Annotated in this window: 55 protein-coding genes (1 of these 55 running past the window's edge); 32 read left to right on the plus strand and 23 right to left on the minus strand. The window is 68.1% G+C overall.

What is annotated here, in order from left to right; genetic code table 11:
* The 7 genes in view from ARTB_RS17580 to ARTB_RS17610 are tightly spaced (at most 60 nt apart) and all read left to right on the plus strand, a layout consistent with a single transcriptional unit that may run on beyond the window.
* Positions 1–992, plus strand: partial view of an ABC transporter substrate-binding protein gene (locus ARTB_RS17580; protein ID WP_243181683.1) — the 3' portion only. 271 nt of this gene lie to the left of the window's left edge; only the last 992 of its 1,263 coding nucleotides appear in the window; the start codon falls outside the window, past its left edge; it ends in the stop codon at positions 990–992.
* Between the two features lie 60 nt (positions 993–1,052).
* Complete coding sequence (locus ARTB_RS17585; RefSeq protein WP_243181684.1) at positions 1,053–1,955, plus strand: carbohydrate ABC transporter permease; 903 nt, start codon at positions 1,053–1,055, stop codon at positions 1,953–1,955.
* Complete coding sequence (locus tag ARTB_RS17590; RefSeq protein WP_028276099.1) at positions 1,955–2,857, plus strand: carbohydrate ABC transporter permease; 903 nt, start codon at positions 1,955–1,957, stop codon at positions 2,855–2,857. The genes ARTB_RS17585 and ARTB_RS17590 overlap by 1 nt, the downstream gene beginning before the upstream one ends.
* A 12-nt stretch (positions 2,858–2,869) precedes the next feature.
* Complete coding sequence (locus ARTB_RS17595) at positions 2,870–4,066, plus strand: Gfo/Idh/MocA family protein (RefSeq protein WP_243181685.1); 1,197 nt, start codon at positions 2,870–2,872, stop codon at positions 4,064–4,066.
* Positions 4,067–4,077: 11 nt separating this feature from the next.
* Complete coding sequence (locus ARTB_RS17600) at positions 4,078–5,082, plus strand: sugar phosphate isomerase/epimerase family protein (protein WP_243181686.1); 1,005 nt, start codon at positions 4,078–4,080, stop codon at positions 5,080–5,082.
* A 40-nt stretch (positions 5,083–5,122) separates the two neighbouring features.
* Positions 5,123–5,824 carry a ThuA domain-containing protein gene (locus tag ARTB_RS17605; protein WP_243181687.1) on the plus strand — a complete coding sequence of 234 codons (702 nt, stop codon included), beginning with the start codon at positions 5,123–5,125 and terminating at the stop codon, positions 5,822–5,824.
* Positions 5,809–6,921 carry a Gfo/Idh/MocA family protein gene (locus ARTB_RS17610; protein WP_243181688.1) on the plus strand — a complete coding sequence of 371 codons (1,113 nt, stop codon included), beginning with the start codon at positions 5,809–5,811 and terminating at the stop codon, positions 6,919–6,921. Before ARTB_RS17605 ends, ARTB_RS17610 begins: the two co-directional genes overlap by 16 nt.
* A gap of 110 nt (positions 6,922–7,031) precedes the next feature.
* Here the strand turns inward: ARTB_RS17610 and ARTB_RS17615 are convergent, their stop codons facing one another.
* From ARTB_RS17615 to ARTB_RS17625, 3 genes are all read right to left on the minus strand, one after another.
* On the minus strand, positions 7,032–7,673 hold the full coding sequence (locus ARTB_RS17615; protein ID WP_243181689.1) for an NADPH-dependent F420 reductase: 642 nt from the start codon (positions 7,671–7,673) through the stop codon (positions 7,032–7,034).
* A 207-nt stretch (positions 7,674–7,880) separates the two neighbouring features.
* Positions 7,881–8,030 carry a hypothetical protein gene (locus tag ARTB_RS17620; protein WP_164468554.1) on the minus strand — a complete coding sequence of 50 codons (150 nt, stop codon included), beginning with the start codon at positions 8,028–8,030 and terminating at the stop codon, positions 7,881–7,883.
* Positions 8,031–8,127: 97 nt separating this feature from the next.
* Entirely contained in the window at positions 8,128–9,486 is a 1,359-nt protein-coding gene (locus tag ARTB_RS17625) for an LssY C-terminal domain-containing protein (RefSeq protein ID WP_028276104.1), read from the minus strand.
* Positions 9,487–9,608: 122 nt separating this feature from the next.
* Here ARTB_RS17625 and ARTB_RS17630 point away from each other — a divergent pair, with 122 nt between their 5' ends.
* Positions 9,609–10,949 (plus strand): sensor histidine kinase, encoded by a 1,341-nt coding sequence (locus ARTB_RS17630; RefSeq protein ID WP_243181690.1) that lies wholly within the window; start codon positions 9,609–9,611, stop codon positions 10,947–10,949.
* Positions 10,942–11,622, plus strand: coding sequence for a response regulator (locus ARTB_RS17635; RefSeq protein ID WP_243181691.1), 681 nt, complete (start codon positions 10,942–10,944; stop codon positions 11,620–11,622). The genes ARTB_RS17630 and ARTB_RS17635 overlap by 8 nt, the downstream gene beginning before the upstream one ends.
* A 117-nt stretch (positions 11,623–11,739) precedes the next feature.
* Here the strand turns inward: ARTB_RS17635 and ARTB_RS17640 are convergent, their stop codons facing one another.
* The 6 genes from ARTB_RS17640 to ARTB_RS17665 form a co-directional block, all read right to left on the minus strand.
* Positions 11,740–13,020: a S8 family peptidase gene (locus ARTB_RS17640; RefSeq protein WP_243181692.1), complete on the minus strand. Its 1,281-nt coding sequence runs from the start codon at positions 13,018–13,020 to the stop codon at positions 11,740–11,742.
* A 284-nt stretch (positions 13,021–13,304) separates the two neighbouring features.
* A complete protein-coding gene (locus ARTB_RS17645; protein ID WP_243181693.1) occupies positions 13,305–14,672 on the minus strand; it encodes an ammonium transporter in 1,368 nt (455 codons plus the stop codon).
* 239 nt (positions 14,673–14,911) lie between these two features.
* Positions 14,912–16,159 (minus strand): multicopper oxidase domain-containing protein, encoded by a 1,248-nt coding sequence (locus tag ARTB_RS17650; RefSeq protein ID WP_243181694.1) that lies wholly within the window; start codon positions 16,157–16,159, stop codon positions 14,912–14,914.
* A gap of 105 nt (positions 16,160–16,264) precedes the next feature.
* On the minus strand, positions 16,265–17,272 hold the full coding sequence (locus ARTB_RS17655) for a CapA family protein (RefSeq protein ID WP_243181695.1): 1,008 nt from the start codon (positions 17,270–17,272) through the stop codon (positions 16,265–16,267).
* 60 nt (positions 17,273–17,332) lie between these two features.
* Entirely contained in the window at positions 17,333–17,578 is a 246-nt protein-coding gene (locus tag ARTB_RS17660) for a DUF2630 family protein (RefSeq protein WP_243181696.1), read from the minus strand.
* A 149-nt stretch (positions 17,579–17,727) separates the two neighbouring features.
* Positions 17,728–19,599: a Na+/H+ antiporter gene (locus tag ARTB_RS17665; protein WP_243181697.1), complete on the minus strand. Its 1,872-nt coding sequence runs from the start codon at positions 19,597–19,599 to the stop codon at positions 17,728–17,730.
* A 174-nt stretch (positions 19,600–19,773) separates the two neighbouring features.
* On the opposite strand from ARTB_RS17665, the gene ARTB_RS17670 reads away from it, so the two are divergent.
* The 4 genes from ARTB_RS17670 (at position 19,774) to ARTB_RS17685 (ending at position 22,229) form a co-directional block, all read left to right on the plus strand.
* Positions 19,774–20,340 carry a type 1 glutamine amidotransferase domain-containing protein gene (locus ARTB_RS17670; RefSeq protein WP_243181698.1) on the plus strand — a complete coding sequence of 189 codons (567 nt, stop codon included), beginning with the start codon at positions 19,774–19,776 and terminating at the stop codon, positions 20,338–20,340.
* A 205-nt stretch (positions 20,341–20,545) separates the two neighbouring features.
* Positions 20,546–20,959, plus strand: coding sequence for a VOC family protein (locus ARTB_RS17675; protein WP_028276112.1), 414 nt, complete (start codon positions 20,546–20,548; stop codon positions 20,957–20,959).
* Between the two features lie 95 nt (positions 20,960–21,054).
* Positions 21,055–21,264, plus strand: a complete 210-nt coding sequence (locus tag ARTB_RS17680; protein WP_243181699.1) for a hypothetical protein — start codon at positions 21,055–21,057, stop codon at positions 21,262–21,264.
* A gap of 170 nt (positions 21,265–21,434) precedes the next feature.
* Entirely contained in the window at positions 21,435–22,229 is a 795-nt protein-coding gene (locus ARTB_RS17685; RefSeq protein WP_243181700.1) for an alpha/beta fold hydrolase, read from the plus strand.
* Positions 22,230–22,254: 25 nt separating this feature from the next.
* On the opposite strand, the gene ARTB_RS17690 is transcribed toward ARTB_RS17685, so the two are convergent.
* Positions 22,255–22,989, minus strand: coding sequence for a GAF and ANTAR domain-containing protein (locus ARTB_RS17690; RefSeq protein ID WP_028276114.1), 735 nt, complete (start codon positions 22,987–22,989; stop codon positions 22,255–22,257).
* Positions 22,990–23,232: 243 nt separating this feature from the next.
* Here ARTB_RS17690 and mgtA point away from each other — a divergent pair, with 243 nt between their 5' ends.
* Complete coding sequence (gene mgtA, locus ARTB_RS17695) at positions 23,233–25,968, plus strand: magnesium-translocating P-type ATPase (RefSeq protein ID WP_243181701.1); 2,736 nt, start codon at positions 23,233–23,235, stop codon at positions 25,966–25,968.
* A gap of 118 nt (positions 25,969–26,086) precedes the next feature.
* Complete coding sequence (locus tag ARTB_RS17700) at positions 26,087–27,451, plus strand: phosphoribosyltransferase (protein ID WP_243181702.1); 1,365 nt, start codon at positions 26,087–26,089, stop codon at positions 27,449–27,451.
* A gap of 63 nt (positions 27,452–27,514) precedes the next feature.
* Here ARTB_RS17700 and ARTB_RS17705 read toward each other — a convergent pair whose 3' ends face one another.
* Together ARTB_RS17705 and ARTB_RS17710 are read right to left on the minus strand one after the other, a co-directional pair.
* Positions 27,515–28,201 (minus strand): SRPBCC family protein, encoded by a 687-nt coding sequence (locus ARTB_RS17705; protein WP_243181703.1) that lies wholly within the window; start codon positions 28,199–28,201, stop codon positions 27,515–27,517.
* Between the two features lie 10 nt (positions 28,202–28,211).
* Entirely contained in the window at positions 28,212–28,682 is a 471-nt protein-coding gene (locus ARTB_RS17710) for a universal stress protein (protein WP_230012441.1), read from the minus strand.
* A 174-nt stretch (positions 28,683–28,856) separates the two neighbouring features.
* Between ARTB_RS17710 and ARTB_RS17715 the strand changes: the two genes are divergently transcribed.
* Together ARTB_RS17715 and ARTB_RS17720 are read left to right on the plus strand one after the other, a co-directional pair.
* Positions 28,857–29,729 (plus strand): NAD-dependent epimerase/dehydratase family protein, encoded by an 873-nt coding sequence (locus ARTB_RS17715; protein ID WP_243181704.1) that lies wholly within the window; start codon positions 28,857–28,859, stop codon positions 29,727–29,729.
* A 19-nt stretch (positions 29,730–29,748) separates the two neighbouring features.
* Complete coding sequence (locus ARTB_RS17720; RefSeq protein ID WP_028276120.1) at positions 29,749–30,780, plus strand: aldo/keto reductase; 1,032 nt, start codon at positions 29,749–29,751, stop codon at positions 30,778–30,780.
* 76 nt (positions 30,781–30,856) lie between these two features.
* Here the strand turns inward: ARTB_RS17720 and ARTB_RS17725 are convergent, their stop codons facing one another.
* Positions 30,857–31,621: a FadR/GntR family transcriptional regulator gene (locus tag ARTB_RS17725; protein ID WP_243181705.1), complete on the minus strand. Its 765-nt coding sequence runs from the start codon at positions 31,619–31,621 to the stop codon at positions 30,857–30,859.
* Between the two features lie 140 nt (positions 31,622–31,761).
* Here ARTB_RS17725 and ARTB_RS17730 point away from each other — a divergent pair, with 140 nt between their 5' ends.
* The 7 genes from ARTB_RS17730 (at position 31,762) to manD (ending at position 39,380) form a co-directional block, all read left to right on the plus strand.
* Positions 31,762–33,057 carry an ABC transporter substrate-binding protein gene (locus ARTB_RS17730; RefSeq protein ID WP_243181706.1) on the plus strand — a complete coding sequence of 432 codons (1,296 nt, stop codon included), beginning with the start codon at positions 31,762–31,764 and terminating at the stop codon, positions 33,055–33,057.
* Between the two features lie 132 nt (positions 33,058–33,189).
* Complete coding sequence (locus tag ARTB_RS17735) at positions 33,190–34,158, plus strand: carbohydrate ABC transporter permease (protein ID WP_243181707.1); 969 nt, start codon at positions 33,190–33,192, stop codon at positions 34,156–34,158.
* Entirely contained in the window at positions 34,155–35,048 is an 894-nt protein-coding gene (locus ARTB_RS17740; protein WP_243181708.1) for a carbohydrate ABC transporter permease, read from the plus strand. The genes ARTB_RS17735 and ARTB_RS17740 overlap by 4 nt, the downstream gene beginning before the upstream one ends.
* Positions 35,049–35,055: 7 nt before the next feature.
* The gene (gene dgoD / locus ARTB_RS17745) at positions 35,056–36,204 is read left to right on the plus strand and encodes a galactonate dehydratase (protein WP_243181709.1); all 1,149 of its coding nucleotides are present in this window, start codon (positions 35,056–35,058) and stop codon (positions 36,202–36,204) included.
* A gap of 77 nt (positions 36,205–36,281) precedes the next feature.
* Positions 36,282–36,953 (plus strand): bifunctional 4-hydroxy-2-oxoglutarate aldolase/2-dehydro-3-deoxy-phosphogluconate aldolase, encoded by a 672-nt coding sequence (locus tag ARTB_RS17750; protein WP_028276126.1) that lies wholly within the window; start codon positions 36,282–36,284, stop codon positions 36,951–36,953.
* Positions 36,953–37,984: a sugar kinase gene (locus tag ARTB_RS17755; protein WP_243181710.1), complete on the plus strand. Its 1,032-nt coding sequence runs from the start codon at positions 36,953–36,955 to the stop codon at positions 37,982–37,984. The genes ARTB_RS17750 and ARTB_RS17755 overlap by 1 nt, the downstream gene beginning before the upstream one ends.
* 166 nt (positions 37,985–38,150) lie before the next feature.
* On the plus strand, positions 38,151–39,380 hold the full coding sequence (gene manD / locus ARTB_RS17760; protein ID WP_243181711.1) for a D-mannonate dehydratase ManD: 1,230 nt from the start codon (positions 38,151–38,153) through the stop codon (positions 39,378–39,380).
* Positions 39,381–39,519: 139 nt separating this feature from the next.
* On the opposite strand, the gene ARTB_RS17765 is transcribed toward manD, so the two are convergent.
* The 3 genes from ARTB_RS17765 to ARTB_RS17780 all read right to left on the minus strand — a co-directional run bounded on the left by ARTB_RS17765 (position 39,520) and on the right by ARTB_RS17780 (position 42,744).
* Positions 39,520–39,729 (minus strand): hypothetical protein, encoded by a 210-nt coding sequence (locus ARTB_RS17765; protein ID WP_028276129.1) that lies wholly within the window; start codon positions 39,727–39,729, stop codon positions 39,520–39,522.
* A 202-nt stretch (positions 39,730–39,931) separates the two neighbouring features.
* Entirely contained in the window at positions 39,932–41,098 is a 1,167-nt protein-coding gene (locus tag ARTB_RS21790; RefSeq protein ID WP_308197252.1) for a cyclase family protein, read from the minus strand.
* Positions 41,095–42,744, minus strand: coding sequence for a purine-cytosine permease family protein (locus tag ARTB_RS17780; RefSeq protein WP_243181712.1), 1,650 nt, complete (start codon positions 42,742–42,744; stop codon positions 41,095–41,097). Before ARTB_RS17780 ends, ARTB_RS21790 begins: the two co-directional genes overlap by 4 nt.
* 243 nt (positions 42,745–42,987) lie before the next feature.
* Between ARTB_RS17780 and ARTB_RS17785 the strand changes: the two genes are divergently transcribed.
* Positions 42,988–43,770, plus strand: coding sequence for a phosphatase PAP2 family protein (locus tag ARTB_RS17785; RefSeq protein WP_243181713.1), 783 nt, complete (start codon positions 42,988–42,990; stop codon positions 43,768–43,770).
* Positions 43,771–43,776: 6 nt separating this feature from the next.
* On the opposite strand, the gene ARTB_RS17790 is transcribed toward ARTB_RS17785, so the two are convergent.
* The gene (locus ARTB_RS17790) at positions 43,777–44,064 is read right to left on the minus strand and encodes a MerR family transcriptional regulator (protein ID WP_243181714.1); all 288 of its coding nucleotides are present in this window, start codon (positions 44,062–44,064) and stop codon (positions 43,777–43,779) included.
* 136 nt (positions 44,065–44,200) lie between these two features.
* On the opposite strand from ARTB_RS17790, the gene ARTB_RS17795 reads away from it, so the two are divergent.
* Entirely contained in the window at positions 44,201–44,629 is a 429-nt protein-coding gene (locus tag ARTB_RS17795) for an Hsp20/alpha crystallin family protein (RefSeq protein WP_279294384.1), read from the plus strand.
* 65 nt (positions 44,630–44,694) lie between these two features.
* Positions 44,695–45,060 (plus strand): J domain-containing protein, encoded by a 366-nt coding sequence (locus ARTB_RS17800; RefSeq protein WP_243181715.1) that lies wholly within the window; start codon positions 44,695–44,697, stop codon positions 45,058–45,060.
* 17 nt (positions 45,061–45,077) lie between these two features.
* Here ARTB_RS17800 and ARTB_RS17805 read toward each other — a convergent pair whose 3' ends face one another.
* Complete coding sequence (locus tag ARTB_RS17805) at positions 45,078–45,623, minus strand: TspO/MBR family protein (RefSeq protein ID WP_243181716.1); 546 nt, start codon at positions 45,621–45,623, stop codon at positions 45,078–45,080.
* 123 nt (positions 45,624–45,746) lie between these two features.
* Between ARTB_RS17805 and ARTB_RS17810 the strand changes: the two genes are divergently transcribed.
* Complete coding sequence (locus tag ARTB_RS17810) at positions 45,747–47,264, plus strand: GH1 family beta-glucosidase (RefSeq protein ID WP_243181717.1); 1,518 nt, start codon at positions 45,747–45,749, stop codon at positions 47,262–47,264.
* 42 nt (positions 47,265–47,306) lie between these two features.
* Here the strand turns inward: ARTB_RS17810 and ARTB_RS17815 are convergent, their stop codons facing one another.
* A complete protein-coding gene (locus ARTB_RS17815; protein WP_243181718.1) occupies positions 47,307–48,374 on the minus strand; it encodes an App1 family protein in 1,068 nt (355 codons plus the stop codon).
* A 75-nt stretch (positions 48,375–48,449) separates the two neighbouring features.
* Positions 48,450–49,205 (minus strand): DUF72 domain-containing protein, encoded by a 756-nt coding sequence (locus tag ARTB_RS17820; RefSeq protein WP_243181719.1) that lies wholly within the window; start codon positions 49,203–49,205, stop codon positions 48,450–48,452.
* Positions 49,206–49,308: 103 nt separating this feature from the next.
* Between ARTB_RS17820 and ARTB_RS17825 the strand changes: the two genes are divergently transcribed.
* The 4 genes from ARTB_RS17825 to ARTB_RS17840 all read left to right on the plus strand — a co-directional run bounded on the left by ARTB_RS17825 (position 49,309) and on the right by ARTB_RS17840 (position 52,974).
* Positions 49,309–51,096: a glycoside hydrolase family 15 protein gene (locus ARTB_RS17825; protein ID WP_028276136.1), complete on the plus strand. Its 1,788-nt coding sequence runs from the start codon at positions 49,309–49,311 to the stop codon at positions 51,094–51,096.
* A gap of 174 nt (positions 51,097–51,270) precedes the next feature.
* On the plus strand, positions 51,271–51,576 hold the full coding sequence (locus tag ARTB_RS17830; RefSeq protein WP_028276137.1) for a DUF1508 domain-containing protein: 306 nt from the start codon (positions 51,271–51,273) through the stop codon (positions 51,574–51,576).
* 63 nt (positions 51,577–51,639) lie between these two features.
* Positions 51,640–51,957, plus strand: a complete 318-nt coding sequence (locus tag ARTB_RS17835; protein ID WP_243181720.1) for a hypothetical protein — start codon at positions 51,640–51,642, stop codon at positions 51,955–51,957.
* A gap of 255 nt (positions 51,958–52,212) precedes the next feature.
* Complete coding sequence (locus tag ARTB_RS17840) at positions 52,213–52,974, plus strand: SDR family oxidoreductase (protein WP_243181735.1); 762 nt, start codon at positions 52,213–52,215, stop codon at positions 52,972–52,974.
* 57 nt (positions 52,975–53,031) lie between these two features.
* Here ARTB_RS17840 and ARTB_RS17845 read toward each other — a convergent pair whose 3' ends face one another.
* From ARTB_RS17845 to ARTB_RS17855, 3 genes are read right to left on the minus strand one after another with little or no spacing between them, the layout of a single operon-like run.
* On the minus strand, positions 53,032–53,451 hold the full coding sequence (locus tag ARTB_RS17845; RefSeq protein ID WP_243181721.1) for a sterol carrier family protein: 420 nt from the start codon (positions 53,449–53,451) through the stop codon (positions 53,032–53,034).
* A gap of 13 nt (positions 53,452–53,464) precedes the next feature.
* Positions 53,465–54,481: an asparaginase gene (locus ARTB_RS17850; protein WP_079555582.1), complete on the minus strand. Its 1,017-nt coding sequence runs from the start codon at positions 54,479–54,481 to the stop codon at positions 53,465–53,467.
* Positions 54,482–54,517: 36 nt separating this feature from the next.
* On the minus strand, positions 54,518–56,092 hold the full coding sequence (locus ARTB_RS17855; RefSeq protein ID WP_243181722.1) for a molybdopterin-dependent oxidoreductase: 1,575 nt from the start codon (positions 56,090–56,092) through the stop codon (positions 54,518–54,520).
* Positions 56,093–56,166 lie beyond the last annotated feature (74 nt).

Raw genomic sequence — 56,166 nt, forward strand, 5'->3', positions numbered from 1 at the left:
AGGGCCCCACCTTTATCTACGGCTGGGGCGGCGGCGTGTTGAAGTCCTACGTGGATGCCGGACAGGTGGACGACCTCTCCGGGTTCCTGGCGGACAACCCTGAGGTCAAGGACCGCTACCTCCCGGCGGTACTCAAGAACGGCGTCATCGACGGCAAGACCTACGCCTTGCCCAACAACAATGTGCAGCCGGTGGTGCTCTACTTCAACAAGGACGTTTTCGACAAGGTGGGCGCCCAGGCCCCCAAGACCTGGGATGAGCTGATGGCGCTGGTGCCAAAGTTCAAGGACGCCGGCATTGCCCCGTTCTCGCTCGGCGGCCAGTCCCGGTGGCCGGACCTGATGTGGCTTGAGTACCTCGTGGAACGCATCGGCGGCCCGGAGGTCTTCGCCAACATCGCAGCCAACAAGCCGGACGCCTGGTCCGACCCCGCGGTCACCGAGGCACTGACCAAGATCCAGCAGCTCGTAGACGCCGGCGGCTTCGCCAACGGCTTCTCGTCCATCGCAGCGGACAGCAACGCCGACCAGGCACTGCTGTACACCGGCAAGGCGGCCATGATCCTGCAGGGCGGCTGGATCTACCAAGGCATGAAGAAGGACGCCGCCGACTTCGTCAAGAGCGGCAAGCTCGGTTACACCACGTTCCCCACGGTCTCCGGCGGCAAGGGAGATGCCACCAACGTGGTGGGCAACCCCTCCAACTTCTGGTCCCTCTCCTCCAAGGCCACCGACGGCCAGAAGAAGGCCGCCCTCGACTACGTGAAGTCCGGCATGTTCTCGGACAGCAACATCCAGGCCCTCATCGACTCCGGCGCCGTGCCCGTGGTCAAGGGCATCGAAAGCAAGCTCGCCGCGTCCCCGGACAAGGACTTCCTGACCTACGTCTATGGCATGGCCAAGAACGCCCCGAGCTTCACGCTCTCCTGGGACCAGGCTCTGACCCCGGCGCAGGGTGACCCATGCTGGCCAACCTGGACCAGATCTTCCTGAAGAAGATCACCCCTGAGCAGTTCGTCGCCACGATGAACGCGACGATCGGAAAGTAATCCAGTGTCCACCACATCCGGTTCCTCCCGGCGGGCCCTTCAACCGGGCCCGTCGGGGTGGCTGGCCGCGCCAGCCCTTGCCTTCTTCCTGCTCTTCGCCATCATTCCGCTGATTGGTGTCTTGTTCCTGAGTTTCACCAGCTGGGACGGCCTGGGCGAGATCAAACTGGACGGGTTGTCGAGCTGGACAACGGTCCTGACTGATCCCGTCACCGGCAACGCACTGCTGGTGACGGCGAAGATCATGTTCTTCTCGTTCATCATCCAGGCGCCCATCAGCCTGCTCCTGGGCGTCTTCACCGCCGCGGGCCAGAAGTACCGCGCCGCGTTGGCCGTGCTGTACTTCGTGCCGCTGCTGTTGTCCTCGGCCGCCGTCGCCATCGCGTTCAAGGCTCTGCTGGACCCCAACTTCGGCCTGGGCGCCGGGCTCGGCCTGCCGATCCTGGCCCAGGAATGGCTCGGCAATTCGGACCTGGTGCTGTTCGTCGTCGTCTTCGTCATCGCCTGGCAGTTCGTCCCGTTCCACACGCTGATCTACCAAGGCGGCGTGCGCCAGATCCCCGCCTCGCTGTATGAGGCCGCGCAGATCGACGGTGCCGGACGGGTCCAGCAGTTCTTCAACATCACGCTGCCCCAGCTGAAATACACCATCATCACCTCCTCCACGCTCATGGTGGTCGGCTCCCTGGCGTACTTTGACCTCGTCTTCGTCCTCACCGGCGGCGGTCCCGGCTACGCCACGCGACTGCTCCCGCTGCACATGTACCTCACCGGGTTCAAAGCCAATGACATGGGAGCCGCCAGTGCCCTCGGCGTCATCCTCGTCGCGATCGGCCTGGCCCTCGCCCTGCTGCTGCAGCGGCTGGGCGGCAAGAACCGCAACGCAAGCCAATTGGAAGGTGCCTGATGGCTTCCATCACCCAGCTCCCCGTCCCGCCCTCGGCCCCCGCCCGCCCCGCCGTCAGGCCCCGCCCGCGGACCAAGGGACCGGGACGGACCCGCCCGAACTTCCTTGGCGGCCTCGGCGGCTGGCTCTGGCTGGCCATCATCATCGTCCCCGTCTACTACGTGGTGGTGACGAGCCTGAAAAACCAGGCCGGGTTCTTCACGTCCAACCCGATGATGCCGCCGTCTGAGCCCACCCTGGACAACTACAAACTGGTGGTGGAGAACGATTTCGCCCGGTACTTTGCCAACAGCCTCATCGTCACGGTGGGCAGCGTGGTGCCGGCCCTCCTGGTTTCCTTCATGGCCGCCTACGCGATTGTCCGCGGCAGGAGCAGGTTCCTCAGCTGGACCAACAACCTGTTCCTGCTGGGCCTGGCCATCCCGCTGCACGCCACGATCATCCCCATCTACTGGATGATCACCCGCGCCCATCTGTACGACACCCTGCTGGCCCTGATCCTGCCTTCCATTGCCTTCGCCATCCCGATCTCCGTGCTGATCCTGTCCAACTTCATGCGGGACGTACCCAATGAACTCTTCGAATCAATGCGGCTGGATGGCTGCTCCGACTGGGCAATGATGTGGCGCCTGGCGCTGCCCATGACCCGGCCCGCTGTGGTGACCGTAGGAATCTACAACGCGCTCGGAGTCTGGAACGGCTTCCTGTTCCCGCTGATCCTGACCCAAAGCCCCGAAACGCGCGTGCTGCCGCTGTCACTGTGGACGTTCCAAGGCGAGTTCAGCGTCAACATCCCGGCGGTGCTGGCCGCCGTCGTGCTCGCCACCCTGCCGCTGCTGGTGGTCTACGTGATCGCCCGGCGTCAGCTGCTCAGCGGCCTCACGGCCGGCTTCAGCAAATAGAGAGGACTTGTTGTGACTGAACCGAAACCCTTGCGGGTGGGAATGGTGGGCTACGCCTTCATGGGCGCCGCGCACTCCCACGCCTGGCGGACAGCGCCGCGGTTCTTCGACCTCCCGCTCGCTCCCGAGCTGGCGGCAGTTGCCGGCCGGAATCCGGAGGGCGTGCGGGCCGCGGCGGCCAAGTACGGCTGCGACTCCGTGGAGACGGACTGGCGGGCGCTGATCGAGCGGGACGACATCGACCTGATCGACATCTGCACTCCCGGCAACACGCACGCCGAGATCGCCATCGCCGCGCTTGAGTCCGGCAAGCACGTCCTGTGCGAGAAACCGCTCGCGAATTCCGTGGCCGAGGCCGAGCGGATGACCGCGGCCGCGGACGCCGCGGCGGGCCGCGGCGTGTACTCCATGTGCGGGTTCAGCTACCGCCGCACCCCGGCCCTGGCGCTCGCCAAGAGGATGGTCGCCGCGGGCCGGCTCGGGCAGATCCGGCACGTGCGGGCCCAGTACCTGCAGGACTGGCTGAGCGACGCCGACGCGCCCCTGACCTGGCGGCTGGACAAAACCAAGTCCGGGTCCGGCGCGCTCGGGGACATCGGGGCGCACAGCATCGACGCCGCCCAGTGGAACACGGGACGGAACATCACCGGAGTCTCGGCGCTGATGGAAACCTTCGTGACCGAACGTCCCCTGGCCGGGGACCTGGTGGGCCTGGGCGGGCACGGCGCCGCCGGCGCCGAGCGCGGGCCGGTCACCGTGGACGACGCCGCCCTCTTCACCGCCCGTTTTGCGGGAACGCCCGACGACGGTCCTGCCTCCGGCCCGATCGGCATCTTTGAAGCCACCCGCTATGCCCTGGGCCGGAAGAACGCCATGCGCCTGGAACTCAACGGCACTTTGGGCTCCCTGGCCTTTGACTTCGAGGACATGAACTCCCTGTCCGTCTACGACGCCGCCGACGGCCCCGACTCCGGGTTCCGCAAGATCCTCGTCACCGAGCCCGAACACCCCTACACCGGGAACTGGTGGCCCACCGGCCACGGCCTGGGCTACGAACACGTCTTCACCCACCAGGCGGTCGACCTCATCCACGCCATCGCGGAAAACCGGCCGCCCTCACCCTCCTTCGCCGACGCCCTCCAGGTCCAAAAAGTCCTCGCCGCCATCGAAACCAGCGCCGGCAACAACAGCCACTGGCACACCCTCTGAGAGGAAAGACCATGACACGACCCATTACTCTCTTCACCGGCCAGTGGGCCGACCTGCCCTTCGAAGAGGTGGCGCGGCTCGCCGGTGAGTGGGGCTTCGACGGCCTGGAGATCGCCTGCTGGGGCGACCACTTGGACCCGCTGCGGGCAGTCGAGGACGACGCCTATCTCCAGGGCCGGCTGGACATCCTGGACAAGCACCAACTCAAAGTCCACGCGATCGCCAACCACCTCACCGGGCAGGCCGTCTGCGACGACCCGATCGACGAGCGCCACGAGGGAATTCTTCCCGCCGATGTGTGGGGCAACGGTGAGCCCGAAGGAGTCCGCATGCGGGCCGCCGAGGCCATGAAGACCACCGCGCGGGCGGCCGCCAGGCTCGGCGTGCAGACCGTCACCGGGTTCACCGGATCCTCGATCTGGAAATCCGTGGCCATGTTTCCGCCCGCCTCGGACGCCATGATCGAACGCGGCTACCACGACTTCGCCGACCGCTGGAACCCGATCCTGGACGTCTTCGACGAGGAAGGCGTCCGTTTCGCCCTCGAGGTCCACCCGTCAGAAATCGCCTACGACTACTGGACCGCCAAGCGCACTCTCGAGGCCATCGGCCACCGGGAGAGCTTCGGCCTGAACTTCGACCCGTCCCACTTCGTGTGGCAGGACCTGGACCCCGTGATGTTCCTGCAGGACTTCGCCGAGAAGATCTTCCACGTCCACATCAAGGAGTCCGTCCGGCAGCTCAACGGCCGCAACGGCCGCCTCGGCTCCCACCTGCCCTGGGCAGACCCCCGCCGCGGATGGGACTTCGTCACGGCCGGCCACGGAGACGTCAACTGGGAACCGATTTTCCGGACCCTGAACGCCATCGGATATCAGGGTCCCACCAGCGTCGAATGGGAGGACGCGGGCATGGACCGCCTGCTCGGCGCACCGCAGGCCCTCGCCCTGGTCAAGGAACTTGCCACGATCACACCGCCCACGGCCGCGTTCGATGCCGCCTTCGCCGCCCGCTGAGCCGGTCACGGCCACAACAAACCAACAACAGAGGAACCCCATGACAACCGAGAAAAAGACCGCCCTCGTGGTGCGCGGCGGCTGGGACGGGCACCAGCCCGTCGCGGCCACCGAGGAATTCATCCCATACCTGCACGCCAGCGGCTACGAGGTCCGGGTGGAGGAATCGCCCAAGATCTACGCCGACGCCGACTACATGGCCGGCGTCGACCTCATCCTGCAGTGCGTGACCATGTCCACCATCGAAAAGGACGAATTCGAAGGTCTACGGACCGCCGTCGAAAACGGCACGGGCCTGGCCGGCTGGCACGGCGGCATCGCGGATTCCTACCGCAACACCTCCGACTACCTGCACCTGATCGGCGGGCAGTTTGCCTGCCACCCGGGCAAACACCCGGACGAGCGCACGGGCGGACAGCCCGACAACTACGTCCCCTACACGGTCAATATGCTCCGGGCGGCCGCGGACCATCCGATCACTGCCGGTCTCGGCGACTTCGATCTCGTCACCGAACAGTACTGGGTCCTCGCCGACGACTACATCGACGTCCTGGCCACCACCACCCAGAAGGTTCGCGAATGGGACCCCTGGCACCGGGAAGTCACCTCGCCCGCCGTCTGGACCCGGCAGTGGGGCAAGGGCAGGATCTTCGTCTGCACCCCGGGACACCGCGTCGAAATCCTCCAGGACAGCAACGTCCGCACCATCATCGAAAGGGGCCTGCTGTGGGCAAGCCGTTAAACGTTGGAATCATCGGCTGTGGAGCCATCATCGCCCAGTACCTGGTCAACTTCCGCCGGCTCGAGGACATCAACCTCGTCGCCGTCGCGGACCTTGACCCGTCCCGGGCGCAGGCAGTTGCCGACTCGTACGACGGCGTCCGGGCGCTCACAGTCGACGCGCTCCTGGCCGCCGACGACGTCGAACTCGTCCTGAACCTGACCATTCCCGCGGCGCACGCCGAGATCGCCCTCCGCGCCATTGCCGCCGGCAAATCCGTCTACGGCGAGAAGCCGTTGGCGGCAACCACAGCGGAGGCCTGCCAGGTCCTCGACGCCGCCCGGGCAGCCGGCGTCGTGGTCGGCTGCGCCCCGGACACCGTGCTCGGGACCGGGATCCAGACCGCACGGAAAGCCATCGACGACGGACTGATCGGCCGGCCCATCTCCGCGACCGCCACCATGGTCACCCCGGGGCATGAGCGCTGGCACCCGAACCCGGACTTCTATTACCAGCCCGGCGGCGGCCCGCTGCTGGACATGGGACCCTACTACGTCTCGGCCCTGGTCACCCTGCTCGGACCCGTGGTCTCGGTGATCGGTGCGGCCAGCCACACCCGCGACGAGCGGACCATCGGTTCGGGCCCACGCGAAGGCCAGAACGTGCCCGTGGCAACCGACACCCACGTCACCGGCGTCCTGGTCCACGCCTCGGGCGCCCTGTCCACGCTGGTGATGAGCTTCGACGCCGTGAAGACCAAGAGCCCCAACATCGAAATCCACGGTGAGCACGGCTCCCTCGTGGTCCCGGATCCCAACCACTTCGACGGCGACGTGCAGCTCTTCGCCCTCGGTGCAGACGACTGGGAGACCCTGCCCGTCTCCGCGGGCTATGTGGAATCGGGGCGGGGCTTCGGCATCTCCGATCTCATCCGCACGCCTGCGGGCCAGGAACCCAGGGCGGGCGGTGCCCTGGCATTCCACGCCCTGGAGGTGATGGAGTCCGTGCTGGAGTCGGCGCACACGGGTGCGCCGGTCCGGATCGGCAGCACGGTTGCCCGCCCTGCCCCCGTTGAGCTGACCGACCTGACTGCGGCGGCCGTGGGGGTCTCCTCCTAGCGCCCACTCAGGCACGCACGGCTGAATTCGCCGGAAACCTGCCCGTTCGCCGGAAAAGTCCGGCGACCTCGCAGCCTTCCGGCGAATTCGTGCGCCCGGGCCAGGACGGGTCAGATGGTGCGCGGAGCCTTGGCCAGGTTCTCCGTGAGTTCGGCCGCGTTCTGCCGGATCACGTAGGCCGGGCGGTCCCGTTCCGTGCGCCAGCTTTCGGCGAGCGGGCCCATGTTGACGGTGTCGAAGCCGAATTCGTCGTAGAGCCTGGTCACCAGCTCGGCCGCTTCCGGGAAGTCGCTCGCCGTGGCCATGGCACGGCGGTTCGGGGTGCCGGCCGGCGTCCCGTCCGTGGTGATCTGGGAGAACATGATGTGGTTGAAAGCCTTGGCCACCTTGGACTGGGGAAGGTGCTCCTGCAGCAGGCCGGAGGTGGTGGCCTCGCCGGCATCCAGGGCCGGGATATGCCCGTCACGTTCCCAGTAGTAGTTGTTGGTGTCGAGGACGATCTTGCCGGCCAGCGGTTCCACGGGGACGTCCGGGAGGCTCCTGAGCGGCACGGTGACGACGGCGAAGTCGCCGGCTGCGGCCGCCTCGGCCGGCGTCGCGGCCCGGGCCTTGGGCCCCAGTTCCGCGACGAGGTCCGCCAGGGTCTCCGGACCGCGCGAGTTGCTGATCACGACGTCGTAGCCGAGCTCCACGGCCTTGCGGGCGATCTGGCCGCCGATGTGTCCTGCACCGATGATTCCGATTGTTGTCATGCCGGAGCAACACCCGGGCAGGCGAAGATATTTCGCCGGTTAAGGACGCTGTGCGGCTGGGACCGTCAGGCCACCGGCCGGGGCAGGCGAGTCCAATTCGCCGGAAGCCTCCCCGCTCGCCGGAAAGTTCCGGCGAGCCCGCAGGGTTCCGGCGAATTCGCGCGTAGAGAGGCTAGCGCGCAGGGAGGCTGGCGCGTAAGGGGGGGGCTAGGCCGTGGGGCCCGGTTCGTCGTCGGTGTCCGGGCCTTCTGCCGCGTCCTGGGAATGGGCGCGGTCGTCGAAGGGTTCAGCCGTTGCATCACCTTCGGCGGGGGTCTCGCTGTGATGACGCTCGGGCGCCTGTGAGTCGTCGCTCATGTCCGCTCCTTAGCTGCTCCTGCGGTGGATTGCTGGCTATTTGAACATCTAGCTCCCGCAGCGAGAGGGCTGTCAAGGGCCCCTGGATCCTGGGGATTCAGGGCGTCCGGCCGCCGGGACGGCTGGAATCCCGTTTGACTTCCTTGCGGGGACGCAGGGCATAGTCGCGGGACCGCTTGCTGGAGAGCGCCAGAAGCAACAGGATGTCCAGGGTCAGGCCGGGGAGATTGGACTTCAGGGTGATGTCCGGGCCGCCGTAGAAAACATCGACGGCCTGGAAGCAGATGGCAGCCGTGCTCAGCGCCATGGCCACCGTCCGGGCCCAGTTTCGGCCGAGGAACACGAACCACGCCAGCAGGATCTCGGCCACGGCAAAGAGCAGGACAAGCACCGTTGCGGCGCTGACGGCCAATTCCGCCTGGGCCTCCGTGACCGCCGGGCCGGCCACGGGCTGCACCAGTGAGCCGACGTGCGCGTCCTTGAAGAGCACCAGGGACAGGGCCAGCAGCGCGGCCGCCGCCGCGCGGGCACCGACGAAGGCCGCCCCGACAATCGTGGTCGAAGGACGCCGGGTGCGGCCCTCGCCCGGGGCCGTGACGGACGCAAGCAAGCCCGCAGCGGTCGGCTCCGCGACGGTCTGCCTGAGATCGACGATCGGGAGATTGCCGTCGGTGGTGATGGTGTCACCCCCGCCGTTGCGCGCGTGATAGCCGGTGGAAAAATCACGGATCACCCTGAGCCCGGCCGCGGGATCGGCCCCGGTAATGGCGCCGACCACATGGTCGCGTTCGGCGTCGGTGTTCTCATCGATCTTGTGGGTGATCTGCAGGGTAAACAGGGACAGCCCGACGCTGCGGTCATACGTGCCGGCCGCCAACCAGTCGACGGCCAGCCCGCCCGGCAGCAGCCAGCCGGGCGGGCACCGCCAGAAGCGGACGTGGTGCCGTTTGCCCGGGGTGCCGTCGACTTCCTGCTGGTAGGCAAAATCCTGCTGGCGGCCGAACAGGAACAGCGGACTGACCGGGGCCTCGAGATAGCTGCGGCGCAGGAGGGTGGAGGAGACGATCCGCCGGCTGCTGGCCAGTGTCACGTCATCGGCCCTTGTCCAGCCCGCGGACCGCATCACGCCATGGATCTGCGGTTCCGATCCCAGCAGGGCTATGTTCACGGGATCACCCAGCAGCCCGTCGCTGGTGCGCGCCCGGCCGATGAAGTAGTCCGGAACGTAGAGCCGGGTCAGGATCCGGTGCAGACGGGGAAGTACCAGATAGGCGAGCAGGGCCCAGAAGATGAAGAGGAACCAGACCTGCGCCCAGCCCCATTCGAAGCTCAACTGCACCAGCAGCGCGGTCAGCCACACAGCCGCAACGCCGCCCACCACGAAGAACACGCTGTCCAGCACGGAGTACGGCACCGCTTCGGCGGGAGCTGTGACCTCAACCGCTGCCTTGGTCATGGCCGCCATACTACGCCCGCTATCGACGGAGGGCTGGCTCGAAAGATGAATCTTCTGGCCCCAAGGTGGAGCGCGGCCGGATGTGACCTGCCTGTGACAGCCGCCGTGGATAGGGTGACAGCATGGAACCACTACTGAAAGTTTTGCGGCATTGGGGCGCCCCCGCGGCGGCCGTTCTCTTCTTCACGCTGTGGTGCGTGGCCGAGGCCGGGCGGATGGGCCCGGGCCTCCACACCTGGGAGGGGACGTGGCCGCTGATCCTCATGACGGCAGCGATTGCCTGCGCCGCCTGGAAGCCCTACGCGTCGCTCGGATTCACGGCAGGGCTGCTCGCGGGCCAACTGGGGTACGCCATTCCCGCGATGCACGCCAACCACTGGGCCATCTACCTCGGGGCGTTCGTGTCCCTGGCCTTCATCCAATGGACGGCCCGGCGAAGGACACGCTTCATCGCCGCGGCCGCCAACGTGGTGTTCGCCGGCGCCATGGCCTTCCTGATGCTGTCCTGGCGCTACGGCAACGGCGTCGGCTGGTTCCTTCCGCTGTACATGGGCGACCGGTGGACCTTTCAAGCCTACGGCTGGCAACTCTTTTCGCTGCTGCTGGTGATCGCGGCAGCCTGCGCCGCCGTCGGACTTCTGCTGGCGATGTACCAGGAACGCGGCAGCCTGTTCCAGGCCAGGACCATCGCCCAGACCAGCCTCAGGGAAGCCGAAGTGGACCTGATCGTGGAGCAGGAACGGACCCGGATCGGCCGGGACCTGCACGACGTCCTGGCCCACTCACTCGCCGTGATCGCGGCGCAGGCGGATGGCACCCGCTACCTGAGCAAGGACCAGCCGAGGGCAGTGCTAAACGCCCTGGAGAACATCGCGACGTCGGCCCGGAGCGCCCTGGTGGACGCGCAGCGCGTCATCGAGGGGGTGCACGACGACGGCATGGTCACGCCCCAGCCCCGGCTCAGCGACGTCGGGCCCCTCGTGGCGCGCATGCAGGGCAGCCTCGAGATCGAACAAAGCGAGTCCGGCACGCCCGCCGAGCTCTCCGCCGGGCAGCAGCTCGCCGTATTCCGGATCATCCAGGAATGCCTGACCAACGCCCTGAAACACGGCGGCCGCGGCACCGCGGTGCGGCTGCACCTGGACTGGAGCGGCCCGGGGCTGACCCTGCATGCGGCGTCAGGGATTCCGGAGACCGCAGGCAGGGACAGTCCGGACCCCGCCGCCGAAACGCGGGTGGGCCGCGGCCTCGCCGGGATGCGGGAACGCGCCCACCTCGCAGGAGGCTGGATGACGTCCGGCCCGGATGGCGAGCAGTACCGGGTGACCGTCTTTATCCCCTACGGCACAAGGACGGCCGACGCCGACGCTGCCGCCGCCAGCGCGGAGCCGGACCTGGTTCCCGTGGGAAGCCCTGCAGCGCGCCCGGGAATGCCGCTGGCCGAAGCCGGCGACCGTGGCTGATGCCGGGGCGGCCATTACCGTGGCGATCGTCGATGACCAGGCCCTGTTCCGGGCGGGAATCCGGATGCTGGTGGAGAGCCAACCCGACATGGCGATGGCCTGGGAAGCCGGCGACGGCGCGCAGGCGGCGGCATTCGCCGTCGAACGGTGCCCCGACGTGATGCTCATGGACCTGCGCATGCCGGTCCTTGACGGCGTCGGCGCCACACGGCGGATCGTGCGGCAGGCGGAGGCCGCAGGCACCGGCGCGCCGAAGATCATCGCCCTGACGACGTTCAACCGGGACCAGGCGGTGGTTGACGCCGTGCACGCCGGGGCCAGCGGCTACCTGCTCAAGAGCGCCGAACCGGAGTTCCTGCTCGCCGCGATCCGGACGGTGTACTCCGGGTACTCCGTGATTGCGCCGGGATCAGTGCAGGATTTGTTCCAGCATGCCGCCCGGACCGTGCCGGCCGGAGGACCGGACCTGTCCGCGCTGGAGGTGCTGTCTGCCCGGGAACGGGACGTCTTCCTGCTCGCGGCCAAGGGGCTGGCCAACGGTGAGATCGCCGGAAGCCTGTTCGTATCCGAGGCGACGGTCAAGACACACCTCAGGAGCGTGCTGGGCAAGCTGGGCCTCGGGACCCGGCTCCAGCTGGTGGCCTTCGCCTATGAACGCCGGCTGCTGGGCTGAAACCCGCGGCTGGGCTGAAACCCGGCTGGGCTGAAACCCGGCTGGGCCCTCGGCTGAGACTCGCCGAGGGCCGCTGGCGCGGCGACTTGCGCCGCCGGATTCCTCACCGCCGCAGCGTCAGAAGCTCACCGTCTGGGTCAGGTATCCGTAGTACTGCCCCGAGATCGGGTGGATGGGATCGCCGCCGAAGCCGTAGTCGTGGTGCCGCTTCGAGTACGACTTTGTCAGGTCCAGGTACTGCTCCATGACGTGCTCGGCTGAACCCGTGCAGGCCTTCTGGCTGATGCAGAGGGCCACGGACCCTGCCACGGCCGGGCTGGCGAAGCTGGTGCCGTTGCTTACGTTGTAGCCGCCGGGCCAGGTGGAGAGCATGCACACGCCGGGGCCGGCGACCGTGTGGGCCTTGTCGTCACTAGTGGTGGCGAAGTTGGAGAAGAACGCCGGCTGGTCATCCTTTTGCCCGTACTTCGAAAAGTCGTCGGGGCCGCAGATCGGGGCGGCATCCCCGCCGGACTTTCCGTCGAAATCGCCCATCGCGGTGGCGGTCAGTACTTGGTCGTACGTGGCCGGCACGGTGTTGGCGAAGTCCTCACCGGCGTTGCCGGCCGCGACGGCATAGGTGACACCGGCCCGGACCGAGCGGCAGATGGCGTAGTGCATTGGGTCCGTGCCCTTGCCGCAGTTGGGTGTGTCCGCGGCGCCGCCGGCGATGCTGATGTTGGCCACGGCGATGTCGTTGCTGTCGTCATGGTCCTTGCGCGTCGAGGTCACCCAGTCAATCGCGCAGATCAGGCTTTCCTCGGAGATCAGGCCGGCGTCGTCAACCACCCGGACAGACCAGAGCGGAGTGCCCGGGGCGGTCCCGATGACGCCCAGGCGGTTGTTCCGGGCGCCGATTACGCCCGCGACGAATGTTCCGTGCCCCAGGACGTCAACGGGGGTCACATCGACGGGGGAACCGGACTGGCAGTCAACGCCGCCCTTGACGTTCAGGTCCGGGTGGGTCGCATCGATGCCGCTGTCGATCACGGCGACGTTGACGTTGATCCGGCTTGGCCCCCGGTCGAGGGCCTTCCGGACGTCTGAGCTGGTTCCGGCGATCCGCTTGCGCCACAACGGCGTCTCCTGGGTGGCCGCGGTTCCAAGATCCCGCGGTTGCTGGAAGGTCCGGCCCGCCGTGACGAAGTCGACGCTGGGGTCGGCCTGGACGCGTTGCGCCTGGGCCGCCGTCAGGTTGGCAGAGTAACCGTTCACAGCGTTGCGGTAGACCTTCGATGCCGTGAATCCGTAGGCGCTTTGCTGGGCGGCTGCCGCCGCTCCGGCGTCCACGACCCCGTCCTTGAGCACCACGATGTAGTTTTGTGCCGGATTGACGGCGTTCGAAGGGGCTGCCGCCACCAGGCCGCCGCCAGCCGCCAAGGCAAAGGCCGCCAGTGAGGCCAGCCCGCGCCCGAACCAAAATGTGTCCGGTCTGGGAAGGGAGCTGCGCCGGTGTCTGCGCGGGGTCCGCGCCACCGATGTTAGCTTCGGTTTTGATGCCTTGCGGCTGGCTTGGCTGAACATCGTGGCCTCCCATTAAGCGAGTTCGCTAATTCGAGTGCCCCCCGCCCATATCTTAAGCCTCCGACCGCGTCTTACACCCGGGCCCTTTGGAAAAACTTGAGCCGGCCCCGGCGGCCGGCTCAGACGAGGCTGTCTTCCTTTGCGCGTGCGGAGGCGCTTTCCGGTGCCCGGCCGGCCGCGTGGGCCGACGTCGCCGCGTGGGCCGATGTCGCGGCGTGGGCCGCACCGGTGTGGTGGCCGAACGGGTTGAACCGGCTGAAACCCAGTTCGGCAAAGGCATACGCGGTCTCGGCGTGCTCGGACCGGTCGACTCCGGCGAGTTCGTCCTCGCGGCTGACCCGGAAACCCAGCGTCTTGTGGATGGCGAGTCCGATCACCGCGGTCCCGAGGCCCGACACGGCCACCGTGATGAGGACGGCTACGGCCTGCGCGATGATCTGGTGGAGCCCGCCGCCGTAGAACAGCCCGCCGCCGGCACCGTCCACCGGGAGCGCAATCAAACCGAGGGCGAGCGTGCCGATCAGGCCGCCGCCGAGGTGGACGCCGACGACGTCGAGCGAGTCATCGAAGCCAAACTTGAATTTCAGGTCCACGAACACGGCGCAGGCCGCACCGGCCACGAACCCAAGGCCCAGCGCGGCGAGCGGGCTGATGTTGGCGCACGACGGCGTGATCGCCACCAGGCCGGCGACGGCGCCGGACGCCGCGCCCAAGGAGGTGTGGTGGCCGTGGCGGACCTTCTCGGTCACCAGCCAGCTGATCATGGCTGCGGCAGGGGCGGCCAGGGTGTTCACCCAGATCAGGCCGGCCTGCTCCACGGTGGTGGCGGCGCCGGCGTTGAAACCGAACCAGCCGAACCACAGGATGCCCGCGCCGAGCATGATGAAGGGGATGTTGTGGGGGCGGTGGCCGGGGTCCTTGCCGAAGCCGTGCCGGTTGCCCAGGATCAGGACCAGGACCAGCGCCGCGGTTCCGGACGCGATTTCCACTACGGTGCCGCCGGCGAAGTCGATGACCTGGCCGAAGACGGCACTTACGGCGCCGCCGGCACTCATGAGGCCTCCGCCCCAGACCATGAAGGCTAAGGGACAGTACACAAGGGTGATCCAGATGGGGACGAAGAGGGCCCAGGAGGTGAACTTCGCGCGGTCCGCGATGGCGCCGCTGATGAGGGCCACGGTGAGGATGGCAAAAGTGGCGCTGTAGCCGGCCTTGATCAGGTCCGGCGAACCGATCAGGCTGCTCAGGCCGAAGCTCGCGAACGGGTTGCCGAACACGCCGAGGACACCTTGCCCGGTGCTCATCGAGTAGCCCCAGAGGACCCACACCACGCCGACGATCCCCACCGAGACGAAGCTCATCATCATCATGTTGAGCGAGGCCTTGGCCCGGGTCATCCCGCCGTAAAACAGGCCCAGGGCCGGGGTCATCAGCAGAACCATCGCTGCCGACACAATCATCCAGACGCTTCCAGCAGTGAGCTCCACCGGCGGGTCCCTTCTCGTCAGTCTTCCGTACCGGGACACGTCGCCGCCGGCCCCCCGATCCGGATTTAATCCTCGCGGAGCCATGTTTCCGGCAGTGAGGTGAAAAGTTGCGGGCACGTTACGGGAATCGCGACGGCGTGAAGTTCGCGTGACCGGCATGTTTCAGGAATGTAAACAGGACCGCATGTGGCCGCCGGACGCAGGACGCGCCGGGGGCCACCGGCGCGACGAATTTCCGGTTACGACGTGTGGCCGGAGTGGACGCTGTTGCCGTTGCGGGGGGCCGATGCGTTGGTTATCCGGTAGCGGACCAGCATTCCGGCGCTGATGTGATCGTTGACGTGGCAGTGGAACAGCCACGTGCCGGGGTCGTCAGGGACCATGTCGGCCGTCACCATGGTCGCCGGGAGCAAGCTCACTACATCGGTGCGCATTCCCAGGACCGTCACGGTGTTGCCGTGCCAGTGAGGGGTGTGCAGGTCCACCTCAGTGCCCATGCCCATAAGGTACCAGCGGACCCGTTCGCCCTTTTTCATGGTCATGGCGTCCAGTGGCAGGTTGCCGAAGACGTAGCCATTGACGGAGTGCATCAAGTTGCTCTCCCCGAACTCTTCATTGCCCGGGTCCACCGAAGCCGGGTCCCCGGCGAACCTGGTGATGTTGCGTTGCAGGTATGGGCTGGCGTTCTCGTCGCTGACCTTGAACTGCACGAAAAATTCGCGGTCCACATCCTCCGGGGTGCCGTCCGTGCGCGCGGCGCTGGCCTTCGTTATGACCATGGGACCAACCAGGCCGGCGTAGTCATCGCCAACTTCATCCGTGTGCGAGTGGTACATCCACATTACGGAACTGCCGTCCATCGGGCCGGGGCCGGCACGGTCCGGAACTTTGTAGCTATAGGTGTAAACGGTCCCCGGGGCGACAGCGTCGTCCCGGTGATCTGCCGGGCTGGTCCCGTCGTTGTACGGGGCACCTTCGCTGCCCTTGTCATAGAAGACGCCGTGGGTATGCACGGAGACGGGGCGGTCCAGGTTGTTTTTGAAGACCACCTTGATCGTGTCTCCGACGACGGCGCGGATGACCGGCCCCAGCATGCCTAGATGCCGATCGGCAGCGGTCCGGGGCTTGAGCGTCCTGAATGAGGAATTGGTGTACTCCCGGTACAGGGACTTGATGTAGGTGCTGCCGATGCGTTGCGGTCCCTGCTGAGTGAAGACGGCGGCGGTTTCGTCGAACGGCTCACCCGTGATCTGGTCACTGCCGGTCGGCGCGTAGTTCCAGTCGACCTCATCCGCGCCGATGAAGTACGTGCGCGTCTGCGGCACGTAGTTCCCCTTGGCCGGCGCCGTCGCGGTGGCTGATCCGGAGATGATGATAATTGGGGCCAAGACCGCGACCATCCCCACAACCATGATGAGTACGATCCATCGCGGCCAGTAGAACGGTGCCATCCGGGCTTGCTGAGGCGTCATGGCGTGTTCGCCCATGATGCTGTCCCCTTTCAAATCCGGCCCGCCGGATGACACGGCCTGACGGAACGGTAACAGGGGGATCTTTGACCAACCTTGGGTCTGCATTCCAGAACCTGTGATTTAGAACGCCGGCCTGTCCAGCGGAATCTCAAGGCAGCGGCCGGAGGCGTTCCAGTAGCCCAGCGTGCCCAACTGACCGCTCAGCCGCTGCATCCGGGCGGCAATGCCGGGTGCCGATTCGCGGGCCAGGCGCGCCTGGAATCCGGCGATGATCGTGGGATACAGCCGAAGCGTTCGGGGTGCGCCGGCGTCGGTGTCGAGCATGAACACGAACGACTGGTCATTGCGCTCGACCGGGTCCACAGCGTAGTCGTCAATGAAGTCCCCGGCGCTGAAGATGATCGGACGGTTCCGGTGGATGCCGACGCCGCGAAATATGTGCGGCGAGTGGCCGAACACGACGTCGGCCCCGGCCTCGATGAGGTCCCGGGCAAAGTCCTGATGCCCGGCCGGGACGTCGTAGCCCCAATTGCCGCCCCAATGGGCTGACACGATGAGGACCTGGACACGGGCCTTGGTCCTGGCGACCAGTTCCAGCAGTCCGTCCCGCCGGCCGCCCCGCCGGCCGCCCTCATCAACGGAAACATCCTCCACCGGGACGTAGTAGACCCCGGGAGCCGCGGTGCCCGCCTCCCAGCCGGGCTCGTTGTCCGTGAAGGCAATGAATCCGACGGCGACGGCGCCCACGCGCCACGCGGACGGGCGGCGGGCGGACTCCAGGTCGGGGCCGGCCCCGGCATGGAGGATGCCGCAGCCGTCCAGCGCCGGCAGCATCTCCCCGAACGCGTCCTGGCCGAAATCCAGGACGTGGTTGTTGGCGAGCGAGACGACGTCGATCCCGGCCGCGAGGAGGCTGGCCACATTCTTCGGGTCCGAGCGGAAATGGAAGATCTTGCCGGGCTCGGGCTCGCCGCCGGCCGCCAGGACACACTCGAGGTTGGCGACGCGGACATCGGCCTGCTCCAGGACCGCCAGCGTGTCGCCCCACGGATAGGCAGGCCCGGCCGCTGCCAGGTGCCGGTTCACCAGCCGGCCCAGCATGACGTCTCCCAGCAGCGCGATCAGCATGGACTGCCTGCCCGCCTGCCCGCCTGCCCGCCTGCCTGCCTGTCAGGTCAGGGCCGGGGGCTAGCTTTGGTAGCCTTCGACCTCGCTGACCGGCCGCACTTCCGCCTCGTCAGGATTCTCGCCATAGTCTCTTTTCGCGCGCCGCTGGCGGAGCAGGTCCCAGCACTGATCCAGCTGTTCTTCCACCTGCTGCAGCCGGAGGATGTCCGGGCTTCCGGTCCCGCCAGACTGGGTCGAGCCTTCGCGGAGGCCGTGTTCCTCCTCCACGAGGTCCTTGATGCGCTCCAGGATGTCTTGGTTGTCCACGGTGTCCTCTTTTCGTCCGACGGCGGCGGGCCGCCTTCTCTTCGCAGGGTCCACTTCCAGCAGGTCCCCTTCCAGCCTACGGAGGGGAGGGTGCGGTGAACAGGGGCGCCCGGGCCCGGGGCCGGACGGCGCTGTCCGGCGTCTGCGGCCTAGCCAAGGAGTTCGTCCGGGTAGCACCAGCGCCAGTCCTCGCCCGGCTCGGCGCTGCGCATGACGGGGTGGCCGCTGAGCTGGAAGTGTTTGTACGCGTGGGTTCCCGGCGATGAATCGCAGCAGGCCACGTTGCCGCACTGCAGGCACATCCGCAGATGCACCGTCGTCGTCCCCTCCCGTTCGCACGCCTCACAGAAGGGACCAGACGGGACGGTGAGATCCGGGGCGGACTCCAGGTGCGGACAAACGCCGCGGGGCCGGGCGATTCCCTCGCCGCCGCTGCCGTCCGCGTCCGGTTCTTCCAGTGCGGCGTCCAGCATGGACTCTTCGACGTCGAGGCGGTCAAGGACGTTGACCAGGACCTCGTGCGCGTATCCGCCGCCGCGCCGCAGCTCGAGGACCTTGGTGCGCTCGGCGTCCAGCATCGCCAGCCGGAGTTGGGCGTACCGCTGGCTGGGGGTGGCGGCTTCGGCGGACGGCCGGCCCAACCGCTCCCATGCGGCCAGCCCGCGCTCCTGGGTGCGCCGTTTCAGCATCGCCACGACTTCGGGGGGATCGGCGTCCGAACGCAGTTCCTGGAGCCGCTGCACGCCCGCCGCCGTCGCCATCTGCATCAGCGACGCCTCGTTGAGCGCGTCCTCGCGCGGGTCCGGTCCGTTCACGTGCAGCAACCGGACCAGGGCCGGGAGCGTGAAACCCTGCAGGGTCAGCGTGCCGGCCACCACCACGAGGGCCATCAGGATCAGGACCGACCGGTGCTCCAGCTCCGCCGGCAGGACCAGGACGGCGGCAAGCGTCACCACGCCGCGCATGCCGGCCCAGGAGACGATCACCGGAAATTGCCAGGGCGGCGCGGGATCCTTGCGCCGGACCACGGGAATGAGCCGCGGCAGGTATGTTGCGGGGAAGACCCAGACCGGACGCAGGACCAGCACGGCCAGCAGCACGGCGGCACAGCCGAACCAGATCCGTTCCGGCCCCAGCGAGTCATCCCGGACGCCCTCGATGATGGTCCGGACCTGCAGCCCGATCAGGAGGAAAACGGAGTTCTCCAGCAGGAACTGGACCGTGTGCCAATTGCTGCGCTGGCTCAGCCGGGCCGCCCCGTTTGGCATGGACGGCGCCTTGGTCCCCATGATCAGGCCGGTGACGACGACGGCCAGGACGCCGGAGGCGTGGATCGCTTCCGCCGGGAGGTAGGCCACAAGCGGGGCGATCAGGGACGTGGAAGTGTTGATGGCCACGTTGCGGATCCGCTTGCGGAGCGCGGTGAGCACGAAGGCCGCGGCAACGCCCACCGCCACGCCCCCGCCGGCCGCCAGGACGAAGCCGCCGGCAATCTCCGCGGCGGAGACAGCTCCGGCGATCGCGGCGATGGCAGCACGCAGGCAGACCAGCGCCGTGGCGTCGTTGACCAGCGATTCGCCCTCCAGGATGGTGACAACCCTGCGGGGCATGCCCACCTTTCGCGCAATCGCCGTCGCAGCCACGGCGTCCGGGGGCGCGACGACGGCGCCCAGGGCCATGGCGGCCGCCAGCGGGATCTCGGGAAACAGCCAGGCGACCACCAGCCCGATGCTGACGGTGCCGAAAATGACGTAGCCGACCGACAACAGGCCGATGGAGCGGCGGTTGGAACGGAAATCGAACAGCGAGGTCTGCAGCGCCGCCGCATAGAGCAACGGCGGCAACAGCCCGACCAGAACGATTTCGGGGTTCAGCTCGATGGTCGGAACGAACGGCAGGAACGAGCACACCACGCCGGCCAGCACCAGCAGCAGGGGGACGGAGATGTTGATCCTTTGGCCCAGTGCGCTGCAGGCACAGACGATGGCGACGAGGGCCAGCAGCCCGAAAGCGACTTCCATGGGCCCATTCTCTCAGCTTCCCGTCCTGTGCCGGCGGGGTCCCTGCAATGCATCATCAGCTTGCTTACGACTTGGCGGCTTTCTAGAGTTAGGTCTGCAAACCAAGTGGGACACTGCGCTGGCGCCGGCACTGAACGAATTTTGCCCGGCCCGCGCCCGGCACGAGGAGGACACATGTCAGAGCACAATCTTTCCGGCAAGAAAGTCGCGTTCCTGCTTACGGACGGTGTGGAGCAAGTGGAGCTGACCAGCCCGTGGGATGCCGTCAAGGAAGCCGGCGGCGTGCCAACCCTGGTCTCGCCGAAGAGCGGAGAGCTGCAGGGCTATGACGGCACCGAAAAGGGGCAGCGGTTCGCCGTCGACCTCGCCGTGGGGCGGGCCGACGCCGCCGATTTCCACGCCCTGGTCATCCCCGGCGGCGTGGTCAACGCCGATCACCTCAGAGTCGACAAGGAGGCCCAGGCGTTCACGCGTGCCTTCTTCGAGCAGCACAAGCCCGTCGCCGCCATCTGCCACGGCCCGTGGCTGCTCATCGACGCCGGCGTGGTCAGCGGCAGGAACCTGACCTCCTACCACACGCTGCAGACGGACCTGAAGAATGCCGGCGCGATCTGGACTGACGAGGAGGTCGTGGTGGACCAGGGCCTGGTGACCAGCCGCAGCCCGCGTGACCTTCCGGCCTTCAACGCCAAACTCCTTGAGGAAATCGCCGAAGGCGAGCACGCAGGCCAGACGCCGTAGCCGCAATCCCGCCGCAGCGTCCGACGGCGGCACCGGCCGCCGCCGGACGCTCTCGGCCGGCCGTTCACCTGCTTAGTCCCGGGCTGCCCGGTTCCGCGGCCGGACACCTACCCACGCTGTTGGTTTTGCGGCAGGATATGCCCTGTACCGTGCACCGTCGTCGTTGCCGCCCGGCCGGCGCCCCCAACAGCAAGGAGTTTCGGACATGACTACGCTCAATCCCTACCTCGGCTTCCGCGACAACGCGAAAGATGCCATGACCTTCTACCAGTCGGTGTTCGGCGGGGAACTGACCATGAGTACCTTCGCCGAATACCACGCCAGCGAAGACCCGGCGGAGCAGGAGAAAATCATGCATGCCCAGCTCAGGACGGACGCCGGCATGGTGCTGATGGGCGCGGACACGCCCAACAGCATGGACTACACCGCGGGCAACAACTTTTCCGTGTCCCTGAGCGGATCCAACGAAGCTGAGCTCCGCGGCTACTTCGACAAGCTGGCCGATGGCGGCACAGTCGCCATGCCGCTGGAGAAGGCACCCTGGGGCGACGTCTTCGGCATGTGCAAGGACAGGTTTGGCGTGGACTGGCTGGTGAACGTCGGCTCCGAGCCCGCCTAAATCGGGCCCTCGGCCGCGCCGGCAGTAAGGGCTATCCTGAATGCAGCCAGGACAGTGCAAGCGCGAGTCCATCCCCTGGCCAAGGGAGCCATGCAATGACCGAGAAGCTGCACCTCAGCCCGGAAGATGACTTCCCGGACGATCTCAGCAAGTTGCCGGACAAGGATCTTCAGGTCCTCGACAGCCAAGTCGAGCGCCAACTGGACTATGAGTACGTGGTGGAGGGCGAGCCGAATCCGGAGACGGAGTTCCGGCACTATGACCTCGATGAGGAGTTCGAGGAGCGGGACAAGCGGGACAACTGATCCGCCGGATCATCCTGAAGGGCCGGCTGCCCCGCACGGCGTCAGGGTTCTAGCCAGCAGGCTTACTAGACTGGGCTGACCACCCGGCGACGAAACGAGCCCTTCATGACCCCGGCAGTTGCCACGCGGTCCCTCCTGTACCCGTGCTCCCCGCCGCGGTCGTTCACAGCATGACCGGTCCGGTCCGCCTGGAGATTTCAGCCGCGGGCCACGCCGGCCACGTCTTCGCCTCGCGCGAAATGGCCGGCGGGTCCGCGCCCGCCGTCGTGCTCATCCACGGAATCGGCGCGTCACACCGCTACCTGCGCCGGCTGCACCGGCTCCTGGCCGGGTCGATGGAGACCTACTCCATCGACCTGCCGGGATTCGGCGCCACACCCAAGCCCGCGTACCAGCTGTCCATTGCCGACCACGCCCGTTACATCCTCGGCGCCATGGAACAGCTGGGCGTTGCGGAAATAGTGCTGGTGGGGCACTCAATGGGAACACAGATGGCCCTGGAGGCGGCCCTTCAGCAGCCGGAACAGATCTCGAATGTGGTGCTGATGGGTCCCGTGGTGGACCCCAGGCACGGATCCGTGGCACAGATGGCCCTGGCGCTGGGCCGTGACTGCCTGTTCTACGAGAGCCCCTCCTCGAACGCCTTGGTTTTCACCGACTACCTGCGTTGCGGTCCCTCCTGGTACTTGAAGACCCTGCAGGTCATGAAGGAGTACCCCATGGAACAGAAGATCGCCGGCGTCAGCGCACCGGTCCTCGTGGTGCGCGGCGCCAACGACCCCATCGCGGATGCAGACTGGTGCCGCCGGCTGGCCGGGCTCGCCAGCCGCGGGCGGCTGCTGGAAGTGCAGGGAACCGGTCACGTCGTCCAGCACAACCGGGCACTCGAAGTGCGGGACGGCATTCTGGCGTTCACGGGCCTTGGCGCGGCGGCGGGCGAGCCGCTGCCCGGAAGCCCGGCCTGACCGCACTGGCTGCCCGGGGCCGGGGTTAGACGTCGAAGTGGGTCCGGGTGGGGCCCTGCCCGAGTGACTCAACCACGCCGGCCGCGACGGCGTGGAGCTTGATGTTCCGGGCGCTCGAGGCCGACTTCAGGAGCTCGAACGCCTCGTCCTGGCTGCAGCGGTTCTGCGCCATGATGATGCCGACGGCGACGTCGATCACGGTCCGCGTCTCCAGGGTGGCCTTGAGGTTGGCGGCTGTATCGCTGCTGTGCGCGAACCGGACGGCGAGGCGCAGGGCCATGGAGGTCTGGTGGACGAAGTCACGGGCCAGCTCCGTGGCGCGGTGATCGAACCGGCCCGGCCGGTGCGAATAGAGGTTCAGGGCGGCCCGGGTCTCGCCTTCCAGCAGGAACGGCAGCGCCAGGATCGACCGGAAGCCGTGCCCCCGTACCGCCGCGGCGTACTCCGGCCAACGGCCATCGAGTTCAAGGTCCTCAACGTGGACGGTTACCTGTTCCCGGGAAGCCGTCATGCAAGGGCCGTCACCGAAGGTGTACTGGATTTCGTCCATGGCCTGCGCGGCGGGGCTGCTGCTCGCGACGGTGGCCGCCTTCTTTTCCCGAAGGAGCGTGATGCCGCACAGGATCTCGTCCCCTGGCTCGGACAGGCTGCGCGCGGATACGCGGGCCAGCTCCCAGAGGAAATCCTCGACGTCGGAGCTGCTGAGCACCAGTTCATGCAGCTGCTGGTTTATTGAATTTGCGGTTGACTCGCTGACCACTTATCTGTTGTGCCGTTTCACTCAGGTCAAGACGACCCGGCTGTGCTTCCCACCGCGGCAAGGGGCGGATACGGCAGCGGCCGGATCGAAGAACAATCCAACGGCTCGCTGCAAAACCGTACCGGGAGAGTATATACATCCGGGAAACGCAGGTTCCACACGGGCTCCGGACCCGACGGCTCCTGAACCGTTCGTCCCGGGCATAAGCTGTGCCTTAGGCGAAATGTCGCGAACGGATTCCGTATGCCAGAGCTGGATGTCAAGGACTCACCCTCCGCCCCGCTGGCGATCGCCCGCGCCGCGGGCCGGCCCGTTGCCGCCGTGTTGGACGAGCTGGGCTCGGGCGGGAACGGACTGACGGGTGCCGAAGCGGGCAGGCGCCTGACGGAAATAGGGCCGAATGCGGTGCGGACCCACATGGCCAGCGGGTGGTCGGTGCTGGGCCGGCAGCTGGCGAGCCCCATCCTGCTCCTCCTGCTCATCACCGCCGGGCTTTCACTGTTTCTCGGGGACGCCACGAACGCGATCGTCATCGGCGTGATCCTGTTGGTCAGCGTCGGGCTGGGGTTCAGCAACGAATACCGGGCCGAACGCGCTGCGGAGGCCTTGCATTCCCGCGTCACGCACCGCGCCGTCGTCGTCCGCGACGGAAGTCCGGGCGAAATCGACGTCACCGCGCTGGTGCCCGGCGACGTCGTCCACCTGGGGATCGGCGCGATCATTCCGGCGGACATGCGGGTGCTGACGGCCAAGGATCTCCTGTGTGATGAAAGCATCCTGACCGGGGAATCGCTGCCGGTCGCCAAGGATCCTGCGCCCGTGCCGCAGGATGCCCCGCTGGCGGACCTGACCAGCTGCGTCTTCATGGGGACCGTGCTCCAGTCCGGCAGCTGCACGGCGGTGGTGGTCGCCACCGGAGGCCGGGCGGAATTCGGCCGGATTGCACTGGGCCTGGGCGAACGGCAGCCGCAGACCGAGTTCCAGCTGGGCCTCAAACGGTTCTCCTTCCTGCTGCTGCAGGTGGCCATCGGACTGAGCTCGCTCATCTTCGTCGCAAACCTGCTGCTGCACCGGCCCGTGATCGAATCCCTGCTGTTCTCCCTGGCGATCGCGGTCGGCATCACTCCGCAGCTGCTGCCCGCGGTGGTCAGCACCAGCCTGGCCACGGGCACCCGGCAACTGGCCCGGCGCAAGGTCCTGGTGAAACGCCTGGTCTGCATCGAGGACCTGGGCGACATGGACATCCTGGTCACGGACAAGACCGGGACGCTGACCGAGGGCCGGATCAGCTTCACCGCCGCGTTGCCCGTCGGCGCGGGCATCGGGCCCGCTGAGCTGCTCACGCTCGGACTGCTGGCGACAGAGGCCGAATACGCCGAGGCGAGGCTCTCTACGGTTGGCCTGAACCCCTTGGATGCCGCACTCTGGGAATCACCCGACGCGGCGGGCTTCCGGCCGGAGCGCTACGAACGGCTGGACGTCATAGACTTCGACCACCAGCGCCGCCGGACCAGCGTGCTGGTGCGCGAAGCGAACGGACCTGCCCGCATCATCACAAAAGGCTCGCCGGAAGATGTCCTGGCGCTCTGCGTGGGCACGCCGGCGGACGTGCAGGCGATGCTGGACAAGCAGTTCGACGCCGGATCCCGGGTGGTGGCTGTCGGAACGCGACCCGCGGGCGGCATGGAGGACCTGACGCCGCCCGACGAGAAGGATCTGGTCCTTGCCGGTTTCCTCATCTTCCTGGACCGGCCCAAAGCCAATGCACGGGCCTCCCTTGACCAGCTCGAGGCGCTCGGCATTACGGTCAAGATCGCCACCGGCGACAACGCCAGGGTCGCCGAAAAGGTCTGTGACGAACTCGGCGTGCTCTCCGGCGGGACGCTCAGCGGCGCTGCCGTGGAGGCCATGTCCGATCCGGAGCTGGCTGCCGCCGCACGGGAGGCGAGCATCTTCGCCCGCGTGTCGCCGGAACAGAAGGCTCGGATCATCCGGCTGCTGCGGCTAAGCGGCGGCGCCGTCGGGTTCATGGGCGACGGCGTCAACGACGCCCTTGCACTGCATGCCGCGGACATCGGCATCTCGGTCGACAGCGCCACCGACGTCGCCAAGGACGCCGCCGACGTCGTGCTGCTCGACAAAGACCTGGGGGTGTTGGCCGAGGGCGTCATGGAAGGCCGGCGGATCTTCGCCAACACCATCAAGTACGTTCTCATGGGCACGTCCAGCAACTTCGGCAACATGTTCAGCGCGGCCACGGCCTCCGTGGTGTTGAGTTTCCTGCCGATGCTGCCGGGCCAGATTCTGCTCAACAACCTGCTCTACGATGCCGGCCAGCTGGCCATTCCGGGCGACCGGGTGGACAAGGAACAGCTGGTGGCCCCATCGCACTGGGACATCGGCTTCATCCGGCGTTTCATGTTCCTGTTTGGCCCCATCAGCTCCATCTTCGACTTCGCGACCTTCGCCCTCATGCTTTTCGTCTTCGACGCGGTTCCGGGCGAATTCCGGGCCGGCTGGTTCATCGAGTCCATCGTGACGCAGACCCTGATCATCTTCGTCATCAGGACCCGGCGCGTGCCCTTCTTCCGGAGCAGGCCGTCGCTGGGCCTGGTCGGGGCCTCCCTGGGCGTGGTGGCCCTCGGGGTGTACCTGCCGTTCTCGCCCCTGGCCGGCGTGCTGGGCTTCGATCCGCTGCCTGTGCCGTTCTTCCTCGCCTTGCTCGGGATGGCAGTGGTGTACCTGGTGCTGGTGGAAATGGCGAAAGTCTGGTTCTACTCCCGGGCCGCCCAGCAGCCTGTCTCACGCGGGCCGGCGGCGCTCCGGCACCGCGGCCAGACCCACCGCATTGCCCGCCGGGCCGCCCGCTTCAGCATCCCGGCGGCCAGGCCGCTGCTCGTCCACCGTGGGCCGGGCTGGCGCCGTCGACGCAAACTCGGGCACAAAGGCCCTCACAGGGTTTCGGGCGCGGGCGGATAGTTGGAGGCAGCGGCCACCTGGTCCTGTTCGGGTTAGGGGAACCCGTAGGAGCGCACCAGTTTCAGCAGCACACGACTGATGGCCGATGGCCCACGCTTCGACTTGAAAGCCATAGCCCATGAGCATCTTTGAAGACAGGGTCGACGCCGGCAGGCAGCTCGGCAGGCGTCTGGCGGAATTGCGTGGCCAGGACATTGTGGTCCTGGGCCTGCCGCGCGGCGGCGTGCCCGTGGCCTTCGAAGTCGCCGCCGCCCTGGATGCTCCCCTGGACGTGATTGTGGTGCGGAAACTTGGGCTTCCCTACCAGCCCGAGCTCGCCATGGGGGCAATCGGTGAAGGCGGCGCCAAAGTCCTGGACGAGGAGGTCCTGGCCCATGCGCGGGTCAGCGGTGAGGAACTCCAGGCTGTTGAAGAACGCGAACGCGGCGTGCTGGAAAACCGGGTGGTCCTGTTCCGGAAGGGCCGGACCCGGCACGACCTGACCGGACGCATCGCGGTGATCGTCGACGACGGGATCGCCACCGGCTCCACCGCCCGCGTGGCCTGCCGGGTCGCCCGCAAACAGGGTGCGGCCCGCGTGATCCTGGCCGTTCCGGTTGCCCCCGCCGAGACCCTCGCCGACCTGACGGAACCGGACGAGGTGGTCTGCCTGGCGACGCCGCGCCAGTTCACCGCCGTCGGATACCACTACCGGGACTTCTCGCCGACTGACGACGACGAGGTGCTGCGCCTGCTCGATCTTGCGGCCAAACGCGTCGAGGCCGCACCGCCGCCTTTCTGGACCTCGACGGCGACCCGCGCCGACAACCCCGCCGACGTCGACGAGGAAGTGGAGATCCCGTCCCGCGGGGTGCGGCTCCAGGCCCAGCTGCACCTTCCGGTGCCGGCCAGCGCCGTGGTGCTGTTCGCCCATGGCAGCGGCAGCAGCCGCCACAGCCCCCGGAACCGGTACGTGGCCGGCGTCCTGCAGCAGGCCGGTCTCGGCACGCTGCTGCTGGACCTGCTGACGCCGGCGGAGGAGCGCCACCGCGCCAACGTCTTTGACATCGAACTCCTGGCCCGCAGGCTGTCCTCGGCCACGGACTGGCTTTCCACCCGGGCGGACACGGCCTCCTGCGCTCTGGGGTACTTCGGTGCGAGCACGGGAGCCGGGGCTGCGCTGTGGGCGGCGTCGGAGCCGTCGGCGCGGATCGCGGCTGTCGTGTCCCGCGGCGGCCGCCCCGACCTCGCCGGCCCGCGGTTGTCCGCCGTCAAGGCGCCCACGCTCCTGATTGTGGGGAGCCTGGACCACGAGGTCCTGGAACTGAACCGCCGGGCGAAGGCGATGATGCGCAGTCCCAGCCAGCTCGCCGTCGTGCAGGGGGCAACGCACTTGTTTGAAGAACCGGGCACGCTCGCGGCGGCGGCCATCCTGGCGCGGGACTGGTTTATCGACTACCTGCTGCCGCCGAACGGTGCCGGCGCGCGGGCCGCGGGCGTCTGAGGGGGCGCGGGTGTCTGAGGGGACCAGAACCGGGGAAGGCCGGGACAACGAAGTCCGCGGACCCTAGCTCCGGCGGCCCTCTGCCCTGGACCGGATCCCCAGGAGCATCCGCCGTTCCATCAGGAACTGCACCGGTTCCAGCAGTGCACGCAGGGCCAGACCCTCCGCCAGGGGCGAAAAGTCGTAGCGGGTGCGGGACAGCAGCCTGGTGGCCTGGGGCCCGGCAGGTCGCAACACGAACGTCCAGCCGACGTCCAGCCGGCGCCCGGTGGGACGGGCCCCTGCCGGCGACATCCTCCCCGTGCGCAGATCGATGGTTCCGCCCAGCCCCAGCGCCGCCCCGGACTGGATGAGCCGGACCGGAAGGCCGCCGTCGGGTGACAGCGGAACGACGTCGCCAACTTTCAGGCGCTGCAGCTCCGGGAGAATCCGGTCCGCACTCCGGATGCCCAGACCCGCGCCGCGTTCGAGCCAGTCGTAGGAGTAGAAGCCGCCCCGCCCGGCGCCCATCTGGACAAGCCACGGCCAGACCTCTGCCACGGGGGCCGCAATAGTGATCGCGCGGGTGCTTTGCATGCGCGGGGCGGGCACGATCTCGTCCCCGGCGAGCGGGCCGGCGGCCTCCTGGGTGGTGGCCCCCCAGCGCAGGAGCCGCGGCCGGACAGCCAGGACGTAGGCTGCGCCCGCCGATGCCGCGGCCAGCGCCGCGAGCGGTCCGCGCAACCGGCCGGGGACGTGCTGACCGCTCACGCGAGGGACCTCATGCGCTGGTCCGGCCCCTGGGGTCGTCCGATTCCGGCCCGACCACCACCACCGGGCAGTGGGAGTGGGCCGCGACGGCCGCGCTCACCGAGCCCATGACCTGATGGAGGAAGCCGCCCTTGCCGCGCCGGCCCACCACGAGCATTTCGGCGTGCTGGCTTTCCTCGACGAGGACCTTGGCGGGCGCCCCGAACTTGACCGAGCGGTTAAGTCCTTCCGGACGCGATTCGCCGAAGGCCCGCTCCAGTGCCTGGTCCACGAGGCGTTCGGCCGTCTCCTCCAGCTCATCGAGGGTGGGCGTTCTGTCCTCGGGCAGGTGGGAGGCCAGGAAGAAATCAGAAGTTCCCAGGCAGGTGATGACTTCCAACGGGATGTTCAAAGCGGTGGACATGCGCCCGGCGAGGCGGAGCGCCGTCGTCGAAAACTCCGAACCGTCCACACCCACGACAATGCGCTGATCACCGTTCATGGTCCCCAGCCTTGCCCCTGCCCCCGGGACTGCCTAGGGCCGAAAGTCACGCGGGGCTGGGCACCGCGGCCGCCTCCGCTTAGGGTGGAACGGTGATTGCCGGCACCGGAGCAGGTGCCGGCCCATTGGCCGGACCATGACGTCCAGCCGAGCCTGCCACCCGAGGAGTTCCTGATGAAAGTTGCTGTTACCGGAGGAAGCGGAAAGCTGGGCCGAAACGTCGTGCGGCGGCTCAGCGATGACGGGCACGAGGTGACCAACCTGGACCGCACAGGTGTGCGCGGCCGCGGCTTCACGGAGGTGGACCTGCGCAACTACGGCCAGGTGGTGGACGTGTTCCTCGGCCTGGAGGACCGCCATGCCGGCTTTGACGCCGTGGTGCACCTGGCCGCGATTCCTGCCCCGGGCCATGCCCCTGATGCCGCCACCTTCGAGAACAACATGCAGTCCACCTACAACGTGTTCCAGGCTGCCCGCCGGGCCGGGATCAAGAAAATCGTCTACGCGTCCAGTGAGACGGTGCTGGGGCTGCCTTTCGACGTCGACCCTCCCTACATCCCGGTCGATGAGGACTACCCCGCCCGGCCGGAAAGCACGTACTCCCTGGTCAAACACCTTGAGGAGCAGATGGCCATCCAGCTGACCCGCTGGGACCCGGCCCTGAGCATCACCGGCCTGCGGTTTTCCAATGTGATGGACCCGGAGGACTATGAGGAATTCCCCTCCTTCGACCACGACGCGCGGGCGCGCAAGTGGAATCTCTGGGGCTACATTGACGGCCGGGACGGCGCCCAGGCCGTGGCCCGAGCCCTGGAGCACGGCAAGCCCGGGTTCGAGGCGTTCATCATCGCCAACGAGGACACGGTGATGAGCCGCTCCAGCGCAAGCCTGGCCGCCGAGGTGTTCCCGAACGTCAAAGTGGTCAAGGACCTGGCCGAGCACGAGACCATGCTCTCGATCGACAAGGCCAAGCGGCTGCTGGGCTACGCGCCGGAGCACACCTGGCGGAACTACCACCCGCTGCGCACCACCCCCACGGAAGACTGACCCCAACTTGAGGAGCTCCATGCAATACCGCACCCTGGGCAACAGCGGCGCCGTCGTCTCCAACTATGCGCTGGGCACCATGACTTTTGGCGCCGAGGCCACCGAGGAGCAATCCCGCGCGATCCTGGATGACTACTTCGCGGCGGGCGGCAACTTCATCGACACCGCCGACGTCTACAGCTCGGGGGTGTCGGAGGAAATCATCGGCCGGTGGCTGGCGGACCGGGCCGAGGTCCGGGACCGGGCGGTGGTGGCCACGAAGGGCCGCTTCCCGATGGGCCAGGCCCCCAACGACGTCGGAACCTCCCGCCGGCACCTGGTCCGGGCACTCGATGACTCGCTGCGCCGGCTCGGCGTAGAACAGATCGATCTCTACCAGCTGCACGCGTGGGATCCTGTCACGCCCCTCGAGGAGACCCTCCGGTTCCTGCACGACGCCGTCACCAGCGGCAAAATCGCCTACTACGGCTTCTCCAACTTCCTGGGCTGGCAGTTGACCAAGGCCGTCCATGTGGCGAAGGCCCATGGCTGGAGTGCCCCGGTGACGCTGCAGCCGCAGTACAGCCTGCTGGTCCGTGAGATCGAGTCGGAAATTGTGCCGGCCGCACTCGACGCCGGGATCGGGCTGCTGCCATGGTCGCCGCTGGGCGGCGGGTGGCTGTCCGGCAAATACAAGCGCGACCAGCCGCCGGCCGGGGCCACCCGTCTGGGCGAAAACCCGAAGCGGGGGATGGAGGCCTGGGAGGCCCGCAACGCCGATCCGCGCACCTGGGACGTGATTGCCGAGGTGGAGCAGACCGCCGGACGCCACGGCGTGAGCCCCTCCCAGGTGGCGCTGGCCTGGCTGGCGGACCGGCCGGCGGTCACCTCGGTGATCCTGGGCGCCCGCACCACCGCGCAACTGGCGGACAATCTCGCGGCCGCGGATCTGCGGCTCACCGCGGAGGAGACGGAGCGGCTGACCGAGGCCAGCCGGCCGCGCGTCGGCGTCTATCCGTACGGGCCGATGGCCCAGGAACAGCGCAGCCGGAAGCTCGAGGGCGGCCGCTAACAGGCAACGGGCTAACAAGGCAACGCGGGGTCACTTAGCGCCGGTCCGGGGATGGGCCGGAAGTGTCCCCGCGTTGTCATTCGGGGAAGCGCTGCCCTTCGGGGGAGGCGGGGCCGCCGGCATGATAGCTGGACCAGATGTCGCCCATTTCCTCCGTGGACTGCTCCACGATCCTGCTCATGGCGGCGTGCGCGGCGTCCGCCTCGCCGCGCTGAATAGCGCTGGCCACATCGACGTGCAGCTGCAGGGCCTCGTGGTGTGGCAAGTGCGGCATGAGTCCGTGCTGGGTGCGCCCGGTCAGCACCTCGGTCACCAGGTTATGCAGCTGGGCGAACATGGCGTTGCCGGAGGCCCGGAGTACCGACGCGTGGAATTCGATGTCGAGCCGCAGGAACTCGTCCCGGTCTCCGCGCTGGCCGGATGCCCACAGCCGTGCGGCCAGCGAGACGAGGTCGCTCCCGGCATCCCAGGAAGCCCTCCCGGCAGCGAGCCGGGCGGCCGCCGGTTCGATTGCCCCGCGGAGCTCGTTCAGGGCCTGCAGCTGCTCCAGCCGCTTTGACGAGGCCAGCCGCCAGCGGATTACCTGCGGGTCGTACGCGTTCCACGATTCCTCCGGCTGCACCACCGTCCCCAGCCGCCGCCGCGACTCCAGCATCCCCTTGGAGGACAGCACGCGGGTGGCTTCCCGCACCACGGACCGGGAGACGTTGTGCCGGGCCTCAATCTCGTCCAGGCGCAGGATCGAGTGCGGTGCCAGCGTCCCTTCGGCGATGGCAAGCCCCAGGTTCTGGAGCAGCACGGCATGCAGGTCTGCTGTTGGCTCCGCCTTTGGAGTTTTCATAAATAAATCATACTGGCGGCCCACAAGGTCTTGTATAAATCTGCTTTATTTACCTAAGATCACTTCCAGAGCAGATGTAAAGATGCATTTGCAGCCGGCTGGACAGAGACGCCCAGCCCTTAAAACCAAAGGAAGTCGTAATGAAGCGACGTTCAATTGCGAAGTACGCGGCCGTCGCCGCCGTCCTGTCCCTGGGCCTGACCGCCTGCGGCGGGGCCAGCGGCAGCGCCGACGCCAAGACCTCCGGCACCGTCCGGGTCACCCTCGCCAACCACGTCTGGACCGAGGGCATCAAGGCAGCCATTCCGGAATTCGAGAAGTCCAGCGGACTCAAGGTCGAACTGACCCAGCTGGGCGAAGACCAGCTCTCGGACCAGTACAACGTCAAGCTCAACGCCGGCAGCGACGAGATCGACGTCATGATGTACCGCCCGCTCCAGGAAGGAAAGGCGTTCGCGAAGAACGGCTACCTCGCGGACCTGACGTCCAAGGTCTCCTCGGACGCCGCGTGGGACTGGAAGGACTACCAGGAGGGCCCGGTCAAGGCCACCACCGCTGACGGCAAGGTGGTCGGCGTCCCGATCATCACCGAGCGCGAAGTCCTCTACTACCGGAAGGACCTGCTGAAGGCCGCCGGCCTGGAGGTTCCCAAGACGATGGACGAGCTCGAGGCCGCGGCCAAGGCCATCAAGGCTGCCTCCCCGGGCACGGCCGGCTTCGTGGCCCGCACCGGCAAGTCCGCCGCCGTCACCCAGTTCTCCAGCTTCCTGTACAGCTTCGGCGGCGACTTCACCGACGCCAGCGGCAAGTCCGCCGTCAACTCCGACGCCGCGAAGAAGGCCTACGCGTTCTACGGCGGCCTGATCAAGAACTATGGCCCCGACAACGTCAGCACCGACATGAGCTGGCCCGAGGCAATGGCGATCTTCACCCAGGGCAAGGCCGCCTTCTATACGGAGGCCGACTCGCTCTACAAGAACGCCACCGACCCGGCCAAGTCCAAGGTCGCCGACACCGTCGGCTTCGCCGCACTGCCCGCCGGCCCCGCCGGTTCGAAGCCGTACAACATCCCGTCCTGGGGCCTCGCCATCAACCAGGCATCCAGCAACCAGGACAACGCCTGGAAGTTCATCCAGTGGGCCACCAGCAAGGAACGCACCCTCGAGGCACAGAAGGCCGGAGTCCCCGGACCCCGCGCGTCGGTCTGGGCTGACCAGGCCGGCACCTCCACCTACCCGAAGGACCTCGCCGAGGCCATCTCCGCCAGCGCCAAGAACGGCGTCGGGCACGACCGTCCCCAGGTTGTCACCGTAGGCAAGGCCCGCGAAATCGTGGGCGGCCCGATCGTCGCCACCATCACCGGCTCTGACTCGTCCGCCGCAGCCGACACGGCGCACGACGCCTTCCAGAAGTTCCTGGACAGCGAAAAGAAGTAACGCCCCAGCGCGCCAGCCAGGCTTCGCGCCTGAGCACTGCGCCTGAGCACCAAACAGCCCGGCGGGACGGCGGTCCGATGCCGTCCCGCCGCGGCCAGCTTTTCACTTCACCCCCAACTCCTTAGGTGAATCATGTCTGTATTGACCACTCCCCGCAGCGCCCAGACCCAGCCGCCGTCCGGCCGCAAGGGCGCCCGCACCCCCGGTGCACGCGAGAACTTCTCCGGCTGGGCCAACCGGCACCGCAAATGGCTCTTCGCCGCCCCCGCCATGATCTTTGTCGGCGTCCTGATCGTCTTCCCCCTCGGCTGGACCCTGTACCTGAGCCTGACCGATTCGCAGGGCTCGGTCCGGGCGGCCTCCGAGTTTGTCGGCGTGCAGAACTACCTCACGGTCCTCTCCGACGTCGAACGCTTCTGGCCCGCCGTCGGCCGCACGCTGAGCTTCACCGGCGTTGCACTTGTCTGCGAAGTGGTCCTCGGCATGTGCATTGCGCTGCTGCTGTGGCGCCCGTTCCGCGGCGAAAAATGGGTCCGCGTGGCCATCCTGCTCCCGCTCGTCGCCACTCCCGTGGCCGTCGGCATGATGTGGCGGCTGATCTTCGATCCCAACATCGGCTTCGTCAACCAGCTGCTCGGCATGGTCGGGATTCCCGGCCAGCCCTGGCTCTCCGGCCAGGACACGGCGCTCGGCACCACCATCTTCATGGACGTGTGGCAGTGGACCCCCATGGTGGTCCTGATCCTCCTGGCCGGACTGACCTCGCTCTCCGAGGAACCCGACGAGGCGGCCCGGATGGACGGCGCCAACGCCTTCCAGCGCTTTTTCTTCATCACGCTGCCCCTCATGATGCCGACCGTGATCGTCGCCATCCTGCTCCGGGGCATCGACGCCCTGAAGACCTTCGACATCCTCTACGCCACCAAGGGCAAGGGCGGCGGGTCCTTCCACGAAGTGGAAACGCTCAACGTCTACGCCTACGGGCTGAGCTTCGACTACAACCAGTACGGGCTCTCCTCCGCGGTGCTGATCCTGTTCTTCATGATCATCATCGGCTCCATGTGGCTGCTGACCATGCGCAAGAAAGCGGTAAGCAAATGACCGTAGTGTCCGAAAACACCGAACCCCAAACGGTCGCCGCCGTGCCGGCCAAGATCGCGCCGCGCCCCCGGAAGCCGCTGGGCACCCGCGCGTACAAGGTGTTCCGCGTGGCGGCACTGGTGGCCGTGGTGCTGTTCCTGATCGCCCCGCTGTTCTGGATGCTGCTGGCATCCCTCAAGACCAACGTGGACATCTACGACACCGGCAAGTCGTTCCTGTTCACCCCCACGTTCGAGAACTACGCCAATGTGCTGCAGCGGAACAACTACTTCGTCTTCATCTTCAACAGCTTCTGGGTGGCCTTCGTCTCCACTGCCCTGTCGCTGGTCCTGGGCGTGCCCGCCGCCTACGCCATGAGCCGGTTCACGATGCACCGCTCGGCCCTTGTGGTCCTGATGGCCCGTGTCATCCCCGGCGTTTCCCTGCTGGTGCCCTGGTACTACGTCTTCTCCAACCTGAAGATGGTGGGCGGCTTCGAGGTGCTGATCCTCAGCCACATGTTCGTCGCGCTGCCGCTGATCGTGTACATCATGATGAGCTACTTCGATTCCCTGCCGCTGGAGCTGGAGGAGTCGGCCCAAGTGGACGGCCTCACCCCGATCGGCGCCTTCCGCCGCATCACCCTGCCGCTCTCCGTCGCCGGCATGGCCACCGCCGGCATCCTGTCCTTCATCTTCTCGTGGAACAACTTCATGTTCGCCCTGGTGCTCTCCGGCTCCAAGACCAAGACCCTGCCGGTCGCGATCTTCGACTTCGTCTCCTACGCCAGCATCGACTGGGGCGGACTCATGGCGGCCGCCACCGTGGTCACCATTCCGATCATGATCATTGCGCTCTTCACGCAGAAGTACATCGTCTCCGGCATGACCGCCGGCGCGACCAAGGGCTAGGCAACAGATGACACTCATCAGCAGGATTGAAACGTTCCTCGTCGCGCCGCGCTGGCTCTTCGTCCGGGTCGAGACCGAGAGCGGGATCGTCGGCTGGGGCGAGGCGAGCTGCGAAGGCCGCAGCGAAACCGTACGCACCGCCGTCGACCAGCTCTCGGAGCTGCTCATAGGCAACGATGCGCTGCGGATCGAGGACCACTGGCAGGTCATGACCAAGGGGTCCTTCTACCGCGGCGGGCCGATCCTGGCCAGCGCCGTGTCCGGCCTGGACCAGGCGCTCTGGGACATCGCGGGCAAGCACTTCAACACGCCCGTGCACCAGCTGCTCGGCGGCCATGTCCGGGACCGGATCCGGATGTACGGCTGGGTGGGCGGGGATGAGCCCAATGAGGTGGCGGACCAGATCAGCGCGCAGCTGGAGGTCGGCCTGACGGCGGTCAAGATGAACGCCAGCGGCCGGATGAGCCCCATCGCCTCCGTGGCCGAGCTCGACGGCGTCGTCCGCCGCGTCGCCGCCGCCCGCGAGGTCCTCGGCGACCACCGCGACGTCGCCGTGGACTTCCACGGCCGCTTCAGCCTCGCCAACGTCCGCCGGGTGGCGCCGCTGCTGGAACCGTACCGGCCGTTCTTCCTCGAAGAGCCGGTGGTCCCGGAAAACACGCACCTGCTGCGCGAGTTCACGTCCTCCACGACGACGCCCGTCTCCACCGGTGAGCGGCTCTACAGCCGGCAGGAATTCCTGCCCGCGCTGCAGGCCGGCATCGCCGTGGCCCAGCCGGACCTCTCCCACGCCGGCGGCATCACCGAGGTCCGCAAAATCGCCTCGCTCGCCGAAATCTACGAGGTCCAGCTCGCCCCGCACTGCCCGCTGGGCCCGCTGGCGCTCGCCGCCTGCCTGCAGGTGGGCTTCGCGACGCCCAACTTCCTGATCCAGGAGCAAAGCATCGGCATCCACTACAACCAGGGCGCCGAAGTCCTGGACTACGTGGTGGACAAGTCCCCGCTGAAGTTCGTGGACGGACACATCGAACGGCTCACCGGCCCGGGCCTGGGCATCGAGATCGACGAGGCCGTAGTCCGGGCCGCGGACAAGCGCGGGCATGCCTGGCGCGGTCCCGTCTGGCGGCACCCCGACGGCGCCTTCGCCGAGTGGTGAACGCCGGAACGCTGGGACCGGACCTGTTGCCCCGACGTATTTGCCCCGACGTATTTGCCTTGAAGGAGAAGCCTGACATGGAGAACACCCTGACGCCCGAACTGCTGCTGGCCGGGATCCAGGAAAGCCGGCTGGTGGCCATTGTGCGCGGCACGGACGGCGCGGCCGCCGCGAAGGCAGCCCTCGCGGCGATGGAGGAGGGCTTCCGGTATGTCGAAATAGCGCTCACCACACCCCGGGCCCTTGAAGCCATCCGGGAAGTCCGCGCGGCCGCCCCCGCGGGCTGCTTCGTCGGTGCCGGAACGGTGCTGACGGCCCAGGACGTTGCCCGCGTCGCCGAGGCGGGCGGCCAGTTCATGGTGACCCCGTCGCTGGCAGAGTCGATTGCCGAGTCGGCCCGGCTGGCACTGCCTGTGCTCGCCGGTGCGCTGACACCCAGCGAGGCCCACGAAGCCATGAACCGCGGCGCCACGGCCGTCAAGCTCTTCCCCGCTTCCATCGGCGGTCCGGGCTACCTCAAGGCACTCCGCGACCCGTTCCCCGGGATCCCGTTCATCGCCGTCGGCGGCGTCGGGCTGGATGAAGCCGAGGGCTACTGGGAAGCCGGCGCCATTGCCGTGGGGCTCGGCGGACCGCTGTTCGGCGATGCCGGCTCCGGCGGCGACCTCGCCCCGATGCGGGAGCGGGCCCGCGGTTTCGTGACCCTGGCCGCCGGGTTCGGCCGCCCGCGCGCGGAGAGCCTGCGGTGATGGCCGCCGTCGGCCCGGCTTTGGCCGGGGAGGGCGTCGACCTGCTGACGTTTGGCGAGTCCATGGTCTCGCTGCGGTCCACCGGCCCGCTGTCCGCCGGCGGCAGCCTCGGCATGCACGTGGCCGGGGCCGAATCGAACGTGGCCGTCGGGGTCGCCCGGCTCGGGCACAGCGTCACCTGGGCCGGGGTTGTCGGCGCCGACCCGCACGGGGAGTACATTCTGCGGCAGCTGCGCGCCGAGGGAATCGGGCTGCGGCACCGGATTGACGCGGCAAGGAACACCGGGGTGATGTTCCTTGAACAGCGCACCGCGGATGTCACCCGGGCCTTCTACTACCGCGCCGGATCCGCCGGGTCCACCCTCGGCCGGGAGGACCTGGACCGTGCCCTGGCGGCCGGGGCCCGGATCCTGCATCTGACCGGCATCACCGCCGCCCTCAGCCCCGACGCCCGCAAGGCCGTGGATTACGCGGCCGAGCGCGCCGCCGCCGAAGGCATGGAGGTCTCCCTCGACGTCAATTACCGCAGCAAGCTCTGGACCCGGGAGGAGGCCCGCGCCGCGCTCACGCCGCTTGCCCGGCACGCCAGCATCGTGATCGCCTCCGACGATGAGCTCGGGCTGGTCGCGGCCCCGGTGGGAGCTGGCCCGGAGGGATCACCGCACCCCGGCGATGCCGATACAGATGCAGATGCCGCCGAAACAGCCATGGCCGCCGAACTGCTGGAGCGCGGCGTCCGCGAAGTCGTGGTCAAGCGCGGCGCCTCCGGTGCCGGTGTCCACACCGCCGACGGGCGGTGGGAAGTGCCCGCCGTGCCTGTGACCAGCATCGATACCGTGGGCGCCGGGGATGCCTTCACCGCCGGCTACCTGTCCGCCCTGCTCGACGGCGCCGACGTCGCCGGCCGCCTGCAGCGCGGCGCCCTGGCGGGAGCCTTCGCCGTCAGCACCGCGGGGGACTGGGAAGGCCTGCCCGGCCGTGCGGAGCTGGCACTGCTCGGGACCACGCCGGGCGGAACCACCCAGCGCTAAGCCCCCGCTTTAAGCCCGCCGTACCGGCGTTGACGGTTCTTCGGCCGGCGTCCGGCCGTCCGGCACCGCCGGCACCGCCGGCGGCGCTCCCACCGTTCCGGCCGGCGCCGGGCCGCTGGCGCCGGGCAACTAAGACACCCCCTGTAAGAGCAGAAAAGGACCTGTTGTGAAAATCATTGCCGCTGAAGTGTTCGTCACCAGCCCCTCCCGGAACTTCGTGACCCTGCGGATCACCACCGAGGACGGCGTGACCGGGATCGGGGACGCGACCCTGAACGGGCGCGAGCTCGCCGTGGCCGCCTATTTGAAGGAGCACGTCGCGCAGCTGCTGATCGGCAAGGACCCGCACCGGATCGAGGACACCTGGCAGTTCCTGTACCGGTCCTCGTACTGGCGCCGCGGCCCGGTCACGATGGCCGCGATCGCGGCCGTGGACATGGCGCTGTGGGACATCAAGGGCAAGCTCGCCGGGATGCCGGTCTACCAGCTCCTGGGCGGGGCGTCCCGGAACGGGCTGCGCGCCTACGGGCACGCCTCCGGCGCGGACCTGCCCTCGCTGTTCGATTCGGTCCGTGAGCACCTGGAGCTCGGCTACAAGTCGATCCGGATCCAGACCGCGGTGCCCGGGATCAAGGCCGTCTACGGCGTCGCGGCCCAGGCCCAGGCCTCCGGGGAACGCTACGACTACGAACCGGCCGGACGCGGCGCGTTCCCGCAGGAAGAGGACTGGGACACCCGCGCCTACCTCCGCCACCTGCCCACCGTGTTCGAGGCCGTGCGCAACGAGTTCGGCCCGGACATCCCGTTGCTGCACGACGGGCACCACCGGATGACCCCGATCCAGGCCGCGAAGCTGGGCAAGGCGCTCGAACCCTACGACCTGTTCTGGCTCGAGGACTGCACCCCGGCCGAAAACCAGGAAGCCCTCCGCCTGGTCCGGGCGCACACCACCACCCCGCTCGCGATCGGGGAAATCTTCAACACCGTCTACGACTACCAGGCCCTGATCAAGGAACAGCTGATCGACTACGTGCGGGCAGCCTCCACCCACTTCGGCGGGATCAGCCCGCTGAAGAAGGTGATGGACTACGCCGCGCAGTACCAGATCAAGTCCGGCTTCCACGGCCCCACCGACATCTCCCCGGTCGGGTTCGCCGCGCAGCTGCACGTGGGCCTGGCGATCCACAACTACGGCATCCAGGAATACATGCAGCACTCGGACAAAACCAACGAGGTCTTCGAACAATCCATGACCTTCGTCGACGGCTACCTGCACCCCGGCGACAAGCCCGGCATCGGCGTCGAATTCAACGAAGAAGCCGCCGCCGCGTTCCCCTACCAGCAGGCCTACCTGCCCTACAACCGCCTCGTCGACGGCACCGTCCATGATTGGTAACCCGGCCACGACAGGTAACCGGCACTGGCGGCTGGCAGTGCCTTAAGCACCAAAAAGGTCCCGGGCGGCGAGTCGATGCTCAGCCGCCCGGGACCTGGCTCTTTTGAGTCCGGCTCTCAGCGTCCGGTGTGCTGGTTGCTTAGTGAACCTGTTCCCGGGTCATGCCGAAGGGGACCTGGTCGGAGAGGGCCGCGGTGTAGTGGCCCGGCTTGTGCCGCGTGAGCAAAATGCCGTGCGTCCCGGTTGTCATGGCGAGCTGCTGCAGCCCGCGGACGGCGTCGTTGAGTCGGTCGTCGAGCACGCGCCGGTTGTCGACCTGGATCTCAATGGGCTCGGTAATGGTGGTCATCGCTCTGTCTTTCTTGGAGTACTTCTAGTCGGCCCCAATGGATTCAGGAACAGTAACGTCATATTTATTGGCCCGTCAAATCACCACGCCGCATGAGCGCGTGGCCCGTGCGGACGCCAAATGCCCGCACATTGCGGCCCGGGCGGCTGACCTGCAGATCCACCCAGGCCCGGGTGGTCCCAGTGAGTCTAATCACCCGGCATCACTGCGGGCAGGCCGAAAGATGCTCGTGCATGCAAACAATGCCGCCGTCGGGGGCGCGGGAGAAGATGATGGTCTCCCGTTCATCGCTCGTATCGCGGCCACCGTCCCGGTCAACCCGGACCGTCGTGGCCACGCGGTGTGAAAACACCGCGGTAGCCCCGAGGAGCTGGATATCCTGCTCGCTGCTCCGGCATTCGAGCACACGCCAGCCACCGGCGAGCCAGCTGTCCCACAGGGTGCGGTAGGCGGAGCGGGACCCAAGGCGCTGGGCTTCCGGATGGAAGATGAAGGTCGCCTCCGGGCTGAAGGCCGCAAAGTAGGCCTCGGTGTCCGTGGCGGCGAAGGCGGCGACCAGGCGGTCGGCTGCCTCCTGGACCTCTTCGCGGCTGAGGTCGCGGGGCGCTGCCGGCCGCAGCACCGCTGCCGGCAGCGGCCGGGCCACGGCCCGGATCGGGGCGCCGTCGGCCCCGGGGATACGGAGGGGAAAGAGGAAGAGCTCGACGTCGGATCCTGCGTCTGTGGCCCGCTGGACCTGCTCCAGTCCGGTGAGGTTTTCCACGATGATGCAGCCGTTCCCGGCCAGAATGTCGTGGGCGGGGAAACCGCCGCCGGCCGGGCCGCCGTCCTGGTTGCCCTGCTGGTCGCCGTGCGTGGCGCCGGGGGAGGTGGGATCCACGCTGAGGGCATCCAGGCCTACGGCGCGGTAGCCGCGGTCCACGATCAGTTGCGCCGCCGCAGCCTCCAGCCACGGGTGCTTGAGGTACTCCTCCGTTCCCCACGCCGCAGCGCAGCCGGTGTGCAGCAGGAGGATCTTCTCTGGACTGCCCGGATACCCGGGTTTCCCTGGCTCCCCGGCTGAGCCCGCCGGGGCGATTCCCGCCAAGTGCGCGGCGGTGATGGCGCCGCCGCGGGCCACGTCCCGGACGTCCACGATTTCGGCGACGCCGCCGAAAAGGGACAGCGGCAATTCGTCCAAAGCTGCCCAGCCGTTGCCCACATGCAGCGGTGCGTCGGCGTGGGTACCCGAATGGGAGCCCAGTCCGAGCGAGAGCACGTTGGCGCCGTCGGCCTCCACGGTCAGTGCCGATGCGATCCGGACCTCCGGGTCGCCGGGATAGACAGGCATTCCCGTGCGCAGCGGGACGCTGAGATCGAACCACGTCACCGCTGGCCCACCAGTTCCGTGTCGAAGTCGCCGTGCAGGTCCGGCGCGGCTGCCTCCGCTGTTCCGGCGGCGACCGTGTTTCCAGCCGCATCGATGACCGGCGGCACCGGGGTGTCCTTCGCGGGGATCCAGCGCGGCCCGGCGGCCGGGAACACTCCGCGCGGCTCCGGGAAGATCCACAGCAGCCCGAGGTAGAGGACGGCTGCAAGCCCCAGCGATGCCGGCAGACTGATGTCCACACCGCCGGCCAGGTTGCCCAGGGGCCCCTGGAACTGGCCGGGCATGTTCACCATGCTCAACCCGGCGCCGGCGCTGACCAGCCAGGCCGCCATGCCGCGCAGGTTCCAGCCGTGGTTGAACCAGTACCGTCCGCCGGTCTGGCGCCGGTTGAACACCTGGAGGGCATCGGCGTCGTACCAGCCGCGGCGGGTGATGAAACCGATGATCATCACCACCATCCAGGGCGCGGTGCAGGTCACGATCAGGGTGGCGAACGTGGAAATGCTCTGGACGAGGTTGAAGGCGAAGCGGCCGGCGAAGATGAAGGCGATCGCCAGGACCCCGATGAACAGGGTGGCCTGGACCCGGTTGAACCTCGGGAAGACGCTGCTGAAGTCAAGGCCGGTCCCGTACAGCGAGGACGCCCCGGTGGACATGCCGCCGATCAGGGCGATGGCGCAGAGCGGGATGAAGTACCAGGCGGGGGAGACCGCCAGCAGGCCGCCGACGTAGTTCGGCGCCGCCGGGTCCATGAATTCCGGCGCCTTGGTGGCGATGATGGACGCCGTGGCCAGGCCAAAGACGAACGGAATAAGGGTGGCCAGCTGGGCCAGCAGCGCCGCGCCCATGACCTTGCGCTTCGGGGTGGCGGTCGGGATGTAGCGCGCCCAGTCGCCCAGGAACGCGCCGAAGGAGATGGGGTTGGACATGACGATCAGGGCCGCGCCGATGAACGCCGGGATGAACCCTGCGACGCCGACGCCGTCGAATCCGGTTCCGAAGGCACCCTCGAAGTTCAGGTTGAGGTCGCCCGCGAAGGCGATGAAGCCGACAACGAACAGCAGGGTGGCCGCGGTGACGGCAATCTTGTTCACCAGCAGCATGAACTTGAACCCGTAGACGCAGACCACCAGAACGAGTCCACCGAAGAGGCCGTAGGCGACGGCGAACGAGCCCATGTCCTGCGGCAGGCCGACCAGCCGGTTCAGCCCGCCGACCAGGGCATCGCCGGAGCTCCAGACCGAGATGGAGAAAAATGCCAGCGCGGTCAGCAGTGACAGGAATGACCCGACCACCCGGCCGTGCACGCCCAGGTGGGCGGAGGAGGACACCGCGTTGTTGGTTCCGTTCGTGGGGCCAAAGACGGCCATGGGCGCCAGCAGGAGGGCGCCGACAACCAGGCCCGTCACCGTCGCGGCGAGCCCCTGCCAGAACGACAGGCCGAACAGGATCGGAAATGCGCCCAGGAAGGCGGTGGCAAAGGTGTTGGCACCGCCGAACGAAACCCTGAACAAGTCAAAGGCGCTGGCATTGCGGTCCTTTTCGGGGATCCGCTCAATGCCGTAGGTCTCCACGTCCGTGACCTTGCCGCGGTTCCGCCCTGCGCCGGCGCCGTCAGGCTTTTCCTCGACCATGTCGTTCTCCATCCAGCTCATCATTGATTCCTAAGAGTTGCTTTATAAGCATCACAAGTTGTGTTGGAGGCTACACTGTGAAGCGGCTCACAGCAAGGCCCTGCCCTGTCCGGCCGGCGGTTTACGCAACCGGCCGCCGGACCGGGACCCTGCCGCGGGAAGCCCGGGCGGCCGATGTGCCCGACGCCCGGTGAATAACAGGGATAATCTTCAACGGGGACCATCCACAACACGGCGCAAAGGCGGCACAGCGACATGGCACAGGCTCAAGCAGGCAAACCCCAGGGACGGTGGCGGACCTTCCACGAAAAGTTCGTCGTGGAGGAGCGCTTCATGAGCGTGACGGCGCGCCGGAATCTCTACCGGACCGCCGTCGTCCTGATGATCGCGGGCGCCGTGCTGTTCGTGGTAATCCTCGCCGGAGTCCTGCAGCACGGCGGCATCTCGGCGGCGGATGAGCCCGTGCGGACCTGGCTCCTGACCCTGCGCGCGGAACCCACCACCATCATCATGATCATCCTTGCGATCATCTTCGGCCCTATCGGCCTGCCAATCATCGTCCTAATCGTGACGGTGGCCTGGGGCCTGCTCGCCAAGCACGCCTGGCGGCCGATGCTCCTGGCCGGCGCCATGCTGACCGGCGTCATTCTGGCGCAGGTCATCGGCCACATCGTCGAACGCCACCGGCCTCCGATCGACCTCATGCTCTTCGGCGCCGACTCCACGTTCTCGTTTCCGTCCGGCCACGTCCTTGGCGCGTGCGACTTCCTGCTGGTCACCACGTATCTGGTCTTTTCGCGCCGGAAGAACCCCATGTCCGCTGTCATCGCCTTCATCGTGGCGGGGATCGGCATCTTCTTCGCCGCCGTCAGCCGCCTCTACCTCGGCTACCACTGGATGACCGATGCCCTGGGCGCCTTCTCGATCTCGCTCGTGATCCTGGGCGGCGTCATTGCGCTGGACACCTGGCGGACGGCGCGGATTCCGGGCGAACAGGTCACCGGGACGCTCTCCACCGCCGACACCAGCCAGGACTGAGCACCGTCAGCGGCTGCGCGCCCGCTTGAGTTCAGTCCGCAGCCGGGCGTTGGCGGCCTCGAGTTCCATCACCTTGGCCACGCCGGCCAGGTTAAGCCCCTCTGCCAGGAGTTGGCCGATCCGCCGCAGCACCACAAGGTCTGCGTCGCTGTATTGCCGGGTGCCACCCGCAGTGCGGTCCGGCGCGAGGAGCCCCCGGCGCTCGTAGAGCCGGATATTCTGCTGCCCCGTGCCCACCAGCTGCGCCACCACCGAGATGGCGTACAGGCCTGAATTCGCGCCTCGGTCCGCCATGGTCTTCCTCCCGTTCCGGAAATTCCCTTGCATCAGTGTTTCACCGGTGCTATAAAAAATCTATACCCACTACCACACAAAAATTGTGGTGGGCTGTAGAAGGAATGCAGATCAAGTCTCGCTGAAGGAGTGGGAAATGATGTTGATTCGGACGGACCCGTTCCGTGACTTCGACCGGCTTGCGCAGCAGGTGTTCGGGACGGTGGCACGCCCGGCGCCCATGCCCATGGACGCGTGGCAGGAAGACGGCGTATTCGTCGTCGCGTTCGATCTTCCGGGCGTCAATGTCGACTCGATCGGACTCGACATTGAGCGCAACGTCCTGACGGTCCGGGCGGAACGGCGGGACCCGGCGCGGCCCGACGTGGAACTGACGGTCTCGGAGCGCCCCCGTGGAGTGTTCAGCCGCCAGCTGATCCTCGGCGACACCCTGGACACGGAGGACGTCAAGGCAAACTACGCCGACGGCGTCCTGACGCTCCGCATCCCGGTGGCGGAGGCCGCCAAGCCGCGGAAGATTGAAGTCACCCGTTCGCAGGACAAGATGCAGGAGATCGGGAAGTAGCCCCCGGGCCGGCGCGGCGCCCGCAGCGTCGCTCCGGCTCCGGCTGCAGGCAACGGAGACCGACCATGGCCGGCAGGAACCCTGATCCCCGAGGCTACTACGCGCTATTGCACGTCTCGCCGGAGGCGGGCCGGCAGGAGATTGGCCGCGCCTTCCGGGCGCTGATGCGCCGGCACCATCCCGACGTCGGCCAGTCTGACCCCGACCCTCCCGATGTCGGCGCCATCCTGCACGCTTTCGCCGTGCTGCGGGACGCCAGGAGCCGGGCGGACTACGACGCCGGCGGCTGGCGTCCCGCCGTCGAGGACGACACCTTCCATCACCGGAACGACCATGCCGGCCAAGGCAGCCGCGACATCCCGGTGCACATCATCCGGCGTCGGGATCCCCTTGTGCGCGTGCTCCCCGTCCGCTGGGAACCCGGGCCGTGACCGGGAAACACTTGGGATCAGTTGCTGGCGGCGGCATAGGCGTTCAGGCTCAGCGAGAACACGATCCAGGAGAGGTACGGCAGCATGAGCAGTCCCGCCGCCCGGCTGATCAGGCCGAACCGGACCACCGTGACGGCGGCAGCCACCGTATGGACGGCGATGAGCAGCAGGGCCAGCCAGAGCGCGGCCCCGCCGGCCATGGGGTACATGCCGAAGAACAGGGGCGCCCAGGCGAGGTTGACGAGCAGCAGGATGGCGTAGACGGGCATGGCCCCCCGGCCGCGCCCGGAGCGAAGTCCTGTTCCCCGGCGCCAGACCAGCCACGCCGCCACTGCCATGGTCGTGTAGAGCACCGTCCAGACCGCTCCGAAGGCCCAGCCCGGCGGAGTCCAAGGAGCTTTCTCTGCCGCCGCGTACCAGCCGCCGGCGTTGCCGATAATGACCAGCGACGCCACGAAGGACACCCCATGGGAAACCGCCAGGAAGCAAAGGAGGGCTGCCGCCTGCCGGCCGGGGCTGGGCGGCGCCGGCGGCCGGCGGTTGACGCCCTGTTCAATTTTCACGTGCACCGATCAACAGTGGCCGTTGGCATCGCGTCCGTCAAACGGCCAGGGTCGTGGCGCTCACCCCCGGGGGAGCCTAAGATCAGTCAACCAACCACCGAAACTACATAGAGGTCCCCGTCGATGAACGCTTCCGCCAAGGATCTGGCTTCCCTTCTTCCGCCCGGCTTCACCCTGGGTGTGGCGACCTCCGCCTTCCAGATCGAGGGTGCACTCGATGAAGACGGCCGCGGCCCTTCCGGATGGGATGTCTTCGCCGCGAAGCCGGGGTCGATCGTGGAGGACCAGAGCCCGGCCGTTTCCTGCGATCACTACCACCGGATGCCCGAGGACGTGGCTCTGATGAAGGAGCTGGGGATCGACTCGTACCGGTTTTCGCTGTCCTGGTCCAGGATCCAGCCCGGCGGGAGCGGACCCGCGAACCCTGCCGGGCTGGACTTCTACGACCGGCTGATCGACCTGTTGCTCGCCAACGGCATTTCCCCGATGGCCACGCTCTACCACTGGGACACCCCATTGCCCCTGGACGAGGCCGGCGGCTGGATGAACCGTGACACGGCCTACCGGCTGGGGGACTTCGCCGCCATCGCCGCGTCTGCCTTCGGGGACCGCGTGAGGCGCTGGGTGACTGTCAACGAGCCCGCCACGGTCACCACCAACGGCTACGCCCTGGGCATGCACGCGCCCGGGGAGGCCCTCATGCTCAAGGCCCTCCCCAGCGTGCACCACCAGCTGCTGGGCCACGGCCTGGCGCTCCAGGCGCTGCGTGCCGCCAAGGTGCCGGGCGACATCGGCATCACCAACGTCTACTCACCGATGGTCCCGGCCACCGCGAACCCGCTGGACAAGGTCAGTGCCGGACTCATGGATGTGGCGCAAAACCGGCTCTACGCCGATCCGGTGCTGCTCGGCAAATACCCGGATGTTATCCGGGCCGCCACCTTCTTTTCGTCGTCCTTCAGCCCGTCCAGCGAAGACATGGAGCTGATTTCCCAGCCCCTGGATTTCTATGGCCTGAACTACTACATGCCCACCCTTGTCGGGGCGGGTCCGGGTGAGGGGGCCGTGCCGCCCGGAATGGCCGAGGCCATGGGGGACGACCTCAGCGGGACACCCGGTGCGCCCTTCCACATCGCGCAGTTCCCGGACACCGAGACCACGGCCTACGGCTGGCCGGTCAAGCCCGAATTCATATCCGTCGCCCTGGCCGAGATGGCCGACCGCTACCCGGATCTGCCCCCGGTCTTCATCACCGAGGGCGGGGCCAGTTTCGAGGACGTCGTGGTCCAGCCTGTCGGGACGGACCGCCGGATAATCCCGGACGAACGGCGCCTGCGTTACCTCGCAGACCACATCGGCACGGCCCTGGAAGCGACGCGTCCCGGCGGCGCCGCCGAGGCCATCGACCTTCGCGGCTACTATGTGTGGTCCTTCATGGACAACTTCGAGTGGTCCGCCGGCTACAAGCAGCCGTTCGGTCTGGTGCACGTCGATTTCGATACCCAGGTCCGCACGCCGAAGGCCTCCTACTACTGGCTCCAGGAGGTCATTGCGGCCCGCAGCGCGGCGTCCGCCGGAGAGCCGGGCAGCGCCGCGCAGCCCGGCGGCGCCGGCAGGCAGGACGAAACCGCCGACGTCTGAGAGCCGCACCCGGCAGCCTGACGCCCCTCAAGCCGGGTCAACCTAGAGCAGATCCAGGTCCTGCAGGCCCTTGGCGAGCCCCGCGCCGTCGGGCGAATAGAACCACGGGACGGAGGACTCCGAGTGGTCTCCGGTGTCGGAGTGGCCGCCGGCGAAGACGGCCTCGCTGGCCGAGAGCTGCCGGATGCCGATCGCGGCCACCTGGTCCGGGTGCTTCTGCGCGAAGCCGGAGTAAATCTCTTCATCGTGCTGGCCGTTGTCGCCGAACAGCAGCCAGCGCATGTTCGGGAACTCCTGGGCCAGCAGCTCAAGGTTCCGCCGTTTGTGTTCCTGGCCGCTGCGGAACCAGCGGTCGTGCGTCAGTCCCCAGTCCGTGAGCAGCAGCGCGCCGGAGGGATAGAGGTTCCGGGCAATAAAACGGGCCAGGGTGGGAGCTGCGTTCCACGGCCCCGTGGACAGGTAGATCACCGGCGCCTCCGGGTGCTCCACCTTGAGCCGATCCAGCAGGACGGCCATGCCGGGTGTCGCCATCCGTGCCCGTTCGTTCAGGACGAAGGTGTTCCACAGCGCCAGGAAGGGCCGGGGGAGGGCGGTGACCATGATGGTGTCGTCAATGTCCGAGACGATGCCCAGCCTGGTGTCCGGCGAGATCACGAAAATCCTGGCCTCGACCGGTTCCGTTCCCTCGGCGCGCAGCACGGCCGTATGCCAGCCCGGGGTCAACGCCACGTGAACCAGGGTGTCCACCAGGCCGCCGCGGTCCGCATGCACGCGGGTGGCGACGCCGCCGATCTGGATCTCCACCTCGGTGAACTGGACCGGGACGCTCGTGAAGGCACGCCAGCCGCGGAAGTTCTGGTTGCCGTTCAGGGCCAGCCGCTCCGCCTTGCCGCCGGGCACCGGCCGGCTGGTGAGGACCACCCGGCCCAGTACCCTGACCCACTCGGTCGAGCCGTAGCCCTGATAGGCGACTGTCTGCGGGCTGAACTTCCAGCGCCGGGCCGTCTTGAGCCGGAACCCGTTGACGGTGTCCGACACCCAGTGGGCGAGCCGGAAGGCCCTGTTGCCGGACACGGGCAGCTGCTGCGCTGGTTGCGAGGCCAATTCCATGCCTCCACTCTCCCACAGTGCCGGGCTCCGGCCGTGCCGGCGGGGTCCCCGGACCCGGGCCCCCGCCGCGCCGGATTACCAGCGTGGCGGCTGACCCAGCAGCCCGCGCAGTGTGGCGGCGTTGCGGACGGCGTTGCCGCCGCCGTCGTTGTTGAAATACGCGTAGACGTCTTTGCCGCCGGCCTGCCACTCGCGGATCCGGTCCGCCCACCAGCGCAGGTCGTCATCGGAATAGGACCCGCCGTACAGGACGTCGTGGTCGGGGCCGTGCAGCCGGATATAGACGCACGCCGCGGTGGCGCGCAGGACGCACGGTAGCCCGGCGCCGCTCATGATGCAGTAGGCCGCGCCGTGACGTTCCAGCAGGTCGTATACGGCGTCGTCGTCCCAGCTGGGGTGGCGAAACTCCACGCACACGCGGATCCAGCCGGGCAGAGCCGACAGGAAGTAGTCCAGCCGGGCGTCGTCGCGCGCCAAACCCGGGGGCAGTTGGACGAGCAGCACGGCCCGCTTGTCGCCGAGTTCGTGCCAGCACCGGGTGATCCGGTCCGCCCAGACCTCGGGGGCGTAAAGCTTCTTGGCATGCGTCAGGCCGCGGGGCGCCTTGACGGACAGGGCGAAACCGTCGGGCAGGCGGCGGCGCCAGCTGGCGAACGAGTCCTCTTTCGGCCAGCGGTAGAAGCTGGCATTCAATTCCACGGTGTCGAAGCGGGCCGCGTAATATGCCAGCCTGTCCCGGGCCGGCAGGCCCGGCGGATAGAGGACCCCGTCCCAGTGGTCATAGCTCCAGCCGGAAGTGCCGATCCGCACAGCGGCCACGTGCCCTGCCATGCCCCTTCCCCTTCCGCCCTCCGCCGTGCGCCCTCCACCGTGCTCCCTCCACCGTGCTCCCTCCACCCTGCCGGGGCGACGGCCGTGTGGCACTGTAAGTGTCATGGTACGCATCGAGGATTACGCAATGGTCGGCGATCTGCACACCGCTGCCCTGATCAGCACCGAAGGCTCCATCGACTGGCTGTGCCTGCCGCGCTTCGACTCGCCGGCCTGTTTCAGCGCCCTCCTCGATTCCCCCGCGGCCGGCCGGTGGCTCCTGGCGCCGGCGGGCGGCGGGGAATGCACGCGCCGCCGCTACCGGAAGGGCACGCTGATCCTTGAAACCGAGTGGGATTTGCCCGAGGGCAAGGTCAGGATCATAGACTTCATGCCGCCCCGGGACGAGGTGGCGGATATCGTGCGGATCGTGGTCGGTGTCCGCGGCACGGTGCGGATGCGCGGCGAACTGGCTCTCCGGTTCGACTACGGCCATATTGTGCCGTGGGTCCGCCACGACGAGCTCGGGATCCACGCTGTCGCCGGGCCCGATGCCGCCTATCTGGTGACCGAGGCGCCGCTGCGCGGTGAGCGGATGCATACCGTCAGCGACTTCACGGTCAAGGCCGGGGAGCGTGTGCCCTTCGTGCTGACCTGGAGCCCCAGCCACCTCCGCCGGCCGCGGTCGGTGAACCCGGAAACGGTCCTGGCGTCCACCGAGGAGTTCTGGCTTCGCTGGTCGGCGAAGTGCACGGTCACCGGGCGCTACCGCGACGCCGTCCAGCGCTCGCTGATCACGCTCAAGGCCCTGACGTTTGCCCCCACCGGCGGGATCGTGGCCGCCGTCACGACGTCGCTGCCGGAGGAGATCGGCGGCACCAGGAACTGGGACTACCGCTTCTGCTGGCTCCGCGACGCCACGCTCACGCTGCAGGCGCTGCTGGCCGCGGGCTACACGGAGGAGGCCGGCGCGTGGCGCGACTGGCTGCTCCGCGCCATCGCCGGGGACCCGGCGGATCTGCAGATCATGTACGGGCTCCACGGCGAACGCCGGATGCCGGAGCTCGAACTGCCGTGGCTGAAGGGCTACGAAAACTCCGCTCCGGTGCGGACCGGTAACGGTGCGGCCGGCCAGCTGCAGCTCGACGTCTGGGGCGAGGTCCTCGATTGCCTGTCCCTGACCCGGAACTCCCTGCTCAAACACACCGACGACGCCTGGGACGTCCAGGTGGCCCTCATGGAACATCTGGAGACGGCCTGGCGCCAGCCGGACAACGGGCTGTGGGAAATGCGCGGCCCGCAACGCCACTTCACGCACTCCAAGGTGATGGCCTGGGTGGCGGCGGACCGCATGGTCAAGGGCGTCCGGGACTTCGGCCTGACCGGCCCGGCGGACCGTTGGGAGGAGCTGCGTGACGCCATCCACGCCGAGGTCATGGCCAACGGGTTCGACGCCGACCGCAACACGTTCGTGCAGTCCTACGGGCGGCCGGAGCTGGATGCGAGCCTCCTGCTGCTGCCCCGGGTGGGGTTCCTCCCGCCGGATGATCCGCGCATCATCGGAACCATCGACGCGGTCCAGCGCGAGTTGACGCACGACGGCTTCCTGCGCCGCTACCTGCCGGCACAGAGCGATGACGGGCTGCCCGGCGAGGAGGGGGTGTTCCTGGCATGCTCCTTCTGGCTGGTCGAGGCCCTGATCGGGGCTGGCCGGCGCCACGAGGCCCGGGAGCTGTTCGAGCGCCTGCTGGCGCTGCGCAACGACGTCGGGCTCCTCAGCGAGGAGTGGGGCGTCGAGACCGGCCGGCAGCTGGGCAACACGCCGCAGGCCTTCAGCCACTTCGCCCTCGTCATGAGCGCGCTGGAACTGCATGAAGACGGCGTCCGCCGTAGCGACACCCCGCTTCCGTGATCCGCGCCCGCGGCCCCTCAGTGGCCCCCGCGGCCCCTCAGTGGCCCCCGCGGCCCCGCCGCGGCGACCGCCGACGGACGAAGAGCGGGACCTTCAGCACTTTCCCCGCACCGTAAAATAAGTACACTTACTAATATCCCGGCGGGGGATACGAGGGAACTAGGAGTGTTGCAAATGGCGGGATATTTTGAGCTCGTGGACGCGCCCGACGGCGGCTACCGCATTCGGATGATGGACGGGGCAGGGCAACTGATGGCAGTCTCAGTGACGTTTCCCACCAAGAAAGCCGCCGTTGCCGGCGTCGCCCAGGCAAGGGAAATCGCCGGAACCGGCCTGATCAGGGACCGCAGCGCCGATGGCCGGGCCGCCGTGCCCGGATCGTCCGCCCGGGTGATCAGGGGGCGGCGCGGCGGTGCCGGGCGCTCAAACTCCACCCTGGGGGGCTCGCTGGCGGGCAAGAGGGCGCAGGCCCGTACCTGACCTGATCATCGAGTAGGCCGTTTCCCCAGCCGGTTCGCCGCGCCGAACGGTTACAGTATGGCCATGGAGCAGCGGGGGAATCGGAACTCCGGCCGTGCCCGCAAGAATCTGCTGGGCCGTGTGGCGGTGCCGCTCACTGCCGCGGCCATGCTCCTCGCCGGGCTGGCCCTTCTTGCCCGGCCGGGGACGCAGGAGGACTTTGGCTGGGTCGCGTATGCTCCGCTGGCCACGGGGCCGGTCGTGCTGCAGGGGCTCATGATCATGGGCCCGTGGATCTGGGCAGGGGTCGCGCTGATCAGCACCGGGTTGCTCCTGCTGGCGTTCTGGTCCGGCTACCGCACGGGCCGGCAGGCCCGGGACCGCGGCGACGACTCCCGCTAGGCGGCTGCCGCTCGGCCGTCCGCCCCGCAGCCGGGCTGAAGCGCCTCCCGCCGCTCGGCCGTCCGCCCCGCAGCCGGGCTAAAGCGCCTCCCGCCGCTCTGCCGTCCGCCCCGCAGCCGGGCTGACGCGCCTCCCGCCGCTCTGCCGCCGCCGCAGACAACACATTTCGCGGCAGTCCGGGCGCGAAACACTGCCGTGATGTGCCGTCTCGGCGGTACGCTGGCCGGGCAGCGCGTAACCGTCGAGGAGGACCTCATGAGCCAGCACCACACCCCCGGAAGGGTCGCCGTCGTCACCGGAGCCGGTTCCGGCATCGGCCGCGCAGTGGCCAGGCTCATGCTGGCCGAGGGATACCGGGTGGTCCTGGCGGGGCGGCAGGAAGAAACGCTCCGCGAGACCGCGGCCGGCCACCGCCAGGCGCTCGCGGTCCCGTGCGATGTCACCGTCCCCGCCGACGTCGAACGGCTTTTCGCCGCCGCGCTGGGGCAGTGGGAGCGCGTGGACGTGCTCTTCAACAACGCCGGCGTGTTCGGCCCCGCCGCCGCGGTGGACGAGATCACCGTGGAGGACTGGGACGCGACCCTCGCCGTGAACCTCACAGGGTCCCTTCTCTGCGCCGCTGCCGCCGTCCGGGCCATGAAGGCCCAGTCGCCCCAGGGCGGGCGGATCATCAACAACGGTTCGGTCGCGGCGCATTCGCCGCGGCCGCGGACGGTGGCCTACACGGTGACCAAGCACGCCATCACGGGGCTGACCAAAAGCATTGACCTGGACGGGCGGGGCTTCGGCATCAGCTGCGGACAAATCGATATCGGCAACGCGGCGACGGAGCTCATGGAGGAGATTGGCGTCGGTACCGGGGCGGCCCAGGCGGACGGCAGCCTGCGGGCCGAGCCGACCTTTGCGGTGCAGGATGCCGCCCGGGCCGTGCTGCTGATGGCCGGGATGCCGGCGTCGGCCAACGTGGGATCCCTCGTGGTGACAGCTGCGGGCATGCCGTTCATGGGGCGCGGCTAAGGCGCGGCTGGGGGCGCGGGCCCGGCTGGTGGGTCCTGCGGGACGCCGCCGGGGGACCTAGAGGGGCAGGAGGGCGGACAGGTCCGCGCGCAGTCCCGAGGCGGCAACACGGCCGGCGGCGACGGCGTCGGCCCAGCTCAACCGTCCGCTGACCATCGCCAGCCAGGTGTCGGCGTCGCACTCGATGACGTTTGGCGGGGTGCCGCGCGTGTGCCGCGGGCCCTCGACACACTGGGTGACGCCGAATGGCGGGACGCGCACCTCCACGGAGTTCCCGGGCGCCCGCGCGGTGACTTCCTCCAGGCAGTAGCGCACTGCCGTCGCGATCGTGGTGCGCGGGACGGCGCCGGGTCGTCCAGAGCCCGTGACTCCGGCGGCCGGCACGTTCGGGCCCGGTGCGGTCGCCGTGGCTTTCTGCCACGCGGCGAGGGCCGCGCGGCCCTCGTCCACAGCGATTCGACGGCGCGATACAGCCACTTTCCCGAGTCTCCTAGTCCAGCAGCGCTGCGACGGCCCGCCCGAGCCGGATCTTGCCCACCGGGCGTCCCCCGCCCAGTACCGGGTCCACCACCTTGTCCAGGACGCTGGACACTTCAGGGATTTCGACGGCACCGGAGGCCGCGAGGAGCGTCAGGCCTACCAGCGTAGTGGCCCGGATGTTGCCGTCGAGCATCTTGATGGCAACCGAGACGCCCTGGCGGGTGGCCATGACCAGGACGCCCTCGGCGCCGATCTTGGCCAGGATGCCGAGTTCGTCCATGACGATCGTGTTGGCCTGCCCGCGCCCCTGGACGGCCCACGGGTAGTCCAGCATGGACGTGGCAATGGTGGCTGCCCGCGCGTTCGAGTTCTTGTCGCCCGGGGCCTTGGCCAGCTTCGAGTAGGCCCGGGCCAGGCCGATCAGGGAGACGGCGGCAACCGGCGCGCCGCAGCCGTCGATGCCCAGGTGGGTGATGCGTTCGCCGCAGTACTCCTCGATCACGGAGCGGATGCGCTGCTGCAGCGGGTGGTTGGGTTCGAGGTAGCTGTTCTTGTCCCAGCCGTTCTCCGTGCACGCCCAAAGGAACGCGGCGTGTTTGCCCGAACAGTTGAAGGCCAGCCGGGACTTGCCGCGCTCGGTCTGCACGAGCCAGTTCCGGGCCGTCTCATCCTGGGGCCAGTCGGCCGGGCACTGCAGCTGGTCTTCCTTGGCCCCGGCCGCCTTGAGCATGCCCTCGACCACGTCCATGTGGTCCAGGGATCCGACGTGGCTGCCGCACGCGATGGCCACCTGGGCGCCCCGCAGGGGCACGCCGGACTGCATCGAGGCCAGGGCCTGCAACGGTTTGAGCGTGGACCGGGCAAAGATCGGGGCGTTCACATCGCCGAGCTCGATCACTACCGTCCCGTCCGCGGCCAGCACCACGGCCGAGCCGATGTGGCGGGACTCCACGAAGCCGCTGCGTTCGATGACTGCCAGTTCGACGGCGGAGTCGACTGTGAATGTTGCATGCGGGTTCAAAGCCATGCTGCAAGTCTATGGTGCCCGGTGCTGATACCCCGGTTATTCCACGGTCACCATCACCGACTGCCAGCCGGAGGCGCCGTCCGGGACCGGATCCGCTCGCTTGTCCGTCTGGACCTCGCCCTTGCCGTCCGTGGCGCGCACCTTGATGTAGTGCGGGCCCGGCGTGGCATCCCAGTCCAGGGACCACTGCCGCCACGTGATGAGGGAGGCCTCGGCGGAGAGTACCGCCTCGGTCCAGGGCCCGCTGTCGATCTGCACCTCGACCTTGGTGATCCCGCGGGTCTGGGCCCACGCGGTGCCGCCGATGGCGATCTTTCCGGCAGGGACCTTGGCGAAGGACTTGGGCACCTCGACCCGCGCCATGGTCTTGATCGGGCCGCGTTCGGACCAGCCGCGCTGGGTCCAGTACGCCTTGCTGTCCGCGAACCGGGTCACCTCCAGGTCCACCACCCACTTGGTTGCGGAGACGAAGCCATACAGGCCGGGAACCACCATCCGCACCGGGTAGCCGTGCTCGAGCGGGAGCGCCTCGCCGTTCATGCCGATCGCCAGCATCGCGTCGCGGTCGTCCTGGAGGACCTCCAGGGGCGTGGAGGCGCTGAAGCCGTCAGCCGAGGTGGAGAGCACCATGTCCGCGCCCTGTGTCGGGCGGGCCAGCTTCAGGGCGTCGCGGATGGGCATGCCCAGCCATTTGGCGTTGCCGGCCAGGTTGCCGCCGACCGGGTTGGACACGCAGGTCAGGGACACATGGGATTCGATGAGCTGGGCGTCGAGCAGGTCCTGGAAGGTAAGCCGGACCTCTTGTTCCACGAGGCCGTGGATGCGCAGTTCCCAGTCCTGGACGTTGATCTCCGGCACGCTCAGCGCCGTGTCGATCCGGTAGAAGTCCTTGTTCGGGGTCAGCCACGGCGTGACGCCGGGCGCCTTGGACTGGACCCCGGCCGGGACCGCGGCGGCGGCCTTGGCGGGCGCGGGCAGCTGCAGCGACTCGCGGGCCGCGGCCACGTTGCTGCGGGCCGCGCTCAGCAGGCGGCCGCCGGTGGCGGCAACAGCCGAGGCGGCCGCGGTGATGCCGGCGGCGGCGAAGAACCCGCGCCGCGTGGTCGCCGGGCGCTCGGGTTCCTTCGCGGCGAGGTCGGCGGCCCGGTCCGGCCATTCCTGCATCCGCCACAGCCGGGTGATCAGGAGCCGCAGCACCACCAGCCCGGCGACGGTGCCGATCAGGGAGGGAATGGCATCGACCGGCTTGACGCTGGCCCGCGTCACCACGCTGCCGACGATCACGGCGCCCATCAGCACCACCCCGGCCACACCCAGGGCCCATTTCCGGTACGCCACGATGCCGAGCACGCACGCCAGGAGCAGGATCGTGACCGCCATGCCGACGAACAATGCGGCCTTGTCGTTGGTGCCGAACGTTTCAACGGCGAAGTTCTTCATCCACAGCGGCGTGAAGTCGATGAACGTCGATCCCAGCGCAATCAGGGGTGTCGCCCGTGTGGTGAAGAACGCCCCGATCAGTTCCGCGACGGACAGGACGACGGCGGCCGCAGCCACTCCGGCCACCGCGGCCAGGGCTGTGGCGCCGCGGGACCGCTTGCTGGGCTTCATGCTGGGTTTGTTCATACATGCCATTCGTAGCCGTGCGCCCCGCGGATTGTCCGGCGCCGGGCTTGGCTCCGGCG

The organism is Arthrobacter humicola, assembly GCF_022803015.1.
GTDB classification, from domain to species: Bacteria; Actinomycetota; Actinomycetes; order Actinomycetales; family Micrococcaceae; genus Arthrobacter; species Arthrobacter humicola_A.

Excerpts from the sequence above, each read along its gene's own strand:
- ARTB_RS17620 (WP_164468554.1), bottom strand. The coding sequence starts at position 8,030 with ATGAGCGACGACTCACAGGCGCCCGAGCGTCATCACAGCGAGACCCCC.
- ARTB_RS17615 (WP_243181689.1), bottom strand. The coding sequence starts at position 7,673 with ATGACAACAATCGGAATCATCGGTGCAGGACACATCGGCGGCCAGATC.
- ARTB_RS17795 (WP_279294384.1), top strand. The coding sequence starts at position 44,201 with ATGATGTTGATTCGGACGGACCCGTTCCGTGACTTCGACCGGCTTGCG.
- ARTB_RS17810 (WP_243181717.1), top strand. The coding sequence starts at position 45,747 with ATGAACGCTTCCGCCAAGGATCTGGCTTCCCTTCTTCCGCCCGGCTTC.
- ARTB_RS17855 (WP_243181722.1), bottom strand. The coding sequence starts at position 56,092 with ATGAAGCCCAGCAAGCGGTCCCGCGGCGCCACAGCCCTGGCCGCGGTG.
- ARTB_RS17780 (WP_243181712.1), bottom strand. The coding sequence starts at position 42,744 with ATGGAGAACGACATGGTCGAGGAAAAGCCTGACGGCGCCGGCGCAGGG.
- ARTB_RS17675 (WP_028276112.1), top strand. The coding sequence starts at position 20,546 with ATGACTACGCTCAATCCCTACCTCGGCTTCCGCGACAACGCGAAAGAT.
- ARTB_RS17655 (WP_243181695.1), bottom strand. The coding sequence starts at position 17,272 with ATGCTGATCGCGCTGCTGGGAGACGTCATGCTGGGCCGGCTGGTGAAC.
- ARTB_RS17820 (WP_243181719.1), bottom strand. The coding sequence starts at position 49,205 with ATGGCAGGGCACGTGGCCGCTGTGCGGATCGGCACTTCCGGCTGGAGC.
- ARTB_RS17740 (WP_243181708.1), top strand. The coding sequence starts at position 34,155 with ATGACCGTAGTGTCCGAAAACACCGAACCCCAAACGGTCGCCGCCGTG.
- ARTB_RS17710 (WP_230012441.1), bottom strand. The coding sequence starts at position 28,682 with ATGAACGGTGATCAGCGCATTGTCGTGGGTGTGGACGGTTCGGAGTTT.
- ARTB_RS17665 (WP_243181697.1), bottom strand. The coding sequence starts at position 19,599 with ATGGAAGTCGCTTTCGGGCTGCTGGCCCTCGTCGCCATCGTCTGTGCC.
- ARTB_RS17625 (WP_028276104.1), bottom strand. The coding sequence starts at position 9,486 with ATGACCAAGGCAGCGGTTGAGGTCACAGCTCCCGCCGAAGCGGTGCCG.
- ARTB_RS17785 (WP_243181713.1), top strand. The coding sequence starts at position 42,988 with ATGGCACAGGCTCAAGCAGGCAAACCCCAGGGACGGTGGCGGACCTTC.
- ARTB_RS17735 (WP_243181707.1), top strand. The coding sequence starts at position 33,190 with ATGTCTGTATTGACCACTCCCCGCAGCGCCCAGACCCAGCCGCCGTCC.
- ARTB_RS17755 (WP_243181710.1), top strand. The coding sequence starts at position 36,953 with ATGGCCGCCGTCGGCCCGGCTTTGGCCGGGGAGGGCGTCGACCTGCTG.
- ARTB_RS17730 (WP_243181706.1), top strand. The coding sequence starts at position 31,762 with ATGAAGCGACGTTCAATTGCGAAGTACGCGGCCGTCGCCGCCGTCCTG.
- mgtA (WP_243181701.1), top strand. The coding sequence starts at position 23,233 with ATGCCAGAGCTGGATGTCAAGGACTCACCCTCCGCCCCGCTGGCGATC.
- ARTB_RS17790 (WP_243181714.1), bottom strand. The coding sequence starts at position 44,064 with ATGGCGGACCGAGGCGCGAATTCAGGCCTGTACGCCATCTCGGTGGTG.
- dgoD (WP_243181709.1), top strand. The coding sequence starts at position 35,056 with ATGACACTCATCAGCAGGATTGAAACGTTCCTCGTCGCGCCGCGCTGG.
- ARTB_RS17750 (WP_028276126.1), top strand. The coding sequence starts at position 36,282 with ATGGAGAACACCCTGACGCCCGAACTGCTGCTGGCCGGGATCCAGGAA.
- ARTB_RS17825 (WP_028276136.1), top strand. The coding sequence starts at position 49,309 with ATGGTACGCATCGAGGATTACGCAATGGTCGGCGATCTGCACACCGCT.
- ARTB_RS17605 (WP_243181687.1), top strand. The coding sequence starts at position 5,123 with ATGACAACCGAGAAAAAGACCGCCCTCGTGGTGCGCGGCGGCTGGGAC.
- ARTB_RS17650 (WP_243181694.1), bottom strand. The coding sequence starts at position 16,159 with ATGGGCGAACACGCCATGACGCCTCAGCAAGCCCGGATGGCACCGTTC.
- ARTB_RS17720 (WP_028276120.1), top strand. The coding sequence starts at position 29,749 with ATGCAATACCGCACCCTGGGCAACAGCGGCGCCGTCGTCTCCAACTAT.
- ARTB_RS17680 (WP_243181699.1), top strand. The coding sequence starts at position 21,055 with ATGACCGAGAAGCTGCACCTCAGCCCGGAAGATGACTTCCCGGACGAT.
- ARTB_RS17630 (WP_243181690.1), top strand. The coding sequence starts at position 9,609 with ATGGAACCACTACTGAAAGTTTTGCGGCATTGGGGCGCCCCCGCGGCG.
- ARTB_RS17850 (WP_079555582.1), bottom strand. The coding sequence starts at position 54,481 with ATGGCTTTGAACCCGCATGCAACATTCACAGTCGACTCCGCCGTCGAA.
- ARTB_RS17840 (WP_243181735.1), top strand. The coding sequence starts at position 52,213 with ATGAGCCAGCACCACACCCCCGGAAGGGTCGCCGTCGTCACCGGAGCC.
- ARTB_RS17815 (WP_243181718.1), bottom strand. The coding sequence starts at position 48,374 with ATGGAATTGGCCTCGCAACCAGCGCAGCAGCTGCCCGTGTCCGGCAAC.
- ARTB_RS17700 (WP_243181702.1), top strand. The coding sequence starts at position 26,087 with ATGAGCATCTTTGAAGACAGGGTCGACGCCGGCAGGCAGCTCGGCAGG.
- ARTB_RS17685 (WP_243181700.1), top strand. The coding sequence starts at position 21,435 with ATGACCGGTCCGGTCCGCCTGGAGATTTCAGCCGCGGGCCACGCCGGC.
- ARTB_RS17765 (WP_028276129.1), bottom strand. The coding sequence starts at position 39,729 with ATGACCACCATTACCGAGCCCATTGAGATCCAGGTCGACAACCGGCGC.
- ARTB_RS17830 (WP_028276137.1), top strand. The coding sequence starts at position 51,271 with ATGGCGGGATATTTTGAGCTCGTGGACGCGCCCGACGGCGGCTACCGC.
- ARTB_RS17600 (WP_243181686.1), top strand. The coding sequence starts at position 4,078 with ATGACACGACCCATTACTCTCTTCACCGGCCAGTGGGCCGACCTGCCC.
- ARTB_RS17835 (WP_243181720.1), top strand. The coding sequence starts at position 51,640 with ATGGAGCAGCGGGGGAATCGGAACTCCGGCCGTGCCCGCAAGAATCTG.
- ARTB_RS17715 (WP_243181704.1), top strand. The coding sequence starts at position 28,857 with ATGAAAGTTGCTGTTACCGGAGGAAGCGGAAAGCTGGGCCGAAACGTC.
- ARTB_RS17590 (WP_028276099.1), top strand. The coding sequence starts at position 1,955 with ATGGCTTCCATCACCCAGCTCCCCGTCCCGCCCTCGGCCCCCGCCCGC.
- ARTB_RS17800 (WP_243181715.1), top strand. The coding sequence starts at position 44,695 with ATGGCCGGCAGGAACCCTGATCCCCGAGGCTACTACGCGCTATTGCAC.
- ARTB_RS17670 (WP_243181698.1), top strand. The coding sequence starts at position 19,774 with ATGTCAGAGCACAATCTTTCCGGCAAGAAAGTCGCGTTCCTGCTTACG.
- ARTB_RS17725 (WP_243181705.1), bottom strand. The coding sequence starts at position 31,621 with ATGAAAACTCCAAAGGCGGAGCCAACAGCAGACCTGCATGCCGTGCTG.